At 72.4% G+C, this 43,749-nt stretch carries 33 protein-coding genes; 23 read left to right on the top strand and 10 right to left on the bottom strand.

Annotation, left to right across the window (positions count from 1 at the left end):
• From ACFY04_RS24680 to ACFY04_RS24655, 6 genes are all read left to right on the top strand, one after another.
• Window positions 1-2,180: serine/threonine-protein kinase (locus ACFY04_RS24680; RefSeq protein WP_389119656.1), on the top strand; the 2,180-nt coding region annotated here is incomplete at its 5' end.
• Window positions 2,181-2,258: 78 nt separating this feature from the next.
• Window positions 2,259-4,799 (top strand): protein kinase, encoded by a 2,541-nt coding sequence (locus ACFY04_RS24675; protein WP_389119654.1) that lies wholly within the window; start codon window positions 2,259-2,261, stop codon window positions 4,797-4,799.
• Between the two features lie 125 nt (window positions 4,800-4,924).
• A complete protein-coding gene (locus tag ACFY04_RS24670; RefSeq protein ID WP_389119652.1) occupies window positions 4,925-6,532 on the top strand; it encodes a serine/threonine-protein kinase in 1,608 nt (535 codons plus the stop codon).
• Window positions 6,533-6,635: 103 nt separating this feature from the next.
• On the top strand, window positions 6,636-8,267 hold the full coding sequence (locus ACFY04_RS24665; protein ID WP_030010246.1) for a succinic semialdehyde dehydrogenase: 1,632 nt from the start codon (window positions 6,636-6,638) through the stop codon (window positions 8,265-8,267).
• 11 nt (window positions 8,268-8,278) lie between these two features.
• The gene (locus ACFY04_RS24660; protein WP_389119651.1) at window positions 8,279-10,084 is read left to right on the top strand and encodes a GMC oxidoreductase; all 1,806 of its coding nucleotides are present in this window, start codon (window positions 8,279-8,281) and stop codon (window positions 10,082-10,084) included.
• Window positions 10,085-10,273: 189 nt separating this feature from the next.
• Window positions 10,274-11,941 (top strand): LPXTG cell wall anchor domain-containing protein, encoded by a 1,668-nt coding sequence (locus tag ACFY04_RS24655; protein WP_389119649.1) that lies wholly within the window; start codon window positions 10,274-10,276, stop codon window positions 11,939-11,941.
• Window positions 11,942-12,213: 272 nt separating this feature from the next.
• Here ACFY04_RS24655 and ACFY04_RS24650 read toward each other — a convergent pair whose 3' ends face one another.
• Window positions 12,214-12,474: a chorismate mutase gene (locus ACFY04_RS24650; protein WP_030712793.1), complete on the bottom strand. Its 261-nt coding sequence runs from the start codon at window positions 12,472-12,474 to the stop codon at window positions 12,214-12,216.
• Window positions 12,475-13,276: 802 nt separating this feature from the next.
• Between ACFY04_RS24650 and ACFY04_RS24645 the strand changes: the two genes are divergently transcribed.
• The 6 genes from ACFY04_RS24645 to ACFY04_RS24620 all read left to right on the top strand — a co-directional run bounded on the left by ACFY04_RS24645 (window position 13,277) and on the right by ACFY04_RS24620 (window position 19,349).
• Complete coding sequence (locus ACFY04_RS24645) at window positions 13,277-14,035, top strand: DUF6879 family protein (protein WP_389119646.1); 759 nt, start codon at window positions 13,277-13,279, stop codon at window positions 14,033-14,035.
• Between the two features lie 13 nt (window positions 14,036-14,048).
• Window positions 14,049-14,912, top strand: coding sequence for a helix-turn-helix domain-containing protein (locus ACFY04_RS24640; RefSeq protein ID WP_389119644.1), 864 nt, complete (start codon window positions 14,049-14,051; stop codon window positions 14,910-14,912).
• Window positions 14,913-14,982: 70 nt separating this feature from the next.
• The gene (gene guaA / locus ACFY04_RS24635; protein WP_327736944.1) at window positions 14,983-16,569 is read left to right on the top strand and encodes a glutamine-hydrolyzing GMP synthase; all 1,587 of its coding nucleotides are present in this window, start codon (window positions 14,983-14,985) and stop codon (window positions 16,567-16,569) included.
• A gap of 125 nt (window positions 16,570-16,694) precedes the next feature.
• Window positions 16,695-17,456 carry a class II aldolase/adducin family protein gene (locus ACFY04_RS24630; RefSeq protein ID WP_389119642.1) on the top strand — a complete coding sequence of 254 codons (762 nt, stop codon included), beginning with the start codon at window positions 16,695-16,697 and terminating at the stop codon, window positions 17,454-17,456.
• 102 nt (window positions 17,457-17,558) lie between these two features.
• Window positions 17,559-18,815: a hypothetical protein gene (locus tag ACFY04_RS24625; RefSeq protein WP_389119641.1), complete on the top strand. Its 1,257-nt coding sequence runs from the start codon at window positions 17,559-17,561 to the stop codon at window positions 18,813-18,815.
• 18 nt (window positions 18,816-18,833) lie between these two features.
• Entirely contained in the window at window positions 18,834-19,349 is a 516-nt protein-coding gene (locus tag ACFY04_RS24620) for a TQO small subunit DoxD (protein WP_389119639.1), read from the top strand.
• Here ACFY04_RS24620 and ACFY04_RS24615 read toward each other — a convergent pair.
• Both ACFY04_RS24615 and ACFY04_RS24610 read right to left on the bottom strand, forming a co-directional pair.
• On the bottom strand, window positions 19,295-19,519 hold the full coding sequence (locus tag ACFY04_RS24615) for a hypothetical protein (protein WP_351159934.1): 225 nt from the start codon (window positions 19,517-19,519) through the stop codon (window positions 19,295-19,297). The two genes, ACFY04_RS24620 and ACFY04_RS24615, sit on opposite strands and share 55 nt — an antisense overlap.
• Entirely contained in the window at window positions 19,506-20,831 is a 1,326-nt protein-coding gene (locus ACFY04_RS24610; RefSeq protein ID WP_389119636.1) for a PspC domain-containing protein, read from the bottom strand. Before ACFY04_RS24610 ends, ACFY04_RS24615 begins: the two co-directional genes overlap by 14 nt.
• Before the next feature lie 131 nt (window positions 20,832-20,962).
• Between ACFY04_RS24610 and ACFY04_RS24605 the strand changes: the two genes are divergently transcribed.
• The 3 genes from ACFY04_RS24605 to ACFY04_RS24595 all read left to right on the top strand — a co-directional run bounded on the left by ACFY04_RS24605 (window position 20,963) and on the right by ACFY04_RS24595 (window position 24,149).
• Window positions 20,963-22,258, top strand: a complete 1,296-nt coding sequence (locus tag ACFY04_RS24605) for a PspC domain-containing protein (RefSeq protein WP_389119633.1) — start codon at window positions 20,963-20,965, stop codon at window positions 22,256-22,258.
• Window positions 22,255-22,953: a LuxR C-terminal-related transcriptional regulator gene (locus ACFY04_RS24600; RefSeq protein ID WP_389119632.1), complete on the top strand. Its 699-nt coding sequence runs from the start codon at window positions 22,255-22,257 to the stop codon at window positions 22,951-22,953. The genes ACFY04_RS24605 and ACFY04_RS24600 overlap by 4 nt, the downstream gene beginning before the upstream one ends.
• A gap of 92 nt (window positions 22,954-23,045) precedes the next feature.
• Window positions 23,046-24,149, top strand: coding sequence for an alpha/beta hydrolase (locus ACFY04_RS24595; protein ID WP_389119629.1), 1,104 nt, complete (start codon window positions 23,046-23,048; stop codon window positions 24,147-24,149).
• Window positions 24,150-24,363: 214 nt separating this feature from the next.
• On the opposite strand, the gene ACFY04_RS24590 is transcribed toward ACFY04_RS24595, so the two are convergent.
• The 3 genes from ACFY04_RS24590 to ACFY04_RS24580 all read right to left on the bottom strand — a co-directional run bounded on the left by ACFY04_RS24590 (window position 24,364) and on the right by ACFY04_RS24580 (window position 26,854).
• On the bottom strand, window positions 24,364-25,434 hold the full coding sequence (locus ACFY04_RS24590; protein ID WP_389119627.1) for an NlpC/P60 family protein: 1,071 nt from the start codon (window positions 25,432-25,434) through the stop codon (window positions 24,364-24,366).
• 143 nt (window positions 25,435-25,577) lie between these two features.
• Window positions 25,578-25,931: a hypothetical protein gene (locus tag ACFY04_RS24585; RefSeq protein WP_389119625.1), complete on the bottom strand. Its 354-nt coding sequence runs from the start codon at window positions 25,929-25,931 to the stop codon at window positions 25,578-25,580.
• A 26-nt stretch (window positions 25,932-25,957) separates the two neighbouring features.
• Window positions 25,958-26,854, bottom strand: a complete 897-nt coding sequence (locus tag ACFY04_RS24580) for an alpha/beta fold hydrolase (RefSeq protein WP_389119623.1) — start codon at window positions 26,852-26,854, stop codon at window positions 25,958-25,960.
• A gap of 120 nt (window positions 26,855-26,974) precedes the next feature.
• Between ACFY04_RS24580 and ACFY04_RS24575 the strand changes: the two genes are divergently transcribed.
• Window positions 26,975-27,325, top strand: coding sequence for an ArsR/SmtB family transcription factor (locus tag ACFY04_RS24575; protein ID WP_389119621.1), 351 nt, complete (start codon window positions 26,975-26,977; stop codon window positions 27,323-27,325).
• Window positions 27,309-29,831 carry a DNA helicase PcrA gene (pcrA, locus tag ACFY04_RS24570; RefSeq protein ID WP_389119620.1) on the top strand — a complete coding sequence of 841 codons (2,523 nt, stop codon included), beginning with the start codon at window positions 27,309-27,311 and terminating at the stop codon, window positions 29,829-29,831. The genes ACFY04_RS24575 and pcrA overlap by 17 nt, the downstream gene beginning before the upstream one ends.
• A gap of 126 nt (window positions 29,832-29,957) precedes the next feature.
• On the opposite strand, the gene ACFY04_RS24565 is transcribed toward pcrA, so the two are convergent.
• Window positions 29,958-31,595, bottom strand: coding sequence for a M23 family metallopeptidase (locus tag ACFY04_RS24565; RefSeq protein ID WP_389119618.1), 1,638 nt, complete (start codon window positions 31,593-31,595; stop codon window positions 29,958-29,960).
• Between the two features lie 164 nt (window positions 31,596-31,759).
• Entirely contained in the window at window positions 31,760-32,539 is a 780-nt protein-coding gene (locus tag ACFY04_RS24560; RefSeq protein WP_389119617.1) for an esterase/lipase family protein, read from the bottom strand.
• A gap of 174 nt (window positions 32,540-32,713) precedes the next feature.
• On the opposite strand from ACFY04_RS24560, the gene ACFY04_RS24555 reads away from it, so the two are divergent.
• Entirely contained in the window at window positions 32,714-33,115 is a 402-nt protein-coding gene (locus ACFY04_RS24555) for a cobalamin B12-binding domain-containing protein (RefSeq protein WP_030012651.1), read from the top strand.
• 113 nt (window positions 33,116-33,228) lie between these two features.
• Here the strand turns inward: ACFY04_RS24555 and ACFY04_RS24550 are convergent, their stop codons facing one another.
• Both ACFY04_RS24550 and ACFY04_RS24545 read right to left on the bottom strand, forming a co-directional pair.
• Window positions 33,229-34,812 (bottom strand): DUF5691 domain-containing protein, encoded by a 1,584-nt coding sequence (locus tag ACFY04_RS24550; RefSeq protein WP_389119614.1) that lies wholly within the window; start codon window positions 34,810-34,812, stop codon window positions 33,229-33,231.
• A 264-nt stretch (window positions 34,813-35,076) separates the two neighbouring features.
• Window positions 35,077-36,420, bottom strand: a complete 1,344-nt coding sequence (locus ACFY04_RS24545) for an SWIM zinc finger family protein (protein ID WP_389119613.1) — start codon at window positions 36,418-36,420, stop codon at window positions 35,077-35,079.
• A 134-nt stretch (window positions 36,421-36,554) separates the two neighbouring features.
• On the opposite strand from ACFY04_RS24545, the gene ACFY04_RS24540 reads away from it, so the two are divergent.
• The 5 genes from ACFY04_RS24540 to sucD all read left to right on the top strand — a co-directional run bounded on the left by ACFY04_RS24540 (window position 36,555) and on the right by sucD (window position 43,612).
• A complete protein-coding gene (locus ACFY04_RS24540; RefSeq protein WP_389119612.1) occupies window positions 36,555-37,661 on the top strand; it encodes an AAA family ATPase in 1,107 nt (368 codons plus the stop codon).
• Window positions 37,658-39,925, top strand: a complete 2,268-nt coding sequence (locus ACFY04_RS24535; protein WP_389119610.1) for a DUF5682 family protein — start codon at window positions 37,658-37,660, stop codon at window positions 39,923-39,925. Before ACFY04_RS24540 ends, ACFY04_RS24535 begins: the two co-directional genes overlap by 4 nt.
• 128 nt (window positions 39,926-40,053) lie before the next feature.
• Window positions 40,054-41,244, top strand: coding sequence for a VWA domain-containing protein (locus tag ACFY04_RS24530; protein ID WP_389119608.1), 1,191 nt, complete (start codon window positions 40,054-40,056; stop codon window positions 41,242-41,244).
• A 280-nt stretch (window positions 41,245-41,524) separates the two neighbouring features.
• On the top strand, window positions 41,525-42,703 hold the full coding sequence (sucC, locus tag ACFY04_RS24525) for an ADP-forming succinate--CoA ligase subunit beta (RefSeq protein WP_389119606.1): 1,179 nt from the start codon (window positions 41,525-41,527) through the stop codon (window positions 42,701-42,703).
• A 21-nt stretch (window positions 42,704-42,724) separates the two neighbouring features.
• The gene (gene sucD / locus ACFY04_RS24520) at window positions 42,725-43,612 is read left to right on the top strand and encodes a succinate--CoA ligase subunit alpha (RefSeq protein WP_189733229.1); all 888 of its coding nucleotides are present in this window, start codon (window positions 42,725-42,727) and stop codon (window positions 43,610-43,612) included.
• Window positions 43,613-43,749 lie beyond the last annotated feature (137 nt).

Below are 43,749 nucleotides of genomic sequence, written 5' to 3'. Positions count from 1 at the left end.
CCGCGCCCAAGGCGAAGCCCGAGGCGAAGAAGCCTGCGGCGGAGTCTGAGGGTGCGAAGCCCGTGGCCGACGCTGTGCCTGTGGCGGGGGCCGAGGACGTGAAGCCTGCGGCTGCCAAGCCGGGGCTGCGCAAGGACGTGCCCGCGCCCAAGGCGGGGGGCGAGGTGGTCAATCCCGTCGTCGAGAAGGCCGATGCCATGGCCGCCGCCGTCAAGGCCGCCGCGGCCAAGGCCGCCGGGAGCGGGCAGGACGAGGGGCGGCTGCTGGCCGGGCGGTACCGGCTGGGGGCCGTGCTCGGCAAGGGCGGGATGGGTACCGTCTGGCGGGCCCAGGACGAGACCCTGGGCCGGACCGTCGCCGTCAAGGAGCTCCGCTTCAGCACCGGGGTCGACGAGGACGAGAAGCGACGCCTCATCACCCGTACCCTCCGCGAGGCCAAGGCCATTGCCCGGATCCGCAGCGGCGGCGCCGTCACCGTCTACGACGTCGTCGACGAGGACGGCCGGCCGTGGATCGTCATGGAGCTCATCGAGGGCCTCTCGCTCGCCGAGTTCATACGCGAGAACGGCCCCCTTACCCCGCACCGCGCAGCCGAGGTCGGGCTCGCGGTGCTCGACGTGCTGCGCGCCGCGCACGGCCAGGGCATCCTGCACCGCGACGTGAAGCCGTCGAACGTGCTCATCGCCGGCAACGGCCGTGTCGTCCTCACCGACTTCGGCATCGCGCAGGTCGAGGGCGACCCCTCCGTCACCTCCACCGGCATGCTCGTCGGCGCCCCCTCCTACATCTCCCCCGAGCGCGCCCGCGGCCACAAGCCCGGCCCGCCCGCCGACATGTGGTCGCTCGGCGGTCTGCTGTACGCCTCCGTCGAGGGAGTGCCCCCGTACGACAAGGGATCCGCGCTCGCCACCCTCACCGCGGTGATGACCGAGCCGGTGGACCCGCCGAAGAACGCCGGTCCGCTGGCCGAGGTCATCTACGGCCTGCTCGCCAAGGACCCGACCCACCGGCTCGACGAAGCCCGCACCCGGGCGATGCTGGGCGCCGTCCTCGCGGCGCCCGAGCCCGCGCCGGCTCCCGTAGCGGCTCCGGCGGCCGAGGAGACCCGGCAGATATCGCTGGCCGACGCCAAGGAGGCCGTGGAGAAGGCCGCCGCGGACAAGGCGGAGAAAGCGGCCGAGCGGGCGGCGAAGAAGGAACGCGAGCGGCGCGACCGCGAGCAGCGCGAACGCGCCCGCGCCGCGCTGAAGGCTGCCCGCAAGGCGGCGACGGCCACGGCCGCCACCACGGCCGCCACCACGGCCGTCTCCGCCGCGGAGCCGCCGAAGTCCAAGCCGTCCCCCGTCAAGGCTCCGCTCACGGACGTGATGCAGCGCCGCACCATCGTGCTCGCTGCGGCGGCCGTGGTCGTGGTGCTGGCGGTCGTCGGCTCGCTCATCGCCTACGCCTTCAGCGGCGACGACACGGACACCAAGGACGAGAGCAAGGGCGACGGCAAGCCCACTCCGGCGGCCTCGGCCCCGAAGGACCCGGGCGGCGGAAGCGGCAGCGGCGGGACCGGGGAGACCTCCCCGAAGCCCTCGGGGAACACGGGTGAGACGGCCGGTGGCGGCAGTGCCGGTACGGGTACCGCCACCGGTGGTCAGCCGGGCCAGGGCCAGCAGTCCCCGGGCGTGGGCCAGGGCCAGGGCGCCACGTCCGGCGGGTCCGGCGGCGCACTTCCGGCGGGATACGCACTGATCCAGGAGTTCGGGTTCCACTTCTCGATGGCGATGCCCGAGGGCTTCAAGCAGATAGGCATAGCGGGCGACAACTCCGGCGCCATATACGCCCGTGAAAGCGGCGGATTCCCGCGGATCCAGGTCGACTACACCGGCAAGCCGGGCGACGACGCGCGCCTCGCCTGGATCAAGTCGGTCCCTGGCGTGGCGGGCAGCAGCACGGGATACCGGCAGCTCCGCATCGACGTGGTGGACTACCGGGGCTACCCGACCGTCGCCGACTGGGAGTTCGAGCGGGAGCAGAAGGGGATCAAGGTCCGGGTGCTCAACCGTGGCTTCAAGCTGGACGCGACGCACGGCTACGCGATCATGATCAGCTGCGCCGCCGACCAGTGGGACGCCCCCGAGTGCACCCAGATGCGCAACGTCGCCTTCGAGACCTTCCAGCCGCTCGGCTGACCCCGGGACGCGGGCGGCCCTGGCGACGTATCGTGTCGGAGGGGCCATGGGGAGCCCGCCGCACTCGGGGGAGGCGATGTGGAGGAGTACGCGGGCCGGATCCTGGCCGGCCGCTACCGCCTGCCCGTGCCGCCGTCCGACGAGTACGAACTGATGGAGACCCGCGCCTTCGACACGCGCAGCGGGCAGGAAGTCCTGGTACGGCAGGTGCCGTTACCGGAGGTCGTGGACGCGGAGCTGCTGGACGGGCCGCGGGCCGTCCCGGCGGCGCGCCGCTCGCCCGCCGATCTGCCGGCCGTACGCCGGGCCATCGAGGCGGCGCAGGCCGCGGCTTCGATCCCGGACCATCCGCGGCTGGACCAGGTCTTCGACGTGTTCGCCGAGGGCGAGTCGCTGTGGATAGTGAGCGAACTGGTCCCGGCCCGGCCGCTGGCCGCGCTGATAGCCGATGAACCGCTGAGCCCCTACCGGGCCGCCGAGGTGGCGTCGGACGTGCTGACGGCGCTGCGGGTGCTGCACGCGCACGGCTGGACGCATCGGAACATCACCGTCCGGACGGTGTTGGTGTGCGAGGACGGCCGGGTCGTGCTGACGGGCCTCGCGGCCGGCGCGGCGGAGGAGGCCCTGTGCGGGTACGACCCCGTCCCGAGCGCGGAGGACACCGGAGGCGGCGGAGCGGGCTGGGGTACCGCCACTGTCACCGCCCCCGCCACTGCCCCGGTTCCGGCTCCGGTCCCCGCCCCCGTCCTCGCCCCTGTCCTGGCTCCGCCGCCCGTCCCCGCTCCGGATCCGGTCCCCGGTCCGGCCCCGGGCCCGACTCCGGCCGCCGCCGGCCCGGTGGACGTCGCGTACGCGCCGCTCGTGGCCCCCGGATACGACACCGGGCCGCGGTACACCGACCACATCACCCCCGGCCGTCCGCAGGACCGCCCCGACCTCCAGGCCGCCGCGCGGGCCGGCGCCATCGCCGCCTACCGGGCCGGGGCGCGGGCCGCCGCCGCCCGGGTGATCGAGGAGCGCAGGGCCGGGACGGCGGCCGAGATCGAGGCCGGTGCGCCGCCGGAGCGCCGCCCCGAGGGGTCGACGCTCCCGCAGGGGTACTCGTATCCGTACGGCGGCCCGGAGACCGGCGCCGCCGCCCCCTGGCACGGCGCGACCCCCCGCCGGGCGGAGCTTCCCGGGCCCGCCCCGGAACCGGAACCCGCCCCGGAACCGGAGCCCGTACCCGTACCCGTACCCGTACCCGATCCCGAGCCCCTGGCCGAACCCGTACCCCTGCCGGCCTCGGATCCGGAGCCGGAGCAGGCACCGCAGGCGCAGCACGAGCGCCCCGCCCTGCCCGCCCAGCTCGCCCTGCCCCAGGGCTACCGGCAGGCCGACGCCCCGGCCGCCCCCGACCGGTCCCAGCCCGCCGGCAACGGCTGGTCCGGGCCGCGGACCGGCCTGGACGCCGAGCGCGCGCGGCAGACCCGGATGGCCGTCGTCGGGGCCGTCACCGAGCGGTGGGCCCCCGAGCAGGCCGGCCCCGTGCACGGGCACTGGCAGCTCGCGGCCCCCGTCGGGCCCGCCACCGACCTCTGGGCGCTCGGCGCGCTGCTCTACCGCGCGGTGCAGGGGCATGCCCCGTACCCGGAGGACAGCGTCGCCGAGCTGGTCGAGATGGTCTGCGCGGAGCCGCCCGCCTTCGCCGAGGAGTGCGGCGCGCTGCGCCCGATCGTGGAGTCGCTGCTGCGCCAGGACCCCACCGAGCGGCCCGACTTCGAGGAGCTCCGCGGCTGGCTGCGGTCGCTCGTACGGTCCGCGCCCGAACCGGACGCCGGGTTCGGGGCGCTTCCGATGCCGGAACCGGATCCGGCGCGGCTGCCCGTCGTACGCCGCCGCGGTGAGGTCCACGGGCGCCACCGCAACCCCGCGGGCCCCCGTAAGCCGCGTGCCCTCGGGCGGACCCTGCTCGTCGGGATCCTGGTCCTCCTCGCCGGCGGGGTGGCGTACGCGATGCTGTTCATGCCCCGGGCCGCCGACCAGGAGCCCGCGGGCGCCTCCCAGGGTGGCACCGCGCAGGCGCCGGCGAAGCCGAGCCCCTCCCAGGTCCCTTCGGGCACGCCCGAGTCCAAGCCCGCCCCGCAGACGACGGCGCCCGCCGAGTCACCGGCCGCCCCGGCCCCCGCCCCGGCCGGTTACACGACCCAGCAGGACCCGGAGCACTTCGAGATCGCCGTACCCGACGGCTGGGAGCGTCGCGGAATCAATGAGTCCGGTCAGGTCCGGTACACCGACGGGCAGTTCGTGCTGACCGTCGTCCCCGGCCGCGACAAGGTCCAGGGCAATCCGGATCCGGCGGCGTACCAGAAGGACAAGGAGCCGGAGCTGACCCCGTACCGGACGTCCACCTGGTCGACCGTCGGCGATGTGAAGACCACCAAGGTGGGCCAGCAACTGCGCGCGACGGGCCGGTACACGTGGATCGACGGGACCGGCCGCAACGTCTTCGCCCGCAACTTCGTCGTGGCGCTGGGCGGCAGCTACCACGTCGTCCTGGTCACCGGTCCGGAGGACGAGCAGTCCAAGGTCACCGAGGTCTTCGAGAAGGCCACGGCGAGTTACAAGGCGGGCGGTTGAACGGATACTGACGACTGATCAGTACGGCGATTGCGTCACAGTGCCGTCTTTCGGCGCCCGGGCGGTTCCGGCAGCCCCTCCGGGCTCCGTAATCTGGCCTGAAGTGCAGAGAGCGGCGGGATTTCGTGGAACAGCAGACAGGTGGGGGCGCCGTGCTGGCGGGCCGGTACCGGCTCGTCGAGCCGATCGGCCGGGGCGGCATGGGCAAGGTGTGGCGTGCGCATGATGAGCTGCTCCACAGGACCGTCGCCGTCAAGGAACTGACGGCGGGTCTGTACGTCGCCCAGGCCGACCGGGACGTCATGCACGCCCGGACGCAGAAGGAGGCCCGGGCCGCGGCCCGGATCCAGCACCCGGCGGTCGTCACCGTCCACGACGTCCTGGAGCACGACGACCGGCCGTGGATCGTCATGGAGTACATCGACGGGCCCTCCCTCGCGGATGCGGCCAAGGCGGCCGGGCGGATCGAGCCCCGCGAGGCGGCCCGGATCGGCCTGCACGTGCTGGGCGCGCTGCGCGCCGCGCACGCGGTCGGCGTACTGCACCGCGACGTGAAGCCGGGCAACGTGCTGCTCGCCAAGGACGGCCGGGTGCTGCTCACGGACTTCGGGATCGCCGCGATCGAGGGCGACTCGTCGATCACGCGCACCGGCGAGATCGTGGGCTCCATCGACTACCTGGCGCCCGAGCGGGTCACCGGTGGCATCCCCGACCCGTCCTCCGACCTGTGGTCGCTGGGTGCCACCCTCTACACGGCGGTGGAGGCCCGTTCGCCGTTCCGCCGTACGTCACCCATCTCCAGCCTGCAGGCCGTGGTCAACGACGAGCCTCCGGCGCTGCGCCAGGCCGGGGCGCTCGGGCCGGTCATCACGGCCCTGCTGCGCAAGGATCCGACGGAGCGCCCCTCGGCCGAGGAGGCCGAGCGGATGCTGCTGGAGGCGATGGAGGGCCGCGAGCCGAAGGCCGCGCAGGCGTACGTGCCCACGCGCGCGGTGACCCCGGAGGAACTGGCCCCGGCGCAGGAACGATCCGAGGTGCCGGCTCCGCCTCCGCCGGCGGAGATCGGGGCGACGGCCGCACTGGCGGAGCCCCTGCCCCCCGCGGCCACCACCACGACCGCCGCCGGCCCGGACCGGGGCTGGCGGGGGCGGGCCGTGGTCGTGGCCCTGGTGGCGGCGCTGCTCGGCGGCGGCGGCGTGTTCGGGGTGCTCAAGTACACCGGGGACACGGGGGACGACGCCGGTCCGGACAAGGTGGTCACCTCGGCGGGCCCGCCGGCGGGCTGGAGCAAGGTCACCGACCCCATCGCCGGTTTCACGCTGTTCGTCCCGGAGGGCTGGACGCGCAAGGCGAACGGCGACCAGATCGACTACACCCCGGACGACGGGAAGCACTTCATCCGGATCGCCTCCGATTCCACCCCGGACTACCAGGACCCGTACGCGCACCTCCTCGACCTGGAGAAGCAGGTGGCGAAGCGGACCGACTACAAGAAGGTGCGGCTGAACCAGAACACCTTCCGGGACAGCACCCGGGCCGCGCTCTGGGACTTCACCTGGACGGAGAAGCAGAACCACCCCGGCCCGCGCAGGGCCAAGGAGCAGATGTACGTGGCCTTGGACGGCACGGAGTACGCCATCTACATGTCGAGCCCGGTCGAGACCTGGGCCACGACCGAGCAGCAGTTCGACGTCGTGCTCAGCGGCTGGGAGCCGCCCGCCGGGAAGTCCTGATCGGCCCCGGTTCCGCCACCCTGCCAGCAACCACTGGCGGAAATGACAAAATCCGGTTACCGACGGGTACCCAAAGGCTGTCCGGCGCAATACGCTCACCGGCATGACGGACTCGCAGGCCCCCGCCGCCCCCCTCCGGACCGCACCGGAGCCCACCAACCCGGTCGCCCCGGCCCCGGCCGGTGCCCGCACCGCCGCCGACGTGGTGACCCCCGACCTGGTCGCCCGGCTGACCCGCGGAGTGATCGGATCCGGCCGCACCGCCAACCACACCCCCTTCACCGGGGACCGGCTGGCGGAGCTCCCGGAGGCCACCCCCGAGGACGTGGCCGAGGCCTTCGACCGGGCCCGTGCCGCCCAGCCCGCCTGGGCGGCGGTCCCCGTCGCCAAGCGGGCGGCGGTCCTGCTGCGCTTCCACGACCTGGTCCTCGACCGGCAGGCCGAGGTCCTCGACCTGATCCAGCTGGAGACCGGCAAGGCCCGCCTGCACGCGCACGAGGAGGTCCAGGCGGTCGCCGTCTCGGCCCGCCACTACGGGCGCAAGGCCCCCGGGTACCTGCGCCCCAAGGGCCACACCGGTGCCATGCCCACCCTCACCAAGGTCACCGAGCTGCGCCAGCCGCGCGGGGTCGTCGGCCAGATCGCCCCCTGGAACTACCCGCTCGAACTGTCGGTCGGCGACGCCCTGCCCGCCTTCGTGGCGGGCAACGCGCTCGTCATGAAGCCCGACACCGAGACCGCGCTGACCGCCCTGTGGGCCCGCGACCTGCTGATCGAGGCCGGCCTGCCCGCCGAGGTCTTCCAGATCGTGCTCGGCGAGGGCCCCGTCGTCGGCCCCGAGGTGGTCCGGCACGCGGACTACGTCTCCTTCACCGGCTCCACCCGTACCGGCCGCGAGGTCGCCCGGGGCGCGGCCGACCGCCTCGTCGGGGTCTCCCTCGAACTCGGCGGCAAGAACGCCATGCTCGTGCTGCACGACGCCGACATCGAGAAGGCCGCCGCGGGCGCCGTCCGCGCCTGCTTCTCCTCCGCCGGACAGCTCTGCATCTCCATCGAGCGGCTCTACGTCCACGCCTCCGTCGCCGACGCCTTCGTCGAGCGGTTCGCGGCCCGTACGAAGGCCATGCGGCTCGGCGCCTCCCTCGCGTACGGCGCCGACATGGGCTCCCTGGTCGGCGAGCGCCAGCTGGAGACCGTACAGCGGCACGTGGACGAAGCCGTGGCCAAGGGCGCCACCCTCGTCGCCGGCGGCACCGCCCGGCCCGACATCGGCCCGCTCTTCTACGAGCCCACCATCCTCGACGGCGTCGAGGCCCCCATGGCGGTGTGCGGCGAGGAGACCTTCGGCCCCGTCGTCTCGATCTACCGCTTCACCGACGAGGACCAGGCGATCGCCGAGGCCAACGCCACCGCCTACGGCCTCAACTCCAGCGTCTGGACCAAGGACTCCCGCCGTGGCCACGCCGTCGCCGCCCGCCTGCGCACCGGCACCGTCAACATCAACGAGGGCTACGCCCCCGCCTACGGCAGCGCCCAGGCACCCATGGGCGGCATGAAGGACTCCGGCCTCGGCCGCCGCCACGGATCCGAGGGCATCCTCAAGTACACCGAGGCCCAGACCGTCGCCCACCAGCGGCTGCTTCCGATGGCGCCCTCGCTGGGCATGGACGACGAGAAGTACGCGGCGTTCATGACCCGCAGCCTCAAGGTCATGAAGGCCCTCCGACTCCGCTAAGGGGCAGCACCGTGTCTGAGCCTGCATCTGATTCCCACGACCACGACCACGACTACGACTACGACGTCATCGTCATCGGATCGGGGTTCGGCGGATCGGTCTCGGCGCTGCGCCTGACCGAGAAGGGCTACCGGGTCGGCGTCCTGGAGGCAGGACGCCGCTTCACCCGCGAGAGCCTGCCGAAGAACAGCTGGGACCTGCGCAACTACCTGTGGGCCCCGGCCCTCGGGTTGTACGGGATCCAGCGGATCCACCTGCTCGGCAACGTGATGGTGCTCGCGGGCGCCGGCGTGGGCGGCGGCTCGCTCAACTACGCGAACACGCTGTACGTGCCGCCCACCGCCTTCTTCGAGGACCGGCAGTGGGCCTCCATCACCGACTGGCGCGAGGAGCTCACCCCCTACTACGAGCAGGCCAAGCGGATGCTCGGGGTGCGTCTCAACCCGACCATGACCCCCTCCGACGTCCACCTCAAGGCGGCCGCCGAGAAGATGGGCGTCGCGGACTCCTTCCACATGGCCCCGGTCGGCGTCTTCTTCGGCGACGGCGGCGACGGCGAGGCGCAGCCGAAGGTCCGGCCAGGGGACGAGGTCCCCGACCCGTACTTCGGCGGCGCCGGCCCCGCCCGCAGGGCCTGCACGGAATGCGGCGAGTGCATGACCGGCTGCCGGCACGGCGCGAAGAACACCCTGAACGAGAACTACCTGCACCTCGCCGAGCGCGCCGGCGCCGTCATCCACCCGATGACCACCGTCACCGCGCTCTCCGACCATCCCGAGGGCGGCTACCGCGTCCGCACCGTCCCCACCGACGGCCGCCGGCGGGGCCGGGCGAAGGTGCTGCGCGCCCGGTACGTCGTCGTCGCGGCGGGCACCTACGGCACGCAGACCCTGCTGCACACGATGAAGGACCGCGGCGAGCTCCCGCGCCTCTCGCACCGGCTCGGGGAGCTGACCCGGACCAACTCCGAGGGCCTGGTCGGCGCGCAGACCGACGACCGCCGCTACCGCAAGCGGCACGGAGGCGACCGCCGGGCCGACTTCACCCGGGGCGTGGCGATCACCTCCTCCGTGCACCCCGACGCCGACACCCACATCGAGCCCGTCCGCTACGGCAGGGGCTCCAACGCCATGGGGTTCATGACGGTCCTCCAGGTCCCCCACAGCAAGCACCGGGTCCGTGCCTGGCTCGGCCGGACCGTGCGGCACCCGGTGCAGCTGGCGCGTTCGCTGTCCAACCGGCGCTGGTCGGAGCGGACCATCATCGGCCTGGTCATGCAGTCGCTGGACAACTCGCTGACCACGTACCGCAAGCCCGGCGGGATCGGGAAGGGCCTGCTCACGGCCCGTCAGGGCCACGGCGCCCCGAACCCGGTCCAGATCGCGGAGGCCACGCAGGCCGCGACCCTGCTGGCCGAGGAGATCAACGGCTTCCCGGGCAGCAACATCGGCGAGCTGATGGGGACCCCGCTGACCGCGCACTTCCTGGGCGGCTGCCCGATCGGCGCCTCGCCGGAAGAGGGCGTGGTGGACCCGTACCTCCGGCTCTACGGGCACCCGGGCATCTCGGTGGTGGACGGCTCGGCCGTCTCCGCGAACCTCGGCGTGAACCCGTCGCTGACGATCACCGCGCAGGCGGAACGGGCGATGTCGTACTGGCCGAACACGGGCGAGCGGGACCCGCGGCCCGAGCAGGGGGCCGCGTACGTCCGCCTGGACGCGGTGGAGCCGGTCCGTCCGGCGGTACCGAAGGAGGCCTTCGGCGCGCTGCGGCTGCCGTTCCTCGGGGTCCCGGAGATTCCGCCGCGTCGGTCGTGAGCGATCCGGAACCTGTCGTGTGACAGCGGTGGGTACCGCGCTCCCCCTCCGAGCGCGGTACCCACCGCGGTACATACGTGACAGATGTTCAGCCTTGATGGTTGTACCGGAATCCACGGTGCCCAGCTGTGGTGTCGATCACACGGTGAAGTGTGCAACTGCGACTGATGTTCGACAGTCAACGGCTGCATGAGAAAGCGCATCTCGTTGCTGGCTGCAGGCGCCCTCGTGGCCCTGGGGCCGGCCACTACTCCCGCACACGCTGCGGACCCCGTCTTCACCCTGGCCGGACCGGCCGGGATCGGTCTGCGCCCGCACCCCGGGCAGAGCGGTGAGCCGCAGAAGACCTCGGTGGAGTTCCGGATCGTCAACGACTCCACCACGACGTTCGACCGCCCGAGCACCTTCACGATCGACCTGAGCGGCCTCAAGGGCATCGCCGACGTGACGCTCGCCAAGGACCGGGGCGCGGACTGCAAGCTCACCGCCGCGGCCGTGACCTGCAAGAGCTGGGCGCTGTGGACGGGCGAGAGCACCGTCGTGGGCCTGAACCTCAGCGCGGCCAAGGACAGCAAGACCGGCGCGACCGCCGACCTGACGCTCACCGGCGCGGCGGAAGGCGCCACCTTCAAGGCCGCCACCACCAAGGTGCGCGTCGGCGGCCCCGACCTGGTGCTGGACCGGGCCCGGCTGAAGGCGGAGCAGAAGCCGGGCGACAAGCAGAACCTGTCGATCATCTTCGCCAACGAGGGCACCGACCCCGTCAACGGCGTGGTGCTCGAAATGCGCACCACGCACGGCATCGACCTGGTCGAGCAGTACGACAACTGCTCCTACTCCGACGACACCCGTGCGGGCCAGCCGTGGAACACCGGCTGGAGCACGGTGCAGTGCCTGCTGGAAGGCGAGTACGAGCCGGGCGCGGTCTACGGCGTCGACGGCCCGCTGACCCTCAAGGCCGCCCCGCACGCCTTCATCGACGGCCTGACCTACGCGGTGTACGCGGCCGGCGACCAGCCGAAGGCGGCGAAGTACCGCGCGCCCGCGGCCGCCCGCAACAAGCTGGCCGCGGCGAAGCAGGCCCCCAAGGCCGCGGCCCGGTCCACCCAGCAGGCGGCGGACCTCGACCCCTGGAACAACATCCAGGAGTTCGACTTCGCGACGAGGAACACCGCCGACCTGGTGGCCACGGGCGTGTCCCTCAAGGGCAAGGCCGGCGAGACGGTCACCGCCGACTTCGGCTTCCGCAACGACGGCCCGGCGTGGGTCGCCCACCTGCGCTCCAAGGATGCAGTCGCCCGTACCGACATCATGATCCCGGCGGGCGCGAAGGTCACCAAGGTCCCGGCCGGCTGCACGGGGGTCAACGCCAACGGCACCCACCGCGACCAGACCCTGGGCGCGCCGCGCTACTTCTGCTCCACCGGCCATGTCGTGGGGGAGAAGGAGACGTTCGCCTACCCGTTCCAGCTGAAGATCGAGACGGTCGTGGCGGACGCCAAGGGCTCGATCACGGTCGGCCAGTGGACGCCGGAGGGCACCACGGGCCAGCGCTGGGACCCGAACGACAGCAACAACAAGGCGGCCTTCGTGATCAACGCGAAGGACACCGGACCGGCCCCGACCCCGACCGCCTCCACCTCGGCCACGCCGGCCCCGACCGGCTCCGCGACGCCCACCGCGACCGCGACCGCGACGCCGAGCGCCTCGGCCACCGGTACGGGGGTCACGGCGAACGGCGGCCTCGCCTCCACCGGCAGCTCCGCCCAGGCGATCGCGCTCGGCGGCGCGGTGCTCCTGGCCGTCGGCGGCGGGCTGTTCCTGGCGTTCCGCCGCAAGGCGGGCGGGCACGCGTAACGGCGTGACCGGGTACGCGCGACAACGCAGAACGACCGGCCCGGGGCGTCCCCCGGGCCGGTCGTCCTTTACGGGGTGACCGGGCTGCTGTCCCCTGCCGTCCGGCCACGCGAAGGAGCGAGGTCCCACGACGCACGCTCCACGGGGCGTGCGTCTCATCGCTCCAGCGGATCCACGCGTGGTGTTGCGGTTCCGCGGCTGGCTGACGCGGACACCCTCACCAACGAAGGGCCCCGGGGCCGGTCACGGTCCGGACGGGTGACGAACAGCCGTCACACGCGCCCCCGGCACAGCTCCAGCAGGGTCATGGCGAGGGCGGTGCCGGGCTTTCCGAGCGCATCGCTCCAGTGGGAGAGCACCTCCATCTCGCGCGACAGATGCACCCGGCGCCCGCCGGACGCGATCCGGGCGTCCTGGATGACGGTCGAGACGGCCATCCGCTCCTGGATCAGGCCGATGATCCGGTCGTCGAGGGCGTCGATGCGCGTACGGGAGTCGGCGATCAGCTGCTCGGGGGTGGTGGTGACGCTCATGGTGTTCTCTCCTGTGGGTCGTGTCGTGCCGACAGGAGCGGAAACGCGGAAGCGCCCCGGTCCTGTCGGACCGGGGCGCTTCCGGGAAGTCAGTGGCTCAAGCGAGCATCACGAGGACCCATGGCGACCGGACCGACCGGTGCCATAGGTAAACAGGAAGCTCAGCTGCTTGCGCATGGCGCGGATACTACCTTCCGTCCCCTTCTGGGCCAATCGCGTTCGGATGCTGAGACGGCTCGGAGGTCTGCGTGACGCGCGCGTGGTCCGTATACACGCGCCGGAAGAGGTGGTGGCCGGTCCGCTCCGTGTGCCGCAGCGCCCAGTCCTGTGCTGCTCCTTGCTCGTCCTGTGGGCCGGACTCGGCCCCGCAGCGGTACGCCGTGCAGAAGACCTCGTAGGTGACGCCGCCCTCCGGCGCGTGCTGGATGGTGTGTGCGACGTACCGGAGGACCGCTCGTGGGCTCAGCATCGGCTGCGCCCACGGTGAGCGACGATCTCCACATTGCAGTCCGACACCGCCGAGAGATCACCCCGCCGGTGGGCCTCCGAGCGCTGGTTCGCCAGTGCCGCGCACACGTCGCAGCCTGCGGCCGGTTTCGGAGCCTCCGAAGGAAGTGACAGATGCACAGGTGGGCTCATGGTTGTCAGAGATGCCATGAACGGCACGCTAGAGAGCGTCACTTGGGGCCTTGCGAGACTATTCTCGATTATTGCGCTGCTGTGGTCGGCCATGCATCGACATTCCTGCGTGGCGGCCGACATCCTTTGAAGCCGGGGCTGGCGCGACGAAGGGGCAGGACCAATGGCACGCAGGCTGCGCTTCAACGGCACAGGCAGCGGTGAAGGTGGCTGCCCCGCCGTGCATGAAGATCTGGACAGCGCCGAAGTCGTCGTTCAGGGAACCCCGCTCACCGATCCCGATGACGTTGCCCAGTTGCGTCACCTCTCGCCGGGCGAGGTGGCGATCGTGGTTCCGCGTGAACTGATCGTCGACTTCTGCCCCAAGGAGGTCATCCGTGTGCCCCGCATCATCGACCTGGATGCCTTCGGGAGGCTGTTCGAGAACTTTGAGCACACCGCGTGGCGGCTGGAGACGCGCCGCCGGTACGCCTCAGACGAAGCCACTGACACGTACGCCCAGTTCCTGCGGGGCGAGAGTCCGTCATGGGACATGGAAACAGCGTGGAGCACGACCATTCGGCAGAAGGCATCAGGCGGTGCCACCGTTGGTCGCGTACGTGTTGTCGACAGTCACCCGACTCCGGGGCAGCGCTACCTCATGGCCCACACCGAGAAGAACATCGCGCTCGGGGAGGAGATCCGCAATCTGTGGCGTGCGGACGCCGAGCGGCTGCGGCTGCCCACCGAGGATTTCTGGATCTTCGATTCCCGGCTCGTCGCTGTGCTCAATTTCGACGAGGGGGACAATCTGCTCGACGTCGAGCTGGTCACCGAGCCTGTCGAGGTCAATCGTTGCGCCCAGGTACGGGACACGGCCTGGCATTACGCCGTCTCGTGCGGGACGTTCGCCGCAGCACTGGCGGCAGCCGAGCAGCAGTGAGCGTGTGCAACCGGTGAGTACGGACTACCAGCAGGCGAGAGCGGCCCTCGGCGTGAGGCTGCGGGAGCTGCGTGAGGCCTGCCCCGGAATTCGGCTTACTGGTACGGCGCTGGCGGCGCGTCTTGGCTGGACTCAGTCGAAGGTCAGCAAGCTGGAGACGGGGCGGCAGACAGCCACGGCGGACGACCTGAGGGCGTGGGCGGCGGGGGTCGAGCAACCGGAAGCAGCGGAGGAGCTGCTGTCCCGGCTGCGCGGGCTGGAATCCAGGATCCGCTCGTGGCGCCGCCAGCTGGCCGGGGGACTTCGGCCTGTACAGGATGTGCACAACCAGGCGCAGGCGGACGCGCGTGTGCTCCGCGCGTGGGAATCGTCCTGGGTCGTCGGGGTGCTTCAGACGCCTGACTATGCGCGTGCGATCCTCAGCCGCTTCGCGGATCTGCATCAGACGCCCAGAGACATCGAAGAAGCCGTGCGTTCCCGGATGAAGCGGCAAGAGGGGCTGTACGACTCCGGAAAGCGCTACCGAATCCTGTTGTGGGAAGCGGTTCTCCATGCTCGGATCTGTTCGCCCTCGGTACTCAGCGCCCAGCTCGACCGACTGCACGGTGTGATCGGCCTCGACACCGTGGAACTGGGGATCGTCCCCCTCAGGGCGGCTCTGCAGATCCCGCCAGGACTCGGATTCTGGATCTACGACGACCGGCAGGTGGTCGTGGAGACCTGGCACGCGGAACTCTGGCTGGACGACACCGACAGCGTCGCCACCCACCTCCGGGTCTGGCAGGCCCTCCGCGAATCCGCCGCCTTCGGGGCGGACGCACAGTGCGTGATCAGCCGGGCACGTCGGGCAGCGGAGGCGCCGGGATTCGGATGGTGAGACGAAGAGGGGCCTGCGTCCCCCGTTAGAATCGACAAAACAGCCACCTCTTCCGCCGGAAGGCCGCCCCGTGCCAGAAGCACCCTCCGCCGCCCACGACAGCGCCCCGGACACGGTTCTCGTCGTCGACTTCGGCGCCCAGTACGCCCAGCTCATCGCCCGCCGCGTCCGCGAAGCACGGGTCTACAGCGAGATCGTGCCGAGCTCGATGCCCGTCGACGAGATGCTGGCCAAGAACCCCAAGGCGATCATCCTCTCCGGCGGTCCGTCGTCCGTGTACGAGGAGGGCGCCCCGCAGCTCGACCGCGCGATCTTCGAGGCCGGCGTCCCCGTCTTCGGCATGTGCTACGGCTTCCAGCTGATGGCGGTCACCCTCGGTGGCCAGGTCGACAACACCGGCGCGCGCGAGTACGGCCGCACCCCGCTGGCCGTCTCCAAGGCCGGCTCCACCCTCTTCGAGGGCACCCCCGAGAACCAGTCGGTGTGGATGTCCCACGGCGACGCCTGCTCCGCCGCTCCCGAGGGCTTCACCGTCACCGCGTCGACCAACGTCGTCCCGGTCGCGGCCTTCGAGAACGACGAGAAGAAGCTGTACGGCGTGCAGTACCACCCCGAGGTGATGCACTCCACGCACGGCCAGCAGATCCTGGAGCACTTCCTCTACCGCGGCGCGGGCCTCGCCCCCACCTGGACCACCGGCAACATCGTCGAGGAGCAGATCGCGGCGATCCGCGAGCAGGTCGGCGACAAGCGCGCCATCTGCGGCCTCTCCGGCGGCGTCGACTCCGCCGTCGCCGCGGCCCTCGTGCAGAAGGCCATCGGCTCGCAGCTGACCTGCGTCTACGTCGACCACGGCCTGATGCGCAAGGGTGAGACCGAGCAGGTCGAGAAGGACTTCGTCGCCGCGACCGGCGTGCAGCTGAAGGTCGTCGACGCGCAGGAGCGCTTCCTGACCGCGCTGGCCGGCGTCTCCGACCCGGAGACCAAGCGCAAGATCATCGGCCGCGAGTTCATCCGCGTCTTCGAGCAGGCCCAGCTGGAGATCCTCCAGGAGGACGGCCCCGCGGTCGCCTTCCTCGTGCAGGGCACGCTGTACCCGGACGTCGTCGAGTCCGGCGGCGGCACCGGCACCGCCAACATCAAGTCCCACCACAACGTGGGCGGGCTCCCCGACGACATCGAGTTCGAGCTCGTCGAGCCGCTGCGCCAGCTGTTCAAGGACGAGGTCCGGATGGTCGGCCAGGAGCTCGGCCTGCCCGACGAGATCGTCCAGCGCCAGCCCTTCCCGGGCCCCGGCCTCGGCATCCGCATCGTCGGCGAGGTCACCAAGGAGCGCCTGGACCTGCTCCGCGAGGCCGACGCCATCGCCCGCCACGAGCTGACCGCGGCCGGCCTGGACCGCGAGATCTGGCAGTGTCCGGTCGTCCTGCTCGCGGACGTCCGCAGCGTCGGCGTCCAGGGTGACGGCCGCACCTACGGCCACCCGATCGTGCTGCGCCCCGTCTCCTCCGAGGACGCGATGACCGCGGACTGGACGCGCATGCCGTACGAGGTGCTCGCCCGGATCTCGACCCGCATCACCAACGAGGTGCCGGAGGTGAACCGGGTGGTCCTCGACTGCACGAGCAAGCCCCCGGGCACCATCGAGTGGGAGTAGTCCCACCCGGATCGCCGTGAAGCCGCCGCCCCGCACCCGCGGGCGGCGGCTTCGCCGTTTCTCTGGCCACTTGGCAGGGCCCCGGGTACCTTGCGCGGCGAACCGAGCCGTTCGAAGGAGCGCCCATGCCGGACCAGCCCGTACCCGTGCCCGTGGAGCGGCTGGGCTTCGAGATGCCGCCCGTGCACGACACCGTCGACGCGGCCCGTGCCCACCGCAGGGAGCGGCTCGCCGAGGCGCTGCGGCTGCTGGGGCGCCTCGGCTACGAGGACGGGGTGGCGGGGCAGATCACCGCGCGGGACCCGGAGTTCGAGGACTGCTACTGGGTGAACCCCTTCGGCCGGGCCTTCACCGCGCTCACCGCCGACGACCTGCTGCTGGTCGACGGGGACGGGCGGGTGGTCCGGGGCGGGCGCCGGGTCAACCAGCTGGCCTTCGCCGTGCACGCGGCGGTCCACCGCCGGCGCCCCGAGGTGGTCGCCGTCGTCCGCGCGCAGGGCCCGTACGGCCGGGCCCTCGCGGCGCTGGGCGAACTGCTGGCCCCGATCACCGAGGAGGCCTGTGCCTTCTACGAGGACCACGCGCTCCTCGACGAGTACTCCGGGGCCGGCGAACCGGAGCGGACCGCGCTCGCGCTCGGCCCGTACAAGGCACTGGTCCTGCGCAACCGGGGGCTGCTGACGGTGGGGGACTCGGTGGACGCCGCCGTCTGGTGGTTCATCGAGGCGGAGCGGGCCGCGCAGGTGCAGCTGATCGCCCGGGCCGCGGGGAAACCGGTGCCCATCGACCACCGGGCAGCGGCCCTGACGCGCGAGCGGTTCGGGTCCGATCTGGCCGCCTGGGTGAGCTACCAGCCACTCAGAGAGCTGGTGGCGTCAACATCATGAACCGTTAATCACCTGCTCTGACATCGTGCGCAATCCGGAGCACTGCCGCAGTGGTGCACAATTCGCTGGCATTGCACCGTAGTTCAGAGAGGCGGCACGTACGTGGCTGTCCAAGAGATGTCCCGAGGTACCCATACCACCGCCTGCGCCTGCGACGAGTGCGCCCGCGAGGGCCACCGGCGCGCGGTCACGGCGTTCCTGGAGAAGCGCGACGAGTTCGCCTCCGGGCAGGGCGTGCCGGCCGCCGTGGCCCACTCGCTCGGCGCCTCCCGCCAGTGGGTCTCCGACGAGCTGACCCTGTCGGCCCGTACCGTCGCCGACCGGGGCAGGGAGGCCGGGAACTCCTGGCTGTACCTGTTCTCGCGGCGGGCCGTCCTCGCCGTCTGGATCGCCGCCGGGGTCCTGCTGCTGGTGCAGGTCGCCGCCGCGCTCGGCACCGGCTGGTCCACGGCGCGCACCGCCGGGCTGCTGGCGGCCCTGGTGCTGGCCGGACTGCTCACGGTCGCGGCCCGCGCCCAGTCCGTGCGCGGCGGGCTGCTGGCCCCGCTGGTCGGCGAGGACAACCGGCTGTCCACCTCGAAGGCCGTGCCCAGCGCCTGGGTGGTGCTGACGGCCTTCGCCACGCTGCTGCCCGCGCTGCGGCTGGCCGCCTCGGCGCCCGGGCCCGAGCGGCAGGCCCTGTACGCGGGCCTCGCGCTGGACCGGGCGCTGCCGCTGCTGGCGGTGGTCTCGCTGACCTCCGCCGTGGCGGTGCTGGTGCGCCGGGTGGTCTCCGTACGGATCATGGGCCAGCGGCTGCAGAAGCTGCCGGCCGACCGGCCGCGCGGGGTGGACCTCCTGACGGACGACGCGGGCCGCGGGAGCTTCCCGGACGCGCAGTACGTGCTCGTCTCGACGGTGGTGCTCGCCTACGCGACGGCCTCGCTGGCGCGCTTCCCGGACCGGCTGCCGCAGCTGCCCTGGGCGCTGGCCCTGCTGGTGGCGCTGTCGGCCGCGGTGTACCTGGCGGCGAAGTACGCGGAGGGCAGCCGCCCGCTGGTGCTGTCGGTGGTGCGCAGACGGGAGCCCGGGGATCTGGACGCGGCCGTCCGCCCCGGGGACGACATCGAGATCCGGGGCGTGGGCTTCGTGCCGCCCGGGGCGCAGACGCCGGAGATGCTGGCCCGTCTGGTCGTACGGGTCGGGGCGGTGCACGTGCACGTGCCGCTGGTCCCGGTGGCGGGCGGATTCACCAATCCTTCCGACGCCGTGCTGACCGTGCCGGTCCCGGCGGAGGTGGAGCCGGGGCGCGTCGAGATCCAGGTGGTCACGGCCGCAGGGGTGGAATCCAACCGCTGCACCATCGATGTTGCCGAATGATCGGGGTACACATGTTCCGTGAACCGAACCGATGTTCTTGAAACCGGCGCCCCCCGCGAGGTCGTGGGCCTGCGCGAGCTGGCCTCCCGGCACGCGCTGCTGCCCCTGCGGCTCTTTCTCGGCGTGACCTTCGTGTACGCGGGGATCGACAAACTGACCGACCCGGCGTTCCTCTCCGCCTCCGGCGACGGCTCCATCGGCGACCAGATGCGCGGGGTGCGCGACACCTCCGCGATCCCCGGCCTCGTGGACCTGTCGCTGAACTCCCCCGTGGGCTTCGCCGTCGCCCTGGCCATCGGGGAGATCCTGGTCGGCCTCGGGGCCCTGGCCGGCCTGCTGACCCGTATCGCGGCCGTCGGCGGGGCGCTGATCGCGCTCAGCCTGTGGCTCACGGTGTCGTGGGCGGTGACCCCGTACTACTACGGCAACGACCTGATCTACCTGATGGCGTGGACCCCGCTGATCCTCGCCGGGGCGCCCTACCTGTCGCTGGACTCGGTGATCCGGTCGCGCCTGTCCCGGCGTACGGCGTAGGTCACCAGCCCGACCAGTGCGGCGAGGGTGAGCCCGCCCATGGTGATCGGGATGACCGCGAACCAGGGCAGGTCCGCCTCGCCGGTGGTCTCGAGCAGGTAGAGCACGCCCGCCACCACCAGGGCCAGCCCCGCGATCAGCCGTCCCGGCTGGAACTCATGACGCCGCACGGGCCACCTCCACCTGTCCGAAATCCGCACTGAGGTGCAGCTCGATCGTCCCGCCGGCCTCGGTGCCGGCAGCCGGCGCGAGGGTTTCCGTACGGTTCTGCTCTCCGACCCGCTCGATCCGGTCCGCGCGGTCCCCGGGCATCTGTACGTCGCCCATCCGCCGGATGGTGACATCGGCCAGCGCGGTGACCTCCCGCGGCAGGACCACCTTGAGCCGGCCCGCGTCGATGGACGCCCCGACGGCCACGGTGGTGCCCTTCGGCACGTCCAGGCGGCTCAGATCCAGCGTGGCGAGGCCGGTGCCCGCCTCGTACACGGGTTTCACGTCGGCCACCGCGGCCGGACGCCACTCGACCTCCCGCCAGTCCGTGCCGATCTCCCGGGGCAGGACGGCCGCGCCCGCGAGCAGACCCGCGGTGAACACCGCCAGCACGATCGTGCCGAAGCCGGTGCGTCCCAGCAGGGAGCTGACCGCAAGACCCAGACCGAAGACGACCAGCGCGGCCGCGAGCCCCGTCTGCAGGGCCTCGCCGAGCGGGTTGCCCTCCCAGGTGGCGGCGGTCCCCGCGATCCCGGCCAGCAGCGCCAGCACGAAGACCCGGCCGCCGATGCCGCCGCGCGGGCGGGCCGGGGCGGCGGGCGCCTTCGCGGCCGCCGCCGGGGTACGGCCGGTCACCACCGGGTCCGCCGAGTCGTCGGGCCCCCACAGGTATCCCGTCCCGCCGACCGGGCCGGTCGTACCGTCCTTGACCAGCGGGTCCCGCCACCAGGACGGGGCGCCGGGAGTGGGCGGCGCCTGCGTCTCCGGCGGGGCGGGCGAGTGCGCGGCGCGGGGGGCGCTGCCGGCCGGGTCGGGCGCCGCCTGCGCCTCGGGCCGGTAGGTGTGCCGCTTGCGCTGCGACCAGTACGAGGCCCCGCCCAGCGCGAGGACGACCAGCACCGAGAAGGCCGCCAGCCCGCCGTTGTCCAGCATCGACAGGAACAGCGCGCAGCCCACCAGCGCGGCGAACACCGCCGCCAGCGTGGCCCCCTCGACCCGGCCGGTCAGCAGCTTCTTCGCCTCGCTGTCCTCCTCGCCCTCCTGGGGGAGCAGCAGCCACGCGAAGCCGTAGAAGATCAGACCGACGCCGCCGGTGACCGCGAGGACACCGAGGACGACGCGGAAGACCACCGGGTCCAGATCGAAGTACCGGCCGAGGCCGCCGCACACGCCCGCGAGGACCTTGTCGCGCTTGCTGCGGCGCAGGGGCGGCCTGGCATCGGCCCGCGGGGCCCCGGGCCCGGCCGGCGGGGCGTCGTGTACTTCGGTCATGGGTCCATGGTGACGGCCCGCCGAAGCGGGCGGCATCCGGCCCTACCCTGGTGCAACCCTGATATCCCCCCGGCAGATGTGGGGGGATGCCCTGATGACCGGCCCCCGCCGGGCGTGTGACCCTTGGTGACATGCCCGTAGCCGCCCCTCCCCGTACCCCGCACGCACCGGACGCCGACGAGGTGCCGCAGCGCAGGCTCTACCGCAGCGCCGACGGCCGGATGCTCGGCGGTGTCGCGCGCGGTCTCGCCGGGCACCTCGGGCTTCCGGTGGGCTGGGTCCGCCTGGCGTTCCTCCTGCTGTTCATGTGGGGCGACGGGCTGGGCGTGCTGCTGTACGCCGCGTTCTGGGTCTTCGTACCGCTCGGCGTCGGCGGCCGGACCGGACACCGCTCCTTCTTCGAGACCCTCCCCGACGGCACCCGCCGGCTGCGCAAACCCGACCGGGGGCAGATCACCGCGCTGATCGCCCTGTTCATCGGCGCCGGCATCTTCATTTCCAAGGTCCAGCTCGGCGGCGCCTCCGGCCGGTACGTGTGGCCGACGCTGCTGGTCGGGGCCGGGGTCGTGCTCGTATGGCGGCAGGCCGACAACGCCCGCCGGGCCCACTGGTCGACGGCCGCCGGACGGCACGGACGCCTCTTCCAGGTCGCGCGGGCCCTCGCCGGCGTCGCCCTGGTCGGGGTGGGCCTGACCGTCTTCATCGTCGTACGGGGCTCCGCCGCACAGCTCGGCAACGTCCTCACCGCCACCCTCGCCGTCCTCGTCGGCGTGGCCCTGCTCGCCGGACCCTGGCTGATCCGGATGACCCAGGACCTGTCCGAGGAACGCCTGATGCGCATCCGCGCCCAGGAGCGCGCCGAGGTCGCCGCCCACGTGCACGACTCGGTGCTGCACACCCTCACCCTGATCCAGCGCAACGCGGAGGACGTCTCCGAGGTGCGCCGCCTCGCGCGGGCGCAGGAACGAGAACTGCGGAACTGGCTCTACAAGCCCGAGGGCACCGGCAAGGACGAGGCGGAGGAGCCGGCCACCCTCGCGGAGGCCGTGAAGAAGACCGCCGCCGAGGTGGAGGACCACCACGGCGTCCCGATCGAGGTCGTGGTCGTCGGGGACTGCCCGCTCGACGAGCGGCTGGCGGCACAGATACAGGCCGCGCGCGAGGCGATGGTCAACGCCGCCAAGTACGGTGGCGACGGCGGGCCCGTACAGGTGTACGCGGAGGTCGAGGGGCAGACGGTGTTCGTGTCCGTACGGGACCGGGGACCGGGCTTCGACATCGACGCGGTACCCGGCGACCGCATGGGCGTACGAGAATCGATCATCGGCCGGATGCAGCGCAACGGCGGGACCGCACGGCTGCGGTCCGCGCCCGACGGCGGCACGGAAGTCGAGCTGGAGATGGAGAGGGCGGCGAACACAGCATGACCGAGGCGGGAGAGAACGCAGGCGTGGGGGAGACCAGGCGTGTCCGGGTGGTGCTCGTCGACGACCACAGGATGTTCCGTACGGGGGTGCAGGCCGAGATCGGCGAGACCGGACGCACGGGCGTCGAGGTCGTCGGCGAGGCGGCCGACGTCGACCAGGCCGTCACCGTCATCACCGCCACCCGGCCCGAGGTGGTCCTGCTCGACGTGCACCTGCCCGGCGGCGGCGGCGTCGAGGTGCTGCGGCGCTGCGCCCCGCTGATGGCGGCGGCCGAGAACCCGGTGCGGTTCCTGGCGCTGTCGGTGTCGGACGCGGCCGAGGACGTCATCGGGGTCATCCGGGGCGGTGCGCGCGGCTACGTCACCAAGACCATCACCGGCACCGACCTGGTGGACTCGGTCTTCCGCGTCCAGGACGGGGACGCGGTGTTCTCGCCGCGGCTGGCGGGCTTCGTGCTCGACGCGTTCGCCTCGACGGACGCGCCGCCGGTCGACGAGGACTTGGACCGGCTCACGCAGCGCGAGCGCGAGGTGCTGCGGCTGATCGCGCGCGGGTACGCGTACAAGGAGATCGCCAAGCAGCTCTTCATCTCGGTGAAGACGGTCGAGTCGCACGTCTCGGCCGTCCTGCGCAAGCTCCAGCTCTCCAACCGGCACGAACTGACCCGCTGGGCGACGGCCCGCCGCCTGGTCTGAGTCCGGGGTCCGACGTCTGACCTGCGGTGTGACCCACGCCGCAGGCCGACCTGGCAACCGGGAGCGCGCACGCCGCCCTCTAGGCTGACGTGATGAGCTTGACCGGTACACCCTTCTTCGCGACGGTGATCGCCCTCACCGTGATCGCCGTCGTCCTTCCGCTGGCCGTGTGGAGCAAGGTGCGCGGCCCGGCCGCCGTACGCACCGCCCTGCGCGCGCTCATGGTGGTGTTCGCCCAGGTCACAGCCGTCGCCGTGGTGTTCGTCGCGGTGAACCGGGCCGAGCACTTCTATGCCTCCTGGAGCGACCTGCTCGGCACCGGCAAGTACGTCACGGCCGCCCCCGACCTCGGCCCGGACGGGCTCGGCGGCAAGAAGGTCGAAGAGGCGCCGAAGGTCAAGCAGGAGTTCCAGCCGGTGGAGGGGCTGGGCGACCGGGTCAAGAAGACCGAGCTCGACGGCAAGATCTCCGGGGTCAAGGGCGACGTCATGGTGTGGCTGCCGCCCCAGTACGACGACCCGGCCTACAAGGACAAGAAGTTCCCGGTGGTCGAGCTGATACCGGGCATACCGGGGACGGGGAAGTCCTGGTTCCAGGGGCTCAAGGCGCACGAGGTGCTGGAGCCGCTGATGAAGAGCGGCAAGGTGCAGCCGTTCATCCTGGTCTCGCCGCGCGCCATGCTGCTCGGCAACGGCGACACCGGCTGCGCCAACATCCCCGGCAAGGTCAACGCGGACAGCTGGTTCAGCGTCGACGTCCGCAAGATGGTCGTCGACAACTTCCGGGCCTCGGACGAGGCCCGCACCTGGGGTGTGGCCGGCTACTCGGCCGGCGCCTACTGCGCCGCCAAGCTCGCGATCGCCCACCCCGACCGCTACAGCGCGGCCGTCTCCCTGTCCGGCTACAACGACCCGGGGCAGGAACCCTCGTCGCTGGTCGCCAAGGACCCCGAACTGCGCAAGACGCACAACCTGAAGAACTGGCTCCAGGCCGCGCCCACCCCGCCCGCGGTGGCGCTGTGGATGTCGGGGGCCGAGCAGGACGGCTACCTGTCCGGCACGGACCTCAAGGCGATCGCCAAGAGCCCGACCGCGGTGCACGCGGAGAAGGTCGTCGGCGGGCACAACCTCGAATCGTGGTCCAAGCAGCTGCCGCAGACCTTCGGCTGGCTGAGCGGCGTGGTCAAGGCCCCGTAGACCGCACCGGCCCTGCGTCTACCGGTCGGCAGACGGCCCCCGCGGAGCCGCCGCCGATCTCTGCCGGTCGGCCGATGTGCCCGGTGTCTGCCGGCCGGTGGTGGTCGGGCTGGCCCCACTGGGCCCCGTACGCGGCGGCCGCGTGGTCCCTCGCCGCGGGCACTGCGCCCGCGGCTGAGCGGGCAGGACGCCCGGGCAGGACGCCGGACAGGGCCTACGCGGGGCGGGAGGCGCCGGCCCAGGGCATCGAGTCGATCGGCGCCAGGCGGACCGTCGACCCGGGGCGCGGGGCGTGGACCATCTGGCCGTTGCCGACGTAGAGGCCGACGTGGGTGACCCCGGAGTAGAAGAACACCAGGTCGCCGGGGGCCAGCTGGTCGCGGGACACGCGCCGGCCGGCGTTGATCTGGGTGTAGGTGGTGCGGGGCAGGGAGACTCCGGCCGAGAGCCAGGCCGCCTGGGTCAGGCCGGAGCAGTCGAAGGACCCCGGGCCCGTCGCGCCCCAGACGTACGGCTTGCCGATGGCCCCGTACGCGAAGGCAACGGCGCGGGCCGCGCGCGAACCGTCGGCCGGAGGCGGGGGCGTGCTGCCCTTGGACGCGGTGGATCCGGCGGGCGCGGCGGGTGCGGCGGCCGGTCCGCCGGGCGACTGGGCCTCGTAGGCGGCCCGCTCCTCGGCGGTGAGCCGGGCCAGCAGGTTCTTGGCGGCGGTGAGCTTCTCCTCGATCACGGCCTTGTGCCCGGCGAGTTCGTCCTGCCGGGAACGGAGGTCGGCGAGCCGCCCGGCGGCCTGCTTGCGGAGCTGGCCGACCTCGTCGAGCCGGCGGCGCACGGTGGTGACCCCGACGGCGTTGCGGTCCCCGGCGCGGGCGATGAAGGCGGCCTGGGAGAGGTATTCCTGCGGGTCGGAGGCCATCGCGAGCTGGACCGCGGTGCCCAGGGACCCGCTGCGGTACTGGGAGGCGGCGAGCGTCCCGAGTGCGCTGCGGGCGGTGTTGAGCTGGTCGGTCTTGCGGGCGGTCTCCTCGCGCAGTCCGGTCAGCGCGCGTTCGGCCTCGTCCGCCTGTTCCTTCGCCCCGTTGTACTGCTCGGTCGCCGCCTCGGCCTCCTCGTAGAGCCGGTCCACCTCCGACTTGACCTGGGCCGGGGTGGGCCGGGGGTCGGCCTGGGAGGTGCCTTCGAAGACGGTGGCGGTGGCAGCGCCCGCGAGGGCGAGGGTGGCGGCGGTCGTCCGTACCGGGCCGCCGGAGAGCGTGCGCTGCCTGGGCTTTCGATGACTGGCCACGAGGGCCTCACGTCCTTCCTCTGTCGGTGCTTGGAGGAGGACGCTAGACCCGGAGGTAACGGTCGGATGACGGGATGATCGCAAGTGGCTCGATACGACCGGAGCTGGCCGCCGAGGACCGGAGCGGATCGTTCCGGTGTGGGTCAGTGCCAGAGAACGGCGATGAAGATGTTGATCACGGTCAGCCCGCCGACCGCGCCGAACAGCGCCTTGTCCACGCGCTCCTCGTCGCGCTTGACGTAGACGAGGCAGAGGATCACGAAGAGGATCGCGAGCTTCACGCCGACCTTGACGTTGTTGACGGGGTCCCCGGCCATCTGGTTGAAGCCGACCAGGAGTACGCCGGTGACGAGCATGGTGAGCGCGCCGTGCAGCATGGCGGGCGTGAAACGGGCGGTGCCCGCGCTCATCGCCTTCATCTGGGTCAGGAAGCCGCCGAGGAGCGAGGCGATTCCGATGATGTGCAGGCCGACGAAGACATTGATGAGTACGTCCATGGCGTCGAGCGTACGAGGCGGCCCGGTCAGCCGAAGAAGCGGGTCAGTTCGGCCGTGACGGCCTCGGGCCGCTCCTCCGGGAGGTAGTGGCCGCTGCCGTCGACGCGGACGACCCGGGTGTCGGTGCCGAGCGCCGGGACCGCGGCGAGCAGGCGTTCGTAGTTGCTGTGCTCGCCGCCGAGCGCGAGCAGCGGGGTGGTCACGGGGGAGTAGCCGGCGAGGTCGTCGATGTCCTGGCGGAAGGCCTGGTACCAGGCGTTGCCGGCCCGGATCGCGTCCGGGGAGCCGTACGCGCGGGCGTACACCGCGCGGGAGTGCTCGTTGATGGCGGCGGGGTCGGCGGTCATGGCCGCGAACAGCCAGTCCAGCAGTACGTGGTAGCGGCCGGCGAGGAGCTGCTCGGGCAGTCCCTGCACCTGGTTGAAGGCGAACCACCACAGGTGGCGGAGCCCGGGGCGGGGCAGCAGGGGCATCTGCGTCCAGGCCTCCTCGGGGTGCGAGACGTCGAGGAGGGCGAGCCGGCGGGTGGCGTCCGGGTGGTTGGCGGCGTGGGCGTAGGCGACCATCGCGCCGATGTCGTGCCCGGCGAAGTGCGCCGACCCGATCGAGAGGTGTCCGAGGAGGGCGTGGACGTCGGCGGCCATCGTCTTCTTGTCGTAGCCGGTGGCGGGCTTGGCGGAGCCGCCCATGCCGCGCAGGTCGACGGCGACCACCCGGTACCGGCGGGCCAGGGCCGGCAGCACCTTGTGCCACTGCCACCAGGTCTGCGGCCAGCCGCCGAGGAGGACCAGCGGTGTGCCGCTGCCGCCCTCCACGTAGTGCAGCCGGGTGCCGTTGACCTCGGCGTGGCGGCTGGTGAAGCCCCCGTCGAGGGAGGCGGCCAGGGCGGCGTCGTCGAGCGGGGCGGTGGCGGGCTGGGGCATGGCGGATCCGTCCTCGTGGCGTTTGACCGTTCGAAAATCTCGTACGGTTGAGTGAGTGGACTGTACGAGATTTTCGAATGGTTTGGCAATGTCCGTACGAGATCTGCGTACAGTGGGGTCATGCCTGCTGCCGCCGCCGAGCCGACCCACCCCGCCGCCGACCGCATCGAGCTGGTCGAGGTCCTGGCGGCGCTCGGACACCCCGTCCGGCTGGAGATCGTCCGCAAGCTGTCCTCCGGCGAGGCGGCGTTCTGCGGCGAGGTCGTCCCCGACCTGCCCCGCTCCAGCGTCACGCACCACCTCAAGACGCTGCGCGAGAGCGGCGTGATCTGCCAGCGCCCCCAGGGCCGCAAGCTCTTCCTCGCGCTGCGCCGCGAGGACCTGGAGCTCCGTTTCCCCGGTCTGCTCGAACTCGTGCTGGCCTGTCGGTCCCGCCCCCTAGACTCGGAATGCGATGAGCAGCCTCTTTGACGACAGTTTCCTGGCGGACCTCACCCCCTCCGACGAGGTCCCGCCGCCGCCCGAGGACCACGCCGCCCCCGAAGCGGGCGCGGACGATCTCTTCGGGGGGCAGTTCGACGTACCCATGAGCGGGGACGCGTACTACCGGGACGGCGCCCCCAGGCCCGTCATCGACCCGGCGACGCTCCTGGACGGGCTCAATGAGGAGCAGCGCGCGGCCGTGGTGCACGCGGGCTCCCCGCTGCTCATCGTGGCCGGCGCCGGCTCCGGCAAGACCCGGGTGCTGACCCACCGCATCGGACACCTGCTGTCCGCGCGGAACGTCCACCCCGGCCAGATCCTGGCGATCACCTTCACCAACAAGGCCGCCGGCGAGATGAAGGAACGTGTCGAGGGCCTGGTCGGCCCGCGCGCGAACGCCATGTGGGTCTCCACCTTCCACAGCGCGTGCGTGCGCATCCTGCGCCGCGAGTCCAAGCGGCTCGGGTTCACGTCCTCGTTCTCGATCTACGACGCGGCCGACTCGAAGCGCCTGATGGCGCTCGTCTGCCGCGACCTGGACCTGGACCCGAAGAAGTTCCCGCCGAAGGCCTTCAACGCCAAGATCTCGAACCTGAAGAACGAGCTGATCGACGAGGAAGCCTTCGCCGACCAGGCCGTGGACGGATTCGAGAAGACCCTGGCCCAGGCGTACGCGATGTACCAGGGGCGGCTGCGCGAGGCCAACGCCCTCGACTTCGACGACATCATCATGACCACGGTCCACCTGCTCCAGGCGTTCCCGGACGTCGCCGAGCACTACCGGCGCCGCTTCCGGCACGTCCTCGTCGACGAGTACCAGGACACCAACCACGCCCAGTACACGCTGGTGCGCGAGCTGGTCGGCACCGGCTACCCGGACCTGCCCCCGGCCGAGCTGTGCGTGGTGGGTGACGCCGACCAGTCGATCTACGCCTTCCGCGGCGCGACCATCCGCAACATCCTCCAGTTCGAGGAGGACTACAAGGACGCGACGACGATCCTGCTGGAGCAGAACTACCGCTCCACGCAGACGATCCTCTCCGCGGCCAACGCGGTCATCGAGCGCAACGAGAACCGCCGCGCCAAGAACCTGTGGACCCAGGCCGGCACCGGCGCCGTCATCACCGGCTACGTCGCGGACACCGAGCACGACGAGGCCCAGTTCGTCGCCGACGAGATCGACCGGCTGACGGACGCGGGCGACGCCAAGGCGGGCGATGTCGCGATCTTCTACCGGACCAACGCGCAGTCCCGCGTCTTCGAGGAGATCTTCATCCGGGTCGGACTGCCCTACAAGGTCGTCGGCGGCGTCCGCTTCTACGAGCGCAAGGAGGTCCGCGACGTCCTCGCGTACCTGCGCGTCCTGGCGAACCCGGAGGACAACGTCCCGCTGCGGCGCATCCTGAACGTGCCCAAGCGCGGCATCGGCGAGCGCGCCGAGGCGATGATCGACGCCCTCGCGATGCGCGAGAAGATCACCTTCCCGCAGGCGCTGCGCCGCGTGGACGAGGCCTTCGGCATGGCCGCGCGCTCCACCAACGCGGTGAAGCGGTTCAACGTGCTGATGGAGGAGCTGCGCACGATCGTCGACTCGGGCGCGGGCCCGGCGGTGGTGCTGGAGGCGGTGCTGGAGCGGACGGGCTACCTCGCCGAACTCCAGGCGTCGACCGACCCGCAGGACGAGACGCGCATCGAGAACCTGCAGGAGCTCGCGGCCGTGGCGCTGGAGTTCGAGCAGGCGCGCGAGGCCGCGGCGGCCGAGGCCGCAGAGACCGGGGCGCCGGCTCCCGGGTCCGGCACCCTGGCCGAGTTCCTGGAGCAGGTCGCGCTCGTCGCCGACTCCGACCAGATTCCGGACGAGGACACCGAGGGCACGGGCGTCATCACGCTGATGACCCTGCACACCGCCAAGGGCCTCGAATTCCCGGTGGTCTTCCTGACGGGCATGGAGGACGGGGTCTTCCCGCACATGCGGGCGCTGGGCCAGACCAAGGAGCTCGAGGAAGAGCGCCGCCTCGCGTACGTCGGCATCACGCGGGCGCGCGAGCGGCTGTACCTGACCCGCTCCAGCATGCGCAGCGCGTGGGGCACGCCCTCGTACAACCCGCCGTCGCGGTTCCTGGAGGAGATTCCGGCGGAGTACCTCCAGTGGAAGCGGACGGGCGCGACGCAGAAGCCGGCCGGTCCGATGCGGAGCTCGGGGTACGGGTCGTCGTCGTCCGGATCGGGCAAGGCGACGTTCGGCACCTCGCCGGAGGCGTTCCTGTCCTCGTCGCGTACGAAGTCGGGCCCGTCCGGATTCGCGACGCGGCGGGCCGCCGACAAGCCGGTCATCGCCCTGGTGGTCGGGGACCGGGTCACGCACGACCAGTTCGGGCTCGGCACCGTCATGGAGGTCAAGGGAGCGGGCGCGGACGCGCAGGCCACCATCGACTTCGGGGACGACAAGCCCAAGCGGCTGCTGCTGCGTTACGCGCCGGTGCAGAAGCTGTAGGACGGCGGGCGGCCGCGCGGCCTTCGGGCCGCGCGGCGGATACGCCGGGGGGGCACGCCGAGGGTACGGGGCGCGGATACGCCGGTGGTCAAGCCGGGCTGCTATGCCGGGGGATGCGCAGGGGGGTTACGTCGGGTCCAGGCCGTGGCTGCGGAGCCAGGGCAGGGGGTCGATCGCGGATCCGCCGCCGGGCCGGACCTCGAAGTGGAGGTGCGGGCCGGTGGAGTTGCCGGAGTTGCCCGAGTAGGCGATGACCTCGCCCGCCTTGACCTTGCCGCCGCGGATCTTGGTGGAGCTGAGGTGGCAGTACCAGGTCTCGGTGCCGTCGGGGGCGGTCACTATCGCCATGTTCCCGTAGGCGCTGTTGTACTGCGTGCGCACGGTGCCGTCGGTGGCCGCCATGACCGGGGTCCCGTAGGAGACCGGGAAGTCGATGCCGGTGTGCACCGACATCCACATGCCGCCGGCCTGGCCGAAGCTGGCGCTCAGGCCGTGCTGCGCGACGGGGATGGCGAACTTGGGGCGGGCGGCCTCCTTCGCCGCGGCCTCCTCCGCCTTCTTCTTCTTTTCCTCTTCCTGGCGCTCGCGCAGGTCGATGCGCTCCTGCGTGCGGCTCGCGCGGTCCGCGAAGTCGCCCGCGTCGGCGCTGAGCGCGACCAGTTGGGTGTCGAGCTTGGTGTTCGCCGCGACCGGTTTCACCGACGCCGGGTCGGGCGCGGCCATCGTGGTGGGCTCCTCGGCGGGCCGGTCCGTGCCGGTGAGGCCGCCGACGGAGGCGGCCGCGACGCCCGCGACGCCCATCACACAGGCCGAGGGCACGGCCACGGTCAGCAGGGCGGAACGCTTCGCCGGGTTGCGGCGACGGCTGCTGCCGCCGCCGGTGCCGGTGCTGCTGCTCGCCTTGGCGCCGGTTCCGGCCTTGCCGTTGCCGGCCTTGCCGTTGCCCTTGGCGGCGGTCCGGCGCGCGGAGCGCGGAGCCGAGGTCACGGGCATGGCCTGGGTGGGGAGGTCGTGGACCTCGGACGGCTCGGGGGTCTCGTGGACCTGCGGAGTTTCGTCGGAGAGCGACTCGAAGACGGCGGTCTCCGTGTACGTGTCCGTCCCGGTCTCGAAACCGGTCTCGAATCCGCTCTGGTGCCCGGCGCCGGAGTCGATGGTGACGGCCTGGGTGGCCTCGTAGGCGTAGCCGACGGAGGTCGCCTGGTACGTGTACTCCTGCGGCGCGGGCGTGGGCTCGGGCACGGGCTGGTACTCGTACGAGTAGGCGGCCTCGGGCTGGGCCGGGGTCTCGGCGACGGTGTTCCAGGCGGTGGCGTCGTAGGCGCCGGTCTCGGTACCGGTGGTGCCGTAGCCCGGCATCGCCCAGTGCCCGGTCTGCTCGCCGGAGGTGTCGTAGCCGAAGGAGGGCTGCTGGTACTGCGCGTAGCCGGAGTAGTCCGCGTTCGGGGTGTTCCAGGCGCTCGCGTCCCAGCTCCCGGTGGTGTCCTCGGGGGCGGCCTGGGCCGGGATCGTGGACAGGTAACCGTCCTGCGAGGCCCACGCGGTGGTGTCGTACGCGCCGGTGTCGTAGGAGCCGTAGGCGGCGTAGTTGACCCCCTGGCCCTGCGTTTCATAGGAAACGTAGGTCGAGTCACCAGCGAAAGCGGTGGTGGAAAGGCCGTCGTACCCGGCATCCGGATACTGGCCCGACGTGGGGCGGTCGTTCACCAACTTCTCTTTCGCCTCGGCAGTGGGGGCCTGGGTGGCCGGGAACTCAAGGTTCACCGGAGGAGAGCAGTGGCGTGACTGTACCCGGCGGTTACTCGCATCGACAATCTTCGCCGGGTCCCCAGATCTCCGGAACCGGGCATTCGGCCGTCTTTCGGTCGCCGAAATGCGGACCCTTGGCCTTGAGTTCGAAATTAGTTCGACTGCTGGTCGCTCGTCGGCTAGGCGACGGAGGCGGTGTCCGAGCCTGTGACGGCGGCCAGGCCGGGTCCTTCGAGGGTGCGCCGGACCGCCGCGATCACGGCGGGATGGGCGGGCAGCGCGAGATGTCCGATACCGGTGACCTGCACGTTCTCCACACACAGATCCGGGTGCTCGATCCGCGCGGTCCCGACCGGGGTCATGATCGCGTCGAACTCGCTCCAGAAGGCCACGCATCGGGTGGCACAGCCGGGCGCGGGCGCGGCGAGCTCGGTCAGCACCTCGGAGTCCGGGCGTATCTGCCGGATCAGCGGGTGCGCGTCCATGAAGGGGGCGACCCGGGTGCCGGAATGCGGGGTGCCGAGGGTGACGAGGGTCCGGACCCGGGTGCCGCCGCCGAGTCGCTGCACGTAGTACCGGCCGACCAGCCCGCCCAGGCTGTGCCCGACCAGATCCACCCGTTCCTGTCCGGTGCGCTCGCACAGCTCCTCGACACGCCGGGCGAGATGGCGGGCGGTGACGCGCAGATCGAGGGTGAAGGGCGAGTAGTTGTACGCCTCCACGTGCCGGCCTCCCGCCCCGAGGGCGCGGCGCAGCAGGACGAAGACGGACCGGTTGTCGGAGAACCCGTGAAGAAGGAGGACCGGCGGCCGTGTCGCGGGCGGGCGGGTCGTGACCTTCTCCTGGCACACTCCGGTGGGGTACAGCAGGAGGTGCCCGCCGAACACCACCACCTCGAGCGCGCCGGCCCGCAGCGCGGCGCCGGACAAGGGCATGGACATGGGTATGAGCAGCCCCATCGACGGCCTCCCCTGAGCCTCTGCGGGACCGCGGCGCTCGCACCACCGTGCCGTGCGGCTGTCGGCACGGTGGCGCAATGCCGTCCCACGTGTGATTTCCCCCTCGTGGTTGACCGCGAAACGGTGGCGTGCGCGATGCTGTACTTAACGTTCGTTCACTCGGGAGGCAGTGCGATGGGTGTGACCGGTCCGATCCGTGTGGTGGTGGCCAAGCCGGGTCTCGACGGCCACGACCGCGGGGCCAAGGTGATCGCGCGGGCGCTGCGGGACGCGGGCATGGAGGTCATCTACACCGGCCTCCACCAGACCCCTGAGCAGATCGTGGACACCGCCATCCAGGAGGACGCCGACGCCATCGGCCTGTCGATCCTCTCCGGCGCCCACAACACGCTCTTCGCGCGCGTGCTGGAACTCCTCAAGGAGCGCGACGCGGAGGACATCAAGGTCTTCGGCGGCGGCATCATCCCGGAGGACGACATCGCCCCTCTGAAGGAGAAGGGCGTGGCCGAGATCTTCACGCCGGGCGCGACGACGACCGCCATCGTGGAGTGGGTCCGCGCCCACGTCCGCCAGTAACCTCCGGCGGCCCGCAGCCCCGCGTGAATCCAGCCCCGCCGGCGTTTGAGGCGCGGGGTTCGGGCCGAACCCCGGCTTTGGGGTCCTGCGGAGCAGAACCCTCCGCCCACCCCCTAGGCCGGGGCCAGTTCGGCCAGCATCGCCGCGCGGAGGCGAAGGGTGGAGACGAGCCGCTGGAACGCCTCGGCCCAGTACGCGGCCGCGCCGGGGGCCGCGTCCGGCAGGTCCTCCGCGGCTGTGGTCAGGGCCTCCAGCCGGCCCGCTTCCGCGGGATCGAGGCAGCGCTCCGCCAGGCCCATCACCCCGCTGAAGCTCCACGGGTAGCTGCCCGCGTCGCGGGCCGTGTCCAGCGCGTCCACGACCGCCGCGCCCAGCGCACCGGCCCACGGCACGACGCACACCCCGAGCAGCTGGAACGCCTCCGACAGCCCGTGGGCCCGGATGAACTCCGCCACCCACTCCGCCCGCTCCGCGTGCGGGAGGGTCTCCAGCAGCTTGGCCCGCTCCGCGAGCGAGGCCGTGCCCGGGCCCGCCGCGGGCGGCGCGGACGCCGGGCCGAGCAGCGCCCGCGACCACGGTGCGTCGCGCTGGCGCACGGCGGCCCGGCACCACGCCGCGTGCAGCTCCTCCGTCCAGCCGTCGCCCGCGGCCACCGGCAGCGCCACTATCTCCGCCGGGCCGAGCCCCCCGAACCGCTCCCGCCAGCACGACAGCGGCGCCGCCTCCACCAACTGGCCGAGCCACCAGGCCCGCTCCCCGCGCCCGGCGGGCGGCCGTTTGACCACCCCGTCGCGGAGCATCCCCGCGTCGCACTCGGCCGGCGGAGTCACCCCTTCGGGGCCTACGCAGGCCAGCGCGCGCTCCGCCATCCGTCCGGCCAGCGCCGAGGCCGGCAGCGCCGACAGCAGTTCGGCGGCCGTGGCGCGGACATTGCGGCTGCGGTCACCCAGCGCCGCCTCCAGGAAGGGCTCGTCCCCCTCCGACAGCCCCACCCTCAGCGAATCGAGGAACATCAGCCGGTCCTCGGCCCGTTCGGCGGCCCAGGTCGTCATCAGCAGCTGCGGCGCGGCCGCCGCCTCGTGGGCCCGGACGGCCCCGAGCAGGGCCACCCGCTCCGCGAACAGTCCCTCCTGCCAGAGCCGTTCCACCGCCGCCCGGTCCGTCACCTCCGGCAGTTCCCCTGCGCCGCCCGAACCGCCGCGCAGGGCGAACCGCCAGTCCGGATTCATCCGCGCCAGCCACAGCCCCCGCGTCCCGGCCAGGGCCAGGGCCTGCGGCCGCAGGTCCGTACGGGCCCGGGCCGCGTCCAGCAGCGCCGGTACGAGCGCGGCCGGAGAGCGGTAGCCGTGCCGCGCGGCGGCGGCCAGCCACTGCGGCAGCAGCTCCGTCAGGTCCGGGGCGGTCCCGCGCCGCCCGCCGCCGTTGACCGGGCCGCCGCGGCCGGCCAGCAACTGTGCGAGCCTGCGGCCGGCCGCCTCCGGTGGAGCCGGCCGGGGGTCCCGGGGCGCGGGCTCCGGGCGCGGCCCGGCCTCGGCCGGACGCAGCCCGGCCCGGCGCCGTACGGTGTGCACGGCCGCCGCGTCCAGCAGCGCCTCCGGTGAGCCCGCCGGGCCCCCGCCCCGGCGCCGCTCGGTGCCCAGCAGCGCGGCGGCGACCAGCTCCTCCCACTCCCCGTACCCCTCGTCAGCCTTGTCCATCGGGCCCCTCCCTCGTCGCTCGTCGTCGCTCGTCGTCGGTCGTGTCATGGGCTCCGGTCCCGCCCCCTCCACGGGACCGGAGCTGTCGATGTCCCCGTCTGCCTGCTCGCGTTCAGCTGGCGTGGTTGTCGTTCATGCAAGCCCCCCGGCTCGTCGTCGTTTTCGTGCGGCGCCCCCCGGCGCCGTACGTCTCCTCGCCGTCCTGTGTGACGGCACAGGACCCCCCAGGCCCCCTGCGATGTGTTTCCTTGTTTCCGCTCCTGATCAGGACAGGGCGACGGGCTCGGTCGAGTCCGGTTGCCAGGCCGTCAGAGGGGTGAAGCCGCGGTGGCCGCACTCGCCGAACACCGTCACCGGACCCCCGCCCGACAACGCCGCCAGCTGCCAGAGCCCCCCGCGGGAGCGGCCGCCGCCCCCGGTGAGGGGCACCGGCAGGGCGGAGGTGCCCTCCGCGTCCGCCAGCTGCCAGCCGAGCTCTCCCGGTATCGGAACCACCGGACCGAGCACCACCGGCCAGGACTCCAGCCACGGGTCCTCCCGCAGCGCCGCCCCGTACGCCTCCAGAGCCGCCCCCGTGCTCACCCCGGCCGGAACCTCCGCGCACGGCACGGCTGCCGCGAACCTCTCACCGAGGTCCGCCCGCAGCCCCGCCGACCCGGGCCGGAAGCGCATCTCCGCCTCCAGCACCAGCCCCACCGGCAGGGCCAGCCCCGGTGGCCGCACCGGCGGTCCGAAGTCCAGCACCAGAGCGGGCCGCCCGCCCGCCAGCCCGCGCAGCCATATCCGGCGGGTGGTGAGCCGGCCGTCCGGCGACACCGTGTCGTACTGGGCGAGCACCAGCCACCGGTCCCGTACGGCCTCCCCCTCCCCGGAGGCCGGCAGTCCCACGCGGCTGCGCACCGTCGCCGCCAGCTCTTCCGGCAGCCCGGCCACCCCCAGCCACCCCCGGTCGAGCAGGTGCAGCAGCGCCGCCTCCTCCAGCATCCGGGCGGGCCAGCCGGGGCCGCAACTGGGTATCGTCCCCAACTCCCTTACCCGCGCCGCCAGTCCGGGCGCCTGGGCGTCGACCATGCGGGCCGCCGTCTCCTCCCATCCCGCGTATCCCGCCTGCTCCTGGCCCGCGAGGCCGCCACGCAGCAGATCGGCCAGCCGCTGCTCCAGCTCGGTGACGCCCGCGCCGACCCGCGCCGCCCGCCGCTCGGCCCGCTTCCGGGCCCCCTCCTCGTCGGCCGGCGCGGCCCTCCCGCCGGGCGGCCGGGCGGCCTTGGCCGCCCGGTCCGCCAGCCACTGCGCGGCCCACTCCGGAGCCTCGCCCGGCTCGCCGACCCCCTCCGCCGACCAGAGCAGCAACAGCCCCAGAGCGTGCTTGCAGGGGAACTTCCGGCTCGGGCAGGAGCACTTGTACGCGGGGCCCGTCAGGTCCACGACCGTGCGGTACGGCTTGCTGCCGCTGCCCTTGCACAACCCCCACACCGAACCGGAAGCGGAACCTCCGATCTGCAACCACGGCCCCGCCCCGCCGAGTCTGCCCCCCGCCTTGCGTGAGGCATCGTCAGGAGCCAGATCCAGTACCTGTTCCGCTGTCCAGCGGTCCCCCTGATCAGTCATGTGAACCACCGTAGAGACCACCACTGACAATCGCTCTGACCAGCAACAACGCTATCGGCAGGGTCCGTTGTCAGTGGCGTGGTGCACCGTGGGGTCAGCAGTCGGGAGCGGCTGCCGAGCTTTGGAGGGGGACCATGACCATGCACGGGAACGAGCAGCGAGCAGAGGCTCTGCGACCGCACGCCGAAGACGCCTTCGCACACGAACTGAAAGCCCTGGCGGCCGCCGACGACCGGCCCCGCCCGACCCGCTGGAAGCTCTCCCCGTGGGCCGTCGCCACGTACCTGCTCGGCGGCACGCTCGACGACGGCACGGTGATCACACCCAAGTACGTGGGGCCGCGCCGCATCGTCGAAGTCGCCGTCACCACCCTGGCCACCGACCGCGCCCTGCTCCTGCTGGGCGTCCCCGGCACCGCCAAGACCTGGGTGTCCGAACACCTCGCGGCCGCCGTCAGCGGAGACTCCACCCTCCTCGTCCAGGGCACCGCGGGCACCCCCGAGGAAGCCATCCGGTACGGCTGGAACTACGCCCGGCTGCTCGCCCACGGCCCCAGCCGCGAGGCGCTCGTCCCCAGCCCCGTCATGCGGGCCATGGCCGACGGCATGACCGCCCGCGTCGAGGAGCTCACCCGCATCCCCGCCGACGTCCAGGACACCCTCATCACCGTCCTGTCCGAGAAGACCCTCCCGATACCGGAGCTCGGCGAAGAGGTGCAGGCCGTGCGCGGCTTCAACCTCATCGCCACGGCCAACGACCGAGACCGCGGGGTGAACGAGCTCTCCAGCGCGCTGCGCCGCCGCTTCAACACCGTGGTGCTGCCCCTGCCCGCCACCGCCGACGCCGAGGTCGACATCGTCGCCCGCCGCGTCGACCAGATGGGCCGGGCCCTCGACCTGCCGGCCGCGCCCGAAGGCCTGGAGGAGATCCGCCGCGTCGTCACCGTCTTCCGCGAGCTGCGCGACGGCGTCACCGACGACGGCCGGACGAAGGTGAAGTCGCCCAGCGGCACCCTGTCCACCGCCGAGGCCATCTCCGTCGTCACCGGCGGCCTGGCCCTGGCCGCCCACTTCGGGGACGGCGTGCTGCGCCCCTCCGACGTGGCCGCCGGGATCCTCGGCGCCGTGGTCCGCGACCCGGCGGCCGACAAGGTGGTCTGGCAGGAGTACCTGGAGGCCGTGGTCCGCGAGCGCGACGGCTGGAAGGACTTCTACCGGGCCTGCCGGGAGGTGACCGTATGAGCCCGAGCCCGGTGAAGGGCCCGCTGCTGCTGGGCGTACGGCACCACGGGCCCGGCTCGGCCCGTGCCGTCCGGGCGGCCCTGGAGGCGGCCCGGCCCGAGGCGGTGCTGATCGAGGGCCCGCCCGAGGGGGACGCGCTGCTGCCGCTCGCCGCCGAGGAGGGGATGCGGCCGCCCGTCGCGCTCCTCGCGCACGCGGCGGACGATCCGGGCCGGGCCGCGTTCTGGCCGCTGGCCGGGTTCTCACCCGAGTGGGTGGCCATCCGCTGGGCCCAGGAGCACGACGTCCCGGTCCGGTTCATCGACCTCCCGGCGGCGCACTCGCTCGCCGCCGGAGGGGAGGGGCAGGAAGGGACCGAACCCGACGCCGTCCGGCTGGACCCTCTCGCCGTGCTGGCCGAGACCGCCGGTTACGACGACCCCGAGCGCTGGTGGGAGGACGTGGTCGAGCACCGCGGCGCCGGGGGCGTACGGGAGGACGTGCTCGGCGCCTTCGAGGCGCTCGGGGAGGCCATGGGAGCCCTGCGCGAGGCGTACGGCGACGGGGGCCACCAGCGCGACCTGGTGCGCGAGGCGTACATGCGCCAGCGGATGCGGGCCGCCCGCCGGGAGTTCGGTGACGCCTACGCCGTGGTGTGCGGCGCCTGGCACGTCCCGGCGCTGCGGGCCAGGACCACCGTGGCCGCCGACAAGGCCCTGCTGAGCGGCCTGCCCAAGGTCAAGGTGGAGACCACCTGGGTGCCCTGGACGCACCGCAGGCTCGCCCGGGCCGGCGGGTACGGCGCGGGGATCACCTCGCCCGGCTGGTACGCCCACCTCTTCTCCGCCCGGGACCGGCCCGTCGAGCGGTGGCTGACCAAGGTCGCCGGACTGCTGCGCGAGGAGGACCGGCAGGTCTCCTCGGCGCACGTCATCGAGGCGGTCCGGCTGGCCGACACCCTCGCCGCGATGCGGGGCCGGCCGCTGCCCGGCCTGACGGAGACCCTGGAAGCGGTCCGGGCGGTGATGTGCGACGGCTCCGACATACCGCTCGCACTGATCGAGGACCGGCTCGTCGTCGGCGACGTGCTCGGTGAGGTCCCGGGCGGAGCCCCCGTCGTACCCCTCCAGCGCGACCTGACACGACAGCAGCGCACGCTGCGGCTCAAGGCCGAGGCGCAGGACCGCGAGCTGGAACTGGACCTGCGCAAGGACACCGACACGGCGAAGTCCCTGCTGCTGCACCGGCTGCGGCTGCTCGGCATCGGCTGGGGCACACCTGCCGCCTCCCGGGCCGGCACCGGAACCTTCCGGGAGACCTGGCGGCTTCGGTGGGAGCCGGAGCTGTCGGTGCGGATCGCCGAGGCCGGCATATGGGGGACCACCGTCCTCGGGGCGGCCACCGCCAAGGCCGAGGCGGACGCCGCCGGGGCCGAGGAGCTGGGCGAGGTGACGGCCCTGGCCGAGCAGTGCCTGCTGGCCGGGCTCGCGCAGGCGCTGCCCGCCGTACTGCGGGCCCTCGCGGACCGGGCCGCGCTGGACACCGACGTGGCGCGGCTCGCCAAGGCCCTGCCGGCCCTGGCCCGCTCGCTGCGGTACGGGGACGTCCGGGGCACCGACGCGACGGCGCTCGGCGCCGTGGCGGCCGGGCTCGCCGAGCGGATATGCGTGGCGCTGCCGTCGGCCTGCACGGCCGGCCTGGACGCCGACGCGGCGGCGGAGATGCGCGGTCACGTGGACGGGGTGCACGGGGCGATCGGCCTGCTGGCGGACGCCGACCAAGGGCTGCGGGAGCGCTGGTCCGCGGTGCTCGCCACGCTGGCCGGCCGGGACACCGTGCCCGGCCTGATCCGCGGCCGGGCGGCCCGGCTGCTCCTCGACGACGGGCGGCTGCCGGCCGAGGAGACGGCCCGGCTGATGGGGCTCGCCCTGTCCCCGGCGTCCTCCCCGGCCGACGCGGCGGGCTGGATCGAGGGCTTCGCGGGCGGGAGTTCGGGCGGGGGCACGCTGCTGGTCCACGACGACCGGCTGCTGGGCCTGATCGACGCCTGGCTGGTGGGGGTGCCGGAGCGGGCCTTCACCGATGTACTCCCGCTGCTGCGGCGGACGTTCGGGGCGTACGAGCCGGGCGTGAAGCGGACCTTGGGCGAGCTGGTGCGGCGCGGGCCGGGCGGTTCCGCCGCCCCGGTGCCCGGTGGCTCGGCTCCGGCGGGTTTCGCCCCCGAGCTGGATCCGGAGCGGGCGGACGCGGTGGTGGAGCTGGTGCGGATGCTGCTCGCCGTGTGAGGTGCGGCGTCGCTGCCGGGGCTCCGCCACGGACCCCGCGCCTCAAACGCCGGCGGGGCTGAAAAGAGCGCCTCGAACGCCGGCGGGGCCGGATGCGGTGGATACGACTAGTGCAGGGGGACAGGAACATGAACGGTACGGACGTGAGTGCGGGAGAGCAGCACACCGCGGACCCCGCCGGAGGCGAGCGGCTGCGGCGGTGGCGGATGGTGCTCGGCGGGGGCGAGGCCGACGGCACCGGGTGTGCGCTGGCCGGGCGGGACGCGGCGATGGACGCCGCGCTCGGCGCGCTGTACGGCGGGGGCGGCGAGGCGGGGTCCCGCAGGACGTCGGGGGCGCGGTCGGCCGGGCTCGGCGGGTCCGCGCCGAACGTGGCCCGCTGGCTCGGGGACATCCGTACGTACTTCCCGAGCTCCGTGGTCCAGGTCATGCAGCGCGACGCCATCGAGCGGCTGGGCCTGGCCGCCCTGCTGCTGGAGCCGGAGATGCTGGAGGCCGTCGAACCGGACGTGCACCTCGTCGGCACTCTGCTCTCCCTCAACAAGGCGATGCCCGAGACGACGAAGGAGACGGCGCGGGCCGTGGTCCGCAAGGTCGTCGAGCAGCTGGAGAAGAAGCTCGCGGCGCGGACCCGGGCGACGCTGACCGGAGCCCTGGACCGGTCCGCGCGGATCAGCCGCCCGCGCCACCACGACATCGACTGGGACCGCACGATCCGGGCCAATCTCAAGAACTACCTGCCCGAGTACCGCACCGTCGTCCCCGAGCGGCTGATCGGCTACGGCCGGGCGGCGCAATCGGTGAAGAAGGAGGTGATCCTCTGCATCGACCAGTCGGGTTCGATGGCGGCCTCCGTCGTCTACGCCTCCGTCTTCGGCGCGGTCCTCGCCTCGATGCGCTCGATCGCCACCCGTCTGGTCGTCTTCGACACCGCGATCGTCGACCTGACCGACCAGCTCGACGACCCTGTCGACGTCCTCTTCGGCACCCAATTGGGCGGTGGCACCGACATCAACCGCGCTCTCGCCTACTGCCAGTCGAAGATCACCCGGCCCGCCGACACCGTCGTCGTCCTGATCAGCGATCTCTACGAGGGCGGTATCCGCAACGAGATGCTGAAGCGGGTCGCCGCGATGAAGGCGGCGGGCGTCGAGTTCGTGACCCTGCTGGCCCTGTCCGACGAGGGGGCCCCGGCCTACGACCGTGAGCACGCCGCAGCCCTTGCGGCGCTCGGGGCCCCGGCCTTCGCCTGCACTCCCGACCTGTTCCCGGAGGTGATGGCCGCGGCGCTGGAGAAGCGCCCGCTGCCGATCCCCTGACCGCCGCGTCCCGGCCTTTGCTGTGAATCGGTGAATCACACGAACTTCCAGTTCAACCGTGAGGCGATCTGTGACAGGTATCACCGCTCAGGTGTGATCTGCGATTTAGGGACCCACGTCCCTCGGGGATAACCTGCGGGACGGACATGCCGCGTCCACGGTCACCGTGTGCGCCTTCCTTGTGACAGCGCCGTCACGTTGCCCTCCGCGGCACGCCCACGCAGATAGCAGACAACCGCGAATCACTGCGAATCTTTAAAAAGACAAGGGACGGACGCGCGTGGACCTGTTCGAGTACCAGGCGAGGGACCTCTTCGCCAAGCACGGTGTACCGGTGCTGGCCGGTGAAGTCATCGACACGCCTGAGGCGGCTCGCGAGGCCACCGAGCGGCTGGGCGGCAAGTCGGTCGTCAAGGCGCAGGTGAAGGTCGGCGGCCGCGGCAAGGCCGGCGGCGTGAAGCTGGCCGCCACCCCGGACGAGGCCGTCGCCCGGGCGACGGACATCCTCGGCATGGACATCAAGGGCCACACGGTCCACAAGGTGATGATCGCCGAGACGGCTCCGGAGATCCTGGAGGAGTACTACGTCTCGTACCTCCTCGACCGGACCAACCGCACCTTCCTCGCCATGGCGTCCGTCGCGGGCGGCATGGACATCGAGCAGGTCGCCGAGGAGACCCCGGAGAAGCTCGCCAAGGTCCCGGTGAACGCCAACGAGGGCGTGACCATCGAGAAGGCCCGCGAGATCGTCGCGCTGGCGCAGTTCCCGGCCGAGGTCGCCGAGAAGGTCGCCGAGGTCCTCGTGACCCTGTGGGTGACCTTCATCGCCGAGGACGCGCTCCTCGTCGAGGTCAACCCGCTCGCGAAGGTCGCCAACGGCGACGTCATCGCGCTCGACGGCAAGGTCTCGCTCGACGAGAACGCCGAGTTCCGCCAGCCGGGTCACGAGGAGTTCGTGGACCACGCGGCCGCGAACCCGCTCGAGGCCGCCGCCAAGGCGAAGAACCTCAACTACGTCAAGCTCGACGGTGAGGTCGGCATCATCGGCAACGGCGCGGGTCTCGTCATGAGCACCCTCGACGTCGTCGCCTACGCCGGCGAGAACCACGGTGGCGTCAAGCCCGCCAACTTCCTGGACATCGGCGGTGGCGCCTCCGCCGCCGTCATGGCCAACGGTCTCGAGATCATCCTCGGCGACCCGGACGTCAAGTCCGTCTTCGTCAACGTCTTCGGTGGCATCACCGCCTGTGACGAGGTCGCCAACGGCATCGTCCAGGCGCTGCAGCTGCTCGCGGACAGGGGCGAGGCGGTCACCAAGCCGCTGGTCGTCCGTCTCGACGGCAACAACGCCGAGCTGGGTCGCAAGATCCTCTCGGACGCCAACCACCCGCTGGTCCAGCGCGTGGACACCATGGACGGCGCGGCCGACAAGGCCGCCGAGCTCGCGGCTGCGAAGTAAGGGCAGAGGTCACAGACTCACATGGCTATCTTCCTCAACAAGGACAGCAAGGTCATCGTCCAGGGCATGACCGGTGCCACGGGCATGAAGCACACCAAGCTGATGCTGGCTGACGGCACCAACATCGTCGGCGGCGTGAACCCGCGCAAGGCCGGCACCACCGTCGACTTCGACGGCACCGAGGTCCCGGTCTTCGGCTCCGTCGCCGAGGCGATGGAGAAGACGGGCGCCAACGTCTCCGTCCTCTTCGTCCCGCCGGCCTTCGCCAAGGCCGCCGTGGTCGAGGCGATCGACGCCGAGATCCCGCTGGCCGTCGTCATCACCGAGGGCATCGCGGTGCACGACTCCGCCGCCTTCTGGGCGTACGCGACCGCCAAGGGCAACAAGACCCGGATCATCGGCCCGAACTGCCCGGGTCTGATCACCCCCGGCCAGTCCAACGCCGGCATCATCCCGGGCGACATCACCAAGCCCGGCAAGATCGGTCTCGTGTCCAAGTCGGGCACGCTGACCTACCAGATGATGTACGAGCTCCGTGACATCGGCTTCACCTCCGCCGTCGGCATCGGTGGCGACCCGGTCATCGGCACCACGCACATCGACGCCCTGGAGGCCTTCGAGGCCGACCCGGACACCGAGCTGATCGTCATGATCGGCGAGATCGGCGGCGACGCCGAGGAGCGTGCGGCGGACTTCATCGCGAAGAACGTCACCAAGCCGGTCGTCGGCTACGTCGCGGGCTTCACCGCCCCCGAGGGCAAGACCATGGGCCACGCGGGCGCCATCGTCTCCGGCTCCTCCGGCACCGCGCAGGCCAAGAAGGAGGCCCTTGAGGCCGCCGGCGTGAAGGTCGGCAAGACGCCGACCGAGACCGCGAAGCTGGCGCGCGAGATCCTCGCCGCCAAGTAAGCGCGACACCGCACGGGCGTGGGGCCCCCCCCCCCGGGGGGGGGGGCCCCCCCCCGTGCCAATGCCCCTGAGATAAGACCGGCGGGGGGGTCCGCGCCCGGGGCGCCCCCGGGTCGGGGGGCCACCTGTGGTTGATG

The organism is Streptomyces sp. NPDC001549, from assembly GCF_042894025.1.
Lineage (GTDB): Bacteria > Actinomycetota > Actinomycetes > Streptomycetales > Streptomycetaceae > Streptomyces > Streptomyces kutzneri.
The sequence above is the reverse complement of the archived record's forward strand: the minus strand, read 5'-3'. Positions and strand labels throughout refer to the sequence as shown.

Bases quoted from the DNA above. Each gene is read 5' to 3' on its own strand.
- ACFY04_RS24665 (WP_030010246.1), top strand. From the start codon at position 6,636: ATGACGGACTCGCAGGCCCCCGCCGCCCCCCTCCGGACCGCACCGGAG.
- ACFY04_RS24655 (WP_389119649.1), top strand. From the start codon at position 10,274: ATGAGAAAGCGCATCTCGTTGCTGGCTGCAGGCGCCCTCGTGGCCCTG.
- ACFY04_RS24650 (WP_030712793.1), bottom strand. From the start codon at position 12,474: ATGAGCGTCACCACCACCCCCGAGCAGCTGATCGCCGACTCCCGTACG.
- ACFY04_RS24645 (WP_389119646.1), top strand. From the start codon at position 13,277: ATGGCACGCAGGCTGCGCTTCAACGGCACAGGCAGCGGTGAAGGTGGC.
- ACFY04_RS24630 (WP_389119642.1), top strand. From the start codon at position 16,695: ATGCCGGACCAGCCCGTACCCGTGCCCGTGGAGCGGCTGGGCTTCGAG.
- ACFY04_RS24610 (WP_389119636.1), bottom strand. From the start codon at position 20,831: ATGACCGAAGTACACGACGCCCCGCCGGCCGGGCCCGGGGCCCCGCGG.
- ACFY04_RS24605 (WP_389119633.1), top strand. From the start codon at position 20,963: ATGCCCGTAGCCGCCCCTCCCCGTACCCCGCACGCACCGGACGCCGAC.
- ACFY04_RS24600 (WP_389119632.1), top strand. From the start codon at position 22,255: ATGACCGAGGCGGGAGAGAACGCAGGCGTGGGGGAGACCAGGCGTGTC.
- ACFY04_RS24595 (WP_389119629.1), top strand. From the start codon at position 23,046: ATGAGCTTGACCGGTACACCCTTCTTCGCGACGGTGATCGCCCTCACC.
- ACFY04_RS24585 (WP_389119625.1), bottom strand. From the start codon at position 25,931: ATGGACGTACTCATCAATGTCTTCGTCGGCCTGCACATCATCGGAATC.
- ACFY04_RS24580 (WP_389119623.1), bottom strand. From the start codon at position 26,854: ATGCCCCAGCCCGCCACCGCCCCGCTCGACGACGCCGCCCTGGCCGCC.
- ACFY04_RS24575 (WP_389119621.1), top strand. From the start codon at position 26,975: ATGCCTGCTGCCGCCGCCGAGCCGACCCACCCCGCCGCCGACCGCATC.
- pcrA (WP_389119620.1), top strand. From the start codon at position 27,309: ATGAGCAGCCTCTTTGACGACAGTTTCCTGGCGGACCTCACCCCCTCC.
- ACFY04_RS24560 (WP_389119617.1), bottom strand. From the start codon at position 32,539: ATGGGGCTGCTCATACCCATGTCCATGCCCTTGTCCGGCGCCGCGCTG.
- ACFY04_RS24555 (WP_030012651.1), top strand. From the start codon at position 32,714: ATGGGTGTGACCGGTCCGATCCGTGTGGTGGTGGCCAAGCCGGGTCTC.
- ACFY04_RS24550 (WP_389119614.1), bottom strand. From the start codon at position 34,812: ATGGACAAGGCTGACGAGGGGTACGGGGAGTGGGAGGAGCTGGTCGCC.
- ACFY04_RS24545 (WP_389119613.1), bottom strand. From the start codon at position 36,420: ATGACTGATCAGGGGGACCGCTGGACAGCGGAACAGGTACTGGATCTG.
- ACFY04_RS24540 (WP_389119612.1), top strand. From the start codon at position 36,555: ATGACCATGCACGGGAACGAGCAGCGAGCAGAGGCTCTGCGACCGCAC.
- ACFY04_RS24535 (WP_389119610.1), top strand. From the start codon at position 37,658: ATGAGCCCGAGCCCGGTGAAGGGCCCGCTGCTGCTGGGCGTACGGCAC.
- ACFY04_RS24530 (WP_389119608.1), top strand. From the start codon at position 40,054: ATGAACGGTACGGACGTGAGTGCGGGAGAGCAGCACACCGCGGACCCC.
- sucD (WP_189733229.1), top strand. From the start codon at position 42,725: ATGGCTATCTTCCTCAACAAGGACAGCAAGGTCATCGTCCAGGGCATG.